Here is a 53642-nt window from a genome sequence, read left to right as displayed (position 1 = left end):
TTGATGGAGCATATCGAGCTAATTCACAACTTTCTGTAAGCACAATAAATTCACTCACTATTTCGGGATTTGCATTTCTCGAAAGTAAAATTTCTGTGATTTTATCTTTACTCATTTCAGAAGTTTCAATATTCAATTTAGCTTTCAAGAAATTGTGCATTGCTTTTTCTAAGGCAATATAAAATGGCTCTTTGTTTTGTAATTGTTTTTTGGCTTCCGATAAATATTTCTTTGCCAGAGCATTTGTTTTTCTCTTTTTGTTTCCAACCACATCAGCATCTTCTGCTTCTTTTCTTTTTCTGAATAAAATCAACGCCGGAATTCCTAAAAACGGTAAAACCATCAAGGAATAAAATAATCCCGAACCTAAAAAGTCCTCTGATTCAATAGGATTAAGTGCAGTTTTTTGCTTTATATAAGCAAATGCTTTGCTGGCTGTAACCGGAATTTTCGCGCTTCCCGGAGGTGGCGTAGTGCCCGTATTTGCAATACCCGGACCATCCAATACATTCAACACAATTTCGGGAGAGGTAATCGTTTTATAACTTCCTGTACCTAAATCAAAATAAGTGAAACGCAGTGGTTTAATTGGAAAATTCCCTTTCGATTGTGGGATGATGGTATATTTATCTGAAATTCTTCCCGACATACCCGTTAGCGGCGTGCTCACATTTTCAGTATGTTGCGGATCATACATTTCTAGTGTTGCAGGAACTACAGGTTTTGGCAAACTAAATAATTTTAAATTTCCGGTACCCGTTACAGTTACATCTAAATCTAAGGATTCTCCAAATTTTAATCCGGTGCGTGATGGGGTTACTTTAAAATTAAATTTCCCAACTGCCCCCGAAAAATCTTCTGGTTTTCCTGCTTGAGGTAGTGGTTTAACCGAAATAACTTTGCTCCCAGCAGAAACTCGCTTGCTGTCTTCTACCAGTTGAACTTGCCCCCAAAAATTAGGTCTTCCTCTTGGAACCTGGCAATCTATATCTAATGAAAGGGGTTCTATTTCTAAACTACCCGATTTTTGTGGATACAAAACTGTTTTTCGTAAAACTACATAACGGTATTTTTGTCCCTTAAACATTCCTTCTTCGGCAACTAATTGTTTGATGTCAATATTCTGACTCCAAAAATCGTTGTATTTTGGTTTGTTTAATTCGCGCCAATTGGTAATCCCAATGTTATAACTAAAATACAATTTGTAAACCACGGTTATTGGCTCGTTTACATACGGATTGGTTTTAGAAATATCGGCAACCAAATACAAGTTATCATCTGCTTTAACTGTAGCCGGTTCATTAGGATCATTCGGTTGTTGTACCGCATTAGTAACTGTAATTTTAATTGGCAAGGTTTTATACAATTGCCCATTAATTTCAATAACTGCTTGACGGATTACTAAATTCCCTTTTTGTAATGGTAATAAAATGTAGGTATATGATTTTTGAAATGTACTTCTACCATTTATCCAGGATTGGCTTATAGATTGGCTTGGTCCACCTACTACTCTAAATCCACAAGCCTCAAAATTTGGCGGTACAAAGTTATCGCCATCTTCATTCATTGAAAATTCAATTCGCACTCTTTCATTAAGCCCCAAAGTATTTTTACTCACACTCGCCTCAAATTTTACTTGAGCGAATACTGAGCTATTGGCTAGTAATAGTAAGATTAAATATCGTTTCATTTTGTAATTTTTAATTCAAATTGTTACCAATCTTTTTCTGGTTTCTTCGGATTGGCTTGTACTTTTTGGGCATTTACTTTTTCTTGTACTTTTTTCTCTTCATTATTTACGGCATCCAAAAGATTGTCTATGCGTTGCTTAGAAGCTCCACTTGGTTTAGGCTGTGGTTTTTCACCATCGCCTTTATCTTGTTTATCATTTTTGTTTTTACCGTCTTTTTTATCCTTGTCTTTATTATCGCCTTTATCCTTATTGTCTTTATTATCCTTGTTTTTGTCCTTGTTCTTATCTTTATTTTTGTCTTTATCTTTATTCTTATCCTTGTTTTTGTCTTTGTTTTTATTTTGATCTTTTGGTGGTGGATTATCCTTCAACATTTTTTTTGCTAAAGCAAAATTATATCTTGTTTCTTCATCCGTTGGATCATTACGTAACGCATTTTTATAGGCCTCTACTGCATTTGTATAGTTTTTTTCTTTCATAAATGCGTTACCCAAATTATGAAATGCCTGATGTTTTTCTGCTTTGGATTTAGCATCTTTAATTGCTTTTACAAATTGGTATTTGGCTTCTGCAGGTTGATTTTGTTTGTAAATAGCCGTTCCTAAATTATAAGATGCAATAGCTTTCTTTTTAAATTTTGATTGAGACAAACGATAATCTGCCTCTGCATCAACATAGTTTTTGTCGGCAAATTTTTCATTTCCTTGAGGCAAATAATTGTCCTTTTCTTGAGCTTTACAAACTAAAGAAATTAGAATTACGATATAGGTTAATGCTTTTTTCATTTTTACTAATTCAGAAAAGAATCCTATTTATTCTCTGTTTCTTTTTCTTCATTAAACAAATTCATTTTTCGAACCCATTTTGTTTTTCTTTCCGTTAGGAAAACATCCAAAAACAAACAGAAAAAACCAAAGCCTAAAAACCACTGAAACTGTGATTTATAATCGGCCATCATGGCGCCTTCAAATTCGGTTTTTTGCGTATTATCCAATACCTTTTTTACATAATCGGTTACTGCCTTTGTAGAATTTCCATCTACATAGCCCCCTTTTGTGCTCTTCGCTATGGTTGCTAATACTTCTGCATTTCTTTTGGTAATTACCACTTGGTTGTCTTGGTCTTTTTGATAACTTTCCACAACACCATTTCTTTTTAATGGAATTGCGCCACCTTTTTCGGTTCCAACCCCTACCGTGATAATTTTCAAACCCATTTTATCGGCATCTTCAGCAGCGCTTTGTGCATTATCAGAATGGTCTTCTCCATCCGAAATAATAACCAACAACTTATTGGTTTTATCTTTTTTATCGAAAAAATTATTGGCAGCCAAATTAATCGCTTCATCAATTGATGTTCCTTGAGACGAAATCATGCCCGGATTCATGGTTTGCATGAACATTTTGGCTACTGCATAATCTGAAGTCATTGGCAACACCGGAAACGCACTTCCTGAGTAGGCAATAATTCCAATTCGGTCACTCCCCAATTGGTTGATTAATTGCGAAACAATTTGTTTACTTTTTTCCAATCGATTAGGCGCAACATCTTCGGCCAACATACTTTTGGAAACATCAATAGCAAAAACAATATCAATACCTTGACGCTTCACTTTTTCCATTTTGATTCCCATTTTTGGATTAACCAAAGCCAAAATCAAAAAAGTCAAACCCAATAGCACCAATGCAAATTTTAATGTTGGTTTAAATAAAGACTTCTCCGGACTTAATTTTTTTATTAAATCCAAATCACCAAATGCGGCTTGTTTTTTTCTTTTCCAATATTGAACATACAAAAAAAGAAGCACCAAAACTGGAACAACAACCAACAGATACAAATATCCTTTTTCTTCTAATTCGTACATACGTTTATATAAAACTTCTAAAAATGGTGTTTCTCAATACAACTTCAAGCAACAATAAAATTCCTGCAAACCATACAAAAGGCCTGAATTTTTCATCATAATCATAAAACTTCAGTTCTTCTATTTCGGTAGTTTCTAATTTATTGATTTCGTTATAAACACTTTCCAACTTGCTGTTGCTATAAGCTCTAAAATATTTTCCGCCAGTATTTCTTGCAATGGTTTTCATCAATTCTTGATCAATTTCAACCGGCATCATTTTGTAAAGAAAATCCCTTCCGTTAGGCGCATACGCATATGGAAATTCGGCCATACCATTCGAACCTAAACCAATGGTGTATACTTTAATTCCGTATTCTTTAGCAATTTCCGAAGCAGTTTCAGGCTCAATAAACCCAGCATTATTAACTCCGTCAGTAAGTAAAATAATAATTTTACTTTTTGCCTTGCTTTCTTTTAAACGGTTAATGGCAGTAGTTAATCCCATACCAATTCCGGTTCCGTCTTGCAATACCCTGTCGTATTTAATATCTCGAATTGCCTCTTTTACTATGGCTTTATCGCTAGTTACTGGGGTTTTTGTATAGGCCTCGGCAGCATAAACTACAACACCAATTCGATCATTTGGTCTTGCATCCACGAAATTAGAAGCAACTTCCTTTAAAGCTTCCATACGATTTGGACGTAAATCTTTAGCCAACATACTACTTGAAAGGTCAATTGCCATAACAATATCAATCCCTTTGGTAGTTTTTGTTTGGTTACTAATGTCCACCGTTCTTGGCCTTGCCAAAGCGATAATCAATGAACTTAAAGCCAAAATTCTCAAAACATTTAAATAGGGTTTAAGCTTTGCTAATTTTGATTTGGAAGTTTTAAAACCACCCACCGAACTCATTTTTAAAGTAGCCGATTGTTGCTTGCGTTTAAAGAAAAGCCAAGCAACAGCAAATGGAATTACCAAAAACAACCAAAAAAATTCCGGATTTAAAAAGGTTAACTTATCCATTATTCGCTGTCGTTTTTAAGTTCAACCGAGTTGATAATTCGATCCAAAATCTTTTTACCATATTCATCGCCTTCTCTATATGAAATCACAATTTCTTGTAGACCACCCTCTTGTTTAAACAACAAGATTTCATAATATAATTTCTGACTTTTGTTTTGAATCTTGTCCAACATCACCATCGTTCCGTATGCCTTAACTCCCGAAATTCCTTTTACAGTATTGAATTCTTCTTGTTTGAAAAGTATATTTTGAGCCCCCAACGCTTCCCAAGTTTTTGTATTTCCTTCAAGGACGGTATCAAAATTTACTTCTGTTTCTTGTTTGAATTTAGCAGTAGAAACCACAATATTAAATGATTCAAACATGCTTCCGTAGCCAAACATTTCCATTTCTTTTAGAACTGCATAGGCATCTTTCGGTAAGATTTTAGAAGCATCCATTCGTTTTAAAACTTTTGGTGTTTCAATTTTTACGCCAGGGTTTCCATATTCACTAAATACCCATTCGCCTTCAGCTAATTCTTTGGTAGGATGACCAATTAAATTGTCTTTCACATAATCCCAACCTTTTACATAAATTAAGGTAAGCAGGGAGATGAATATTATGGTCACAACCACACCAATTGTGGTTATGATCCGAACTTGCTTTTGTTTTTTTAATTTTTGAATTCGAGCCAATTCTCTTTGTTGTTCATTCCACGCTTCTAGCTCATCGGTTTCTTCAACTACTGTTGGAATGGCTTTATGTATGGTAACAATGGTGCTTGAAATTCGTTTTTTATCTTCTTCGATTTCAAAATCTAATGGTTTTACTTTTGCAAATTTTACTAAATCGGCTTGCATTAAAACTTTTTCCAAGTTTTCTAAAGTTTCCTTCGATAGTTTTAGTTTTTTCTGATTTGCAACGCGACGTAATTCGGCAATAAGCTCTGAAGTGGTGCTCTCCATCGCCGGAATTTCTATTTCTTCTTCGATGTAATTTCGAACGATGTCGGTTAACTCAGAATAGTATCCTTTTACTTCTCCTTTTTGCCAAAGTTCTTTCGTTTCTAATTGTTGCAACAAAGAAGTTGCTTTTTCAATAGGCGAGGTGTAAACAGGTTCTTCTTCTTTAGGTTGGTTTTGGTATTTTTTAATTAACCAATAGACCATGGCTGCAATTCCTGCTAATAATAAAATGCCTAAAAGGTACTTCCACCAATTGCTCGAAGTTTCAACTTGTGCCACGTCTTTAACATCGTACATTTTTTGCTTTAAAGTATCCACTTTTACATTGAAAACTTCAACCTTCAAACTGTCGGAATAACTTGGTTTTCCATTAATTAATATGGGAATTCTTGGAATCGTAAATTTTCCGGTGTCAAATTGGGTTACCCCATATTTTTTAATCAACTCCCATTTATCGTTAGTTTTTACCGTGTCAATTTTGTAGGAATTCAATACTTCTAGCGCTCCAAAGTTTTTTGATTTTGGAAAAACCACTTTGTCTTTATTTGAAACCGATGCTTTAAGAGTAAGCTTGAATTCAGCTCCAATTTTATTTCGAGTTGTATCAATAGAAGTCGTGACTTTTTGAGCAAAAAGTGATGTTGTTATTAGAAAGAAAAGTAGGTATAATTTGAATTTCATTCTATTATCTTGATTTAAAATAACCTAATAATTTGGTTACATAACTTTCGTCAACACGAGTATTTACAGTTCCCGATCCACATTTGGAAAAAATTTCTTTGAAATACGCTACTTTCTCTTGGTAGTTTTTTTCATAGTTCATTCGAACGCTTTTAGAGCTCGTGTCTACCACAAGAATTTCACCTGATTCGGCATCTTCCATTTCAACTATTCCAATATTTGGCATTTGTTCTTCACGAATATCATACACTCTAATTCCGGTGATGTCGTGTTTTTTACCTGCAATTTTTAGTGTTTTCTCATAATCTTCTTCCACCATAAAATCGGAAATCAGAAATACAATGGCTTTTTTCTTTTGCGTTGCCGATAAAAATTTAAGTGCTTGCGATAAATCCGTTTTTTTGCTTTTAGGCTTGAATTCAAGTAACTCGCGGATGATTCGCAAGACGTGTGATTTTCCTTTTTTAGGCGGAATATACAATTCGATGCCATCTGAAAACAAAATCAAGCCAATCTTATCGTTATTTTGGGTTGCCGAAAATGCCATAGTTGCAGCAATTTCTGTAACAATTTCGCTTTTGAGTTGGTTTTTGGTTGCGAAACTTTCTGAGCCCGAAACATCCACCATCAGCATCATGGTAAGTTCACGCTCTTCCTCAAAAACTTTTACGTGCGCTTCATTGTATCTTGCAGTAACATTCCAATCTATGGCACGAATATCATCACCAAACTGGTATTGTCTTACTTCTGAAAAAGTCATACCGCGCCCTTTAAACGATGTGTGGTATTCGCCCGAAAAGATATGATCGCTCAATCTTCGGGTTTTAATTTCAATTTTTCGGACTTTACTTAGGAGGTCTTTCGTTTCCATTTATTTGTTTAAACTTTGAACAAAAATTAAGGAACTTCTATTTCGTTAACAATTTTATTAATGATGTCTACCGAAGTAATGTTTTCTGCTTCAGCTTCGTAGGTAATTCCAATTCTGTGACGCAACACATCATGCACTACAGCACGAACATCTTCTGGTATTACATAACCACGACGTTTAATAAACGCATAACATTTAGCAGCAGTTGCTAAGTTAATACTTCCACGAGGAGAAGCTCCAAAGCCAATTAATGGTTTCAAATGTGCTAATTTATATTGCTCTGGAAAACGAGTAGCAAAGATGATGTCTAATATGTATTTTTCTATTTTTTCATCCATGTAAACTTCCCTTACAGCTTCTTGGGCGCGTATGATTTGCTCTACAGAAACTACTTGATTTACTTTTTCGTAAGCTCCTTTTAAATTCTGACGAATAACCATACGTTCTTCTTCGATTTTTGGATATTCGATTACGGTTTTAAGCATAAAACGATCTACTTGAGCTTCCGGCAATGGGTAAGTTCCTTCCTGCTCAATTGGGTTTTGAGTTGCAAGTACTAAAAATGGTTTGTCTAATTTAAAAGTAGTATCGCCAATAGTAACTTGTTTTTCTTGCATGGCTTCTAACAAAGCCGATTGAACTTTGGCAGGAGCACGATTGATCTCATCAGCAAGTACGAAATTGGCAAAAATTGGCCCTTTTTTAATTGAGAATTCGTTGGCTTTAATGTTGTAAATCATGGTTCCGATTACATCGGCAGGCAATAAATCGGGAGTGAACTGAATTCTACTAAAGCTTCCATGAACTGCTTGTGATAAGGTGTTAATAGCTAAGGTTTTTGCTAACCCAGGAACACCCTCCAGCAAGATGTGTCCTTGGCCTAAAAGTCCAATTAATAATCGTTCCACCATGTGCTTCTGACCAACAATTACTTTGTTCATTTCCATGGTAAGTAAGTCGATAAACGCACTTTCTCTTTCTATTTTTTCATTAATTGCTCTAATGTCTAAAGCAGCAACATTTTCTTCCATAAATTCTATTTTTATAGTATTATAAAGGTTCCAAATTTTAACATTTCAAAATTGAAAATTTTATCAGGAAGGTAATGTTAATAATGCGTTAAAACTTGCTTTAAGTTCTCATTTTTAAGGATGATTTATGATTTTATTTTAGTAATTTTAAACTTTTTAATACTAATCACATGAAAACATCAATATCGCCTATTATTGCCGGAACTATGAATTGGGGTGTTTGGGATAAAAAATTAAGCACAAAAGAGATGGTGCATTTAATTAATATTTGCATTGAAAATAAAATCACCACTTTTGATCATGCGGATATTTATGGTGATTATACTACCGAATCTCAATTTGGAAAAGCATTTGGCGAAAGCCAAATTTCCAGAGATCGCTTGCAACTCATTTCCAAATGTGGAATACAGCATACAAACGGAAGAGCAAATACTATCAAGCATTATGATTACTCAAAAGAGTACATCATTTGGTCGGTTGAAAATTCACTAAAAAATCTACAAACCGACTATTTGGATGTTTTATTGTTGCACCGTCCTAGCCCTTTAATGGTGGCCGATGAGATTGCAGAAGCAGTTGAGCAATTAAAAAAAGAAGGAAAAATTAAATCTTTTGGATTGTCCAATTTTACTTCTTTTCAAACGGATCTAATTCGAAGTAAAACCGAAGTGAGTTTTAATCAAATTCAGTTTTCGGCTACACACCATCAGGCGATGCTTGACGGGAGTTTAGATTATATGCAGTTACATAATATCACACCCATGTCATGGAACCCACTTGGAACGGTTTTTAGAGAGGATATTGAACAAACCCGAAGATTAAAAAAGCTATTGGTGCAATTAGTAGATAAATACGGAGTAGGTTCTGACACCCTACTTTTAGCATGGGTATTAAAGCACCCTGCTCAAATTCATCCTGTTGCCGGAACGGTAAATATTGCTCGAATTCAGGCATTGATGAAAGCGGTGGAATTGCCACTTGAAAATATTGATTGGTTTGCCATTTGGACTGAAAGTATGGGAAATAAAGTGCCTTAATTCAATATATTTAAACAAAAAAAGCCTCGTTACTACGAGGCTTTTTTATGAATTGATTTATGAATTTATCCTATTTCAGAAATCCTCAACGTGTTTACCATTCCTTTATCAACGACTGGCATTGCGGCAAGGTTAATAAGAATATCTCCTTTTTTCACATAACCATTTTCTTTTGCAATTTGGTTAATGTCATCAACGGTATCATCGGTACTTACAAACTTATCGTAATGAAAAGCATTTACTCCCCAAAGTAAATTAAGCTGAGTTAATATTCTGCTATTTGAAGTATAAACTAAAATATGAGCAGAAGGGCGCCAAGCAGAAATTTGAAAAGCAGTGTATCCACTATTTGTTAAGGTACAAATTGCCTTAGCTTTAATATCATTAGCCATAATTGCAGCATGGTAACAAATTGATTTGGTAATGAATCGTTTTGTTCTTACATGTGGAGCATTTTGCGGCACGGTAATTAGTGGTGAATCTTCAACGGCTTCAATAATTTGCGTCATTTTTTCAATAACTTGAACCGGATAATTTCCTACCGAAGTTTCTCCTGATAACATTACGGCATCAGCACCATCCATCACCGAGTTTGCAACGTCGTTTACCTCTGCACGAGTAGGCGTTAAGCTAGTGATCATGGTTTCCATCATTTGGGTAGCCACAATAACCGGAATTCGAGCTGTTTTAGCTCTGTGGATTAATTTTTTCTGAATTAATGGCACTTCGTGAGCTGGTATTTCAACCCCTAGGTCACCACGAGCCACCATTAATCCATCGCAAAAAGCAACGATTTTATCAATGTTCTCTACTGCTTCTGGTTTTTCAATTTTAGCAATAATTGGAATTTTATGCTCTGAATGTTTTGCAATTAAATCTTGTAATTCTTCTAAGTCAACAGGCGTTCTAACAAATGAAAGCGCAATCCAATCTACCTGTTGCTCAATTGCAAAAATGGCATCTTTGATGTCTTTTTTAGTTAATGCCGGAAGTGAAACTTTTGTATTAGGAAGGTTAACTCCTTTTTTAGATTTTAAAGGACCGCCTTGAATTACTTTACATTTAACTTCAGTTGAACCGTTAGTTTCTAGTGCCTCAAACATTAATTTTCCGTCATCCAATAGAATTTTTTCTCCCGGTTTTACATCTCTAGGAAATTCTAAATAGTTCATGTAAACTCTATCCTTAGTGCCCGGAACATCTTCTGCAGTTTGGAAAGTAATGATATCCCCTGGATTAACAACTACATCTTCTTTCATTACTCCAACACGAAGTTTAGGGCCTTGTAAGTCGGCCAAGATAGCAGTAGTATAACCGTGTTCTTGGTTTAATTCACGGATGATGTCTATTCTTTCTTTAACATCAGTATAATCGGCATGAGAAAAATTGATACGGAATACATTTACTCCTGCATCAATCATATCTTTAATTACTTCTTTTGAACTACAAGCTGGACCTAGTGTGGCTACAATTTTAGTCTTTTTTCTTGTCGGCATCTTTTTAAAAAATTAAATTATTTTTTGATTTAATATTGTCTTTAGCTATACTATATACTAGTTTAATAGCTTCTATTTTACTTATTTGTGAGATTACTTGATCCAGATCAATTTCATTTTCTGCATTTCCAATCTTAACAATGTAATCTACTTTTTTATATTCGGGCAATAAATAGGTTGTTGTAGAAAATGAACTTTTTGTATTCGAAAATAAATCGATGTTTGCTTCGATTTCATTGGTTTCTACCACTTTTTTATTTTCAACTAAATCCCACAATACTAGTTTTTGTTCGTCATCAAAAGTAAATCTAGTAAATGAGGTTTTAACTTTTTTAACTTGAGTCCCAATATCAAATTTGTTTTTAGACAAACTAATTCCGAGCTCCCGATTTAAAAAATAAGCCAGTCGATAATCTTCTAATGAAGTGTGAATCGCGATTAAATAATAATCTTCCTCTTCAAAATCTTCAATATTTATTTTATGAACAGCCATTTGTTGCCAAAATAAGTTGTAAATATAGTGTTATTAGAAACTCAAAATACGGATGAGATGTTAGATTAACGTTATTTTATGAACTAAAACGATGTAGTTTTTTAAGAATTTGATTTATATAGTGTTAATTTTTTCTTGAAATGCAAAATAGGCTCTTTTGGAAGCAATTTCTTCTGCTTTCTTTTTTGAAGTGGCTCTTGATTTTGCAACTACTTTATCATCAATACTTAATTTAACACCAAAAAAGCGTTGTCCATCAATGCCATTATCTTCAAAAACATCATAAAAGAATTGTTTTTTTTCTTTTTGGCACCATTCAATAACCAAACTTTTATAGCTAATTACCTTTCCTTCCAATCTTGCAATATCTACATACGGAATAATAACCCGTTTGTAAATAAATTGCTCACAACCTTGATAGCCTTTATCTAAGAAAATAGCACCTACTAAAGCTTCAAATAAATTTCCATGAATGTTTTCGCCAAAGTGTTGTGGAGGCACTTTGCTTTCTACAAACTCAATCAGATTTAGGTCTCTTCCTAATTCATTTAAATGGTCTCGGCTTACAATTTTTGAGCGCATTTTTGTCAAATAACCTTCATCTCCTGTTGGAACTTCTTTATAAAGATGGGATGCAATTACTGCACTTAACATGGCATCACCTAGAAATTCTAGGCGCTCGTAATTTAGTGGCAAGCCTGCTTCATCTACTAAATTAGAAGAACGGTGCGTGAAAGCCTTTTGGTAATATTTTAGGTTTATGGGTTTGAAGCCGATTATATTTTCGACGGTTGCAAAAAAATTCCCGCCTGTTGTAGGACGGGAATTTGTTGAAAATATTTTAGAAAGAAATCGCATGAAATCTTAGTCTTCTAATTTTTTAAATAAAACACAAGCATTATGTCCGCCAAATCCAAATGTATTACTCATAGCCACTTTGATGTCTCTTTTTTGAGGAACATTAAGTGTTAAATTTAAAGACGGATCAATGTTTTCGTCTACCACAGTATGATTAATTGTTGGAGGAACTATTCCGTGTTTCATAGCTAAAATTACCGCTATCGATTCAACTGCTCCGGCTGCACCTAGAAGGTGACCTGTCATGGATTTAGTAGAATTGATATTGATGTTTTTAGCATGAGCACCAAATACGTGACTGATAGCTTTTAATTCGGCTACGTCTCCAAGAGGAGTTGAAGTTCCGTGAGTATTGATGTGATCCACCATTTCTGGAGCCATTCCGGCGTCTCTAAGGGTATTTTCCATTACGGCAATAACACCTATTCCTTCCGGATGTGGAGCAGTTAAATGGTAGGCATCTGAAGACATTCCGCCTCCACCAATTTCACAATATATTTTAGCCCCACGTGCTTTTGCATGTTCGTATTCTTCTAATACGATTGCTCCAGAACCTTCGCCTAATACAAATCCATCACGGGTTGCATCAAAAGGTCTAGAAGCCGTTTCCGGACTTTCATTTCGAGTTGATAATGCGTGCATTGAGTTGAATCCTCCCATACCAGCAATTGTTACTGCGGCTTCAGATCCACCGGTAATAATTACATCACACATTCCTAAACGGATGTAGTTAAAGGCATCAATCATTGCATTTGCAGATGAAGCACATGCAGAAACCGTAGTATAGTTTGGCCCCATAAACCCATTTCGCATCGAAATATGAGCAGGTGCAATATCGGCAATCATTTTTGGGATGAAGAAAGGGTTGAACTTTGGAGTTCCATCGCCTTTGGCATAATATAAAACTTCTTCTTGAAAAGTTTCTAATCCACCAATTCCTGCTCCCCAAATTACACCTACTCTGTTTTTGTTTACATTATCATGTGTAATCCCAGCATCTTTGATGGCCTCGTCACTTGATGCAATTGCATAATGTGAGAATTTATCTAATCGGCGGGATTCTTTACGATCCATATAATCTTCAATGTTGAAGTTTTTTACTTCGCAAGCAAATTTGGTTTTATGCTTTTCAGTATCGTAATAAGTTATTGGTGCAGCACCGCTTTTCCCATTAACCAATCCATCCCAATATTCTTGGATGGAATTTCCAATAGGAGTTAGCGCTCCAAGACCAGTTACAACAACACGCTTTAATTGCATATAATTTTTTTTAATAGTATTTTAAATAAATAATACCCCGTTTTCTTTATCATAATGCTTAAAGAGACAAGGGTATTCCAATATCTGGTGATTGAAATTCAATCAAAAATAGTTAAATTTTTTAATAATAATTAAAAACCCGCATACATTATAGGTATACGGGTTTTTGTTTTATTATTTTTTTGCTTCTTCAATATATGAAATAGCTTGACCTACAGTAGAAATGTTTTCTGCTTGATCGTCTGGAATTTGAATATCAAATTCTTTTTCGAACTCCATAATAAGCTCAACAGTGTCTAATGAATCAGCTCCTAAATCATTTGTGAAGCTTGCTTCTGTTACAACTTCATTCTCGTCAACGCCTAATTTGTCTACGATAATCGCTTTAACTCTTGATGCAATGTCTGACATAATCTTTAATTTTAAAATTTAAATTGTTGGCAAAAATAAAAAACTTTATTTTAAAACCACCTTTTTAGTTAATAAATAATGGTGACGAAATTAAAAAAATTATTTTAAATCGACTCATTTTATGTTATTTATTCTTCTTTTTTTGATTTCAGATAATGTATTTTTGCACAATAGAAAGTATCTAAAATGAAAAAAATAATACTCTTTGCCTCGGGCTCCGGAACCAATGCTGAAAAAATTATTAAGCATTGTCAAGAAAAAAATTTGATTGAGGTGGTTCGAGTTTACACAAATAATCCTACGGCAAAAGTTATTGAACGCGCAAACAACTTAAATGTTCCTTCAGTAGTTTTTTCGAGAACTGAATTAAATGAAGGTCAAATTTTAGATAAAATCATACAAGACGCCCCTGATTTAATTGTTTTGGCTGGGTTTTTATGGAAATTTCCTGAATCGATAATTAAGGTATTTCCTAATAAAATAATCAACATTCATCCTGCATTATTACCAAAATACGGAGGCAAAGGGATGTACGGAATGCATGTGCACCAAGCAGTTTTAGAAAATAAAGAAAAAGAAACCGGAATCACCATTCATTATGTAAATGAAAATTATGATGAAGGAGCTATTATTTTTCAAGAATCAGTTGGAATAGAAGATTGTAAATCAGCCGAAGAAATAGCCGAAAAAATACATATTTTGGAGCATCACTATTTTCCAGAAACAATAGATCGATTGTTAGAGAATTAAACTTTCAAATTCCAAGCTATCGAACTGTCCTAAAAGTCTAATAATCTAACTTGTTCAAATGAACCACCAAGTACATATTTATACCGATGGAGCTGCCAAGGGGAATCCTGGTAACGGGGGTTATGGTGTGGTTATGGAATTGGTAGGGACTTCTCATAAAAAAGAATTTTACGAAGGCTTTAGACTTACTACTAATAATAGAATGGAATTATTAGCTGTTATCGTAGGTTTGGAAAAATTAAAAACACCCAACATGAAGGTGTTGATTGTATCCGATTCTAAATATGTTGTTGATTCTGTCGAAAAAAAATGGGTCTTAGGATGGGAAAAGAAAGGTTTTGCTAATCGAAAAAATGCCGATTTATGGACCCGATTTTTAAAAGTTTACCGCAAACACCAAGTTGATTTTAAATGGATTAAAGGCCATAATAACCACCCACAAAATGAACGTTGTGACGAACTTGCGGTTTATGCTTCTGGTTTAAAAGACTTGTCGGTAGATGTTTTTTATGAAAAAGAAGAAGAAAAACTTCTGTAGCCTTATTTATTATTAAGCTTCAATAAGTCGTTATACTCTTCCAATAAACGCAGGTATTTGTTTTTCCAATACTCCTCAGAATGTTTCTCCGTTTGACCACTAAAAGAGGGCTCAATAACATCAATAAAAGAAGGTCTTATTTCTTTAATCTCCAGACTAAAATTATAGTGAATTATTTTTTCTAGCTGTAAAACTACATCCAAAGATACACTAGGATTTTCAAACATGAGATATACCCATCTTCTACTTTTACCCAATCTTTTAGCTAATTCAGTTATTGAAAATCCACTTTTGTAAACTGCTCTTTTAATTATTTCTCCTCGATGTTGCATTTTACAAATATTTAGTAATTACTGAGAAACATTTTGCATTATTAATACACAAAACCGAGTAATTAAGATTGAATTTAGTGTATAAGTGTGAAGTAAAAATAAAGATAGTGAATAATAACCTATTCAATGTTGTTAATTTTTTTTATTTAAAGCAATAACTTAAAAGCGGCATTAGAAATTAACTTTTACTCTTTAAACTTTTAAACTTCTAAACTAAAACCTATCTTTGCATCTTTAATTTTTGAAACCCCATGAACAAACTATTAATAGTAGGAACCGTTGCTTTTGATGCGATTGAAACACCATTTGGTAAAACAGATAAAATATTGGGCGGAGCCGCAACCTATATAGGATTGTCTGCGTCACATTTTAATGTAAAATCGGCAATTGTATCGGTTGTAGGAGAAGATTTCCCACAAAGCCATTTGGATTTATTGACATCTAGAAATATTGATATTTCGGGAATCGAAATTGTAAAAGGAGGGAAAACTTTCTTTTGGAGTGGTAAATACCATAACGATTTAAATTCTAGAGACACTTTAATTACAGAACTTAATGTTTTAGCTGATTTTAACCCAATTGTACCTAATGATTTTAAGAATGCCGATGTAGTGATGTTGGGTAATTTACATCCGTTAGTTCAAACCGGAGTTTTAAATCAAATGACTTCTACTCCGAAATTGGTAGTTTTAGATACAATGAATTTTTGGATGGATTGTGCGCTTCCTGAATTACTAGATGTAATTAAACGTGTAGATGTAATTACCATAAATGATGAAGAAGCGCGTCAACTTTCGGGAGAATATTCTTTAGTTAAAGCCGCTGCGAAGATTCATACCATGGGACCGAAATATGTAGTGATTAAGAAAGGTGAGCACGGGGCTTTATTATTCCATAACAAAGAAGTATTCTTTGCGCCGGCATTACCATTAGAAGAAGTATTTGATCCAACAGGAGCTGGAGATACTTTTGCAGGTGGATTTTCGGGATATATTGCGCAAAGTGAAAACATTTCATTCAGTAATATGAAAAACGCAATTATTCAAGGATCAAACCTAGCGTCTTTTTGCGTAGAAAAATTTGGAACCGAAAGAATGGAATCACTTCAAAAATCGGAAGTTCAAGAAAGATTAAAACAATTTAAATCTTTAACGCAATTTGATATAGAATTATAATAAATTTATGCCTCGAAATTTCGGGGCATTTTTTATTACTAAATTTGCATTATAATAAACAACACAACACCTGAGCCGCTTACTATCACTTGTAGGTGAATCAGAATTAAACTACAAATACAATGAGTGACGCAATTAAACACGAATGTGGTATTGCCCTTTTAAGATTAAAAAAACCGTTAGAATTCTATAAAGAAAAATACGGTTCTGCTTTCTACGGAATACAAAAAATGTATCTCCTAATGGAAAAACAACACAACCGAGGTCAAGATGGCGCTGGGTTTGCTTCCATAAAACTCGATGTTCAACCTGGTGAACGATATATCAGTAGAGTTCGATCAAATGATGCACAACCCATTCAAGATGTTTACGCTCAAATAAATGATCGTATTAATTCAGAGATGGCTTCACATCCTGAATATGCAGACAATGTAGCTCTTCAAAAAGCCAATTTACCTTATATAGGAGAGTTGTTTCTTGGCCATGTTCGTTATGGTACGTTTGGAAAAAATAACATAGAAAGCGTTCACCCTTTTTTAAGACAAAACAATTGGATGCACCGTAATCTTATTGTAGCCGGAAATTTCAACATGACGAATGTTAAAGAGCTTTTTAATAGCTTAGTTGAATTAGGACAACATCCAAAAGAAATGGCTGATACAGTTACGGTGATGGAGAAAATCGGACACTTTTTAGATGAAGAAGTCACCGATTTATATTTAGAATGTAAAAACAACGGCTTAACAAAAAGAGAAGCTTCTCCTGTAATTGCAGAGAAATTAGATATTGCCAAAATATTAAAACGTGCATCTCGTGGATGGGATGGGGGCTATGCAATGGCTGGTTTATTAGGTCATGGCGATGCTTTTGTTTTAAGAGATCCAGCCGGAATTCGTCCTGCTTATTTTCATGAAGACGATGAAGTAGTGGTTGTAGCTTCAGAAAGAGCGGTAATTCAAACGGTTTTTAATGTTTCCTTTGAAGATGTAGTTGAGTTGGAGCCAGGAAGTGCATTAATCATTAAAAAAGACAACACTGTTTCTGTTAAAGAAATAAATACACCTACAATAAAAAAAGCGTGTTCTTTTGAACGCATTTATTTTTCAAGAGGAAGTGACGCAGAAATTTATCAAGAAAGAAAAAATTTAGGTAAATTGATTCTTCCAGATGTATTGGAAGCTATTGATGATGATACCGACAACACGGTTTTTTCTTATATTCCAAACACTGCCGAAACTTCTTTTTATGGAATGGTAGAGGCGGCTAATGATTTTTTAAATCAAAGAAAAAATCAGTTTATTTTAAATAATAGAAAAACACTCACAAAAGAGGGGTTAGAAGAAATCTTGTCGGTTAAAATTAGAACCGAAAAAGTAGCTATAAAAGATGCTAAATTAAGAACTTTCATTACCGAAGACAGCAGTCGTGATGATCTAGTTGCACACGTATATGATGTTACTTATGGGGTGATTAAGCCAACAGATAATTTGGTAATTATTGACGATAGTATTGTGAGAGGAACTACTTTAAAAATGAGTATCCTTAAAATGATGGATCGATTACAACCTAAAAGAATTGTAGTGGTTTCTTCTGCTCCGCAAATAAGATATCCAGATTGTTATGGTATTGATATGGCTAAATTGGAAGGATTAATTGCCTTTCAAGCGGCTTTGGCTTTGCTTAAAGAACGAAATTTATATCATATTGTGGATGAGGTGTATGCTAAATGCAAAGAGCAAGAAAACTTACCTGATTCAGAAGTTGTAAATTATGTTACCAAAATATACGAGCCGTTCACCGACAGGGAATTGTCCGATAAAATTGCACAACTACTAACTATAGAAACGATCAAAGCTGAGGTTAAAATCATTTTCCAAAGTATTGATAAATTGCATGAAGCATGTCCTAAAAACCTTGGCGATTGGTACTTTACAGGAGATTATCCAACTCCGGGAGGAAATCGTGTAGTTGGTCGAGCTTTTATGAATTTTTACGAAGGAAAAAACGACAGAGCATATTAAAATCTACAATAAAGTGCATTTCAACGACTTTTACTGTCGTTGAACAATTTTATTTTGACAACAAATCCAGGTGGGCTTATATTTGTACCACCATGAGATTAGTAGGTTAAGTTTATGGTAGATTTGGGGCAAAAAGGGGGAAAGCAATTTCCCCCTTTTTATTTAATACAAGCGCTGTTTTGTTTTTAAAATTGGATCTTCTAATGTCGATTTTATTTTTACCACTTCATCGGAGTTGTCATTTGGAATGGTCATTGAAAGCACATAATGTTTGATTTTCCAGGTATTGTTAATCTTAACAACTACCCCCGATCCTCTACAAATTTTCATATGTGTATCTAATAATTCGTCAAACCAAGCCATTTTTTTGTCTGCCGAAATATAAATATGTCTTTCAATTGGGGTGAAATTCCATGCCTTTCCTTTATCAAAGTAGGGTTTAGCAAATGCTTCAAATTGTTTTTTGTTCCAATTTTCGGTGGCATCGGTGCCAATAAAAATACCATCCTCAGACAAAGCCGAGAAATAATCTTTAAAATTTGCTGCCGCTGCCGCTTTATGCCAATTGTTTAATAAGGTGTCGATTTCAGCATTCACTTGACTATAAACTGGGATAATAGCAAGGAATAAAATTGAGATAAGGAATTTCTTCATTGTGGAATTATTTTTGAGTTAATAGGTTTTAAAACAAAAATAAACCAAATAATTAGATAAATCTAAAACTTCTCACCATGTTGGGATTGATCTAACCCTATTTCTTCAGATTCTTCGGTAACACGAAGCGGAATCATAAAATTGGTAACTTTAAAAAGTAAATAAGCTCCTCCAAAAGTAAAAACAGACACTAGTAAAAGCGCCAACATGTGGTGCCTAAATACTGCTATTCCACCATGAAGCAAACTAGCATTTTCGCCTTCGGCAAAGATCGCAGTTAGAATCATACCCATTATTCCACCAATTCCGTGACAAGCAAATACATCCAGAGTGTCATCAATTTGCTTTAATTTTTTCCAATTAACCATAAAATTAGAAACGATAGCGCCAATAAATCCAAAAAAGATACTTTGCGGTATTGAAATGTATCCGGCCGCTGGGGTTATCACAACCAATCCTACAACTGCACCGATACAAGCACCAAGAGCAGAAACTTTTCTTCCGTTTAATCGGTCTAAAAACACCCAAGTCATCATGGCTGCTGCCGATGCGATTGTGGTAGTTGCAAAAGCCATTGCCGCGGTAGCATTTGCAGCTAATGCAGACCCCGCATTGAAGCCAAACCAACCAAACCAAAGTAAGCCAGTTCCTAATAGCACAAAAGGAATATTTGTTGGGATGTGTTCGCTTTTCTTACGCTTACCAAGTACTAATACTCCAGCAAGAGCTGCAAAACCAGCACTCATGTGAACTACAGTTCCTCCAGCAAAATCTTTTACACCGAAATAGCCACCCAACAGGCCGTGAGGATGCCATATCATGTGGCATAACGGTGCATAAATTATTAAGGTAAACAAACAAATAAATAATAAAAAGGAAATAAATCGGATGCGTTCTGCAAGTGCCCCAGTAATAATTGCAGGGGTTATCACTGCAAACTTCATTTGAAATAAAGCAAACAAGATAAATGGAATCGTGGGTGCTAAATTTTTATTTGGCATAACTTCCACTTGATCAAAAAAAGTAAAATCGAAAGGGTTGCCAATAACTCCATAATAAACATGGTCAATTGTAAATCCAATTGGCGCACCAAAAGACAAACTAAATCCTATGGTTACCCATAACAAGCTTACCACTCCTAGGCAAATAAAACTCTTAAGCATAGTAGAAATTACATTTTTCTTTCCTACCATACCGCCATAAAAAAAGGAAAGTCCTGGGGTCATTAATAAAACCAAACAAGAAGCGGTTAGCAGCCAAGCCACATCAGCAAAATTGATGTTTTTTGTTGTAAGAAATTCGGCGCCTGAATTTTGATGAGGCCAAAATAATCCTAAAATGGCAACTACGGTAATAATTACAAAAGCAGATATCCAGCGTTTTTCTAGTTTCATTTTTATATAAAATAAATTACCCCTAATAATAATAGGGCAAAATTATAAAATAATATAAAATTTTGAAAATGTAGTTTAAAAAAATAGGGGGTACAACCCTACTTTTATTTTATTATTGTTAATTAGTCAATTAATTTAAATATTAATTAAAATAAATAAAAAATAATAAGTAATCAGAAATTTATGGAATGAGAATTAGTTAGCAAGCTTATTTTTATATACTACCGAAGAGATATCACCAATAAGTTTAGACAATGAAGCGTTATCTTTTCCTTTGGTCATTACTGTAAGTAGATACGGTTTTTCATTAAGGTAAACAATTGCCGATTCATGAAGTTGTTTTTCTGTTGGAGTTCCCGATTCTCCAAATTTGTGAGCCATTTTAACAGATTCAGGGACTCCTTTTCTAATGCCGTCATTAAATTCACATTTGCATAGTAAATCAGCAGCAAATTCAGAATCATCTATTGTTAAGTAGGAAGCATTGTATATTGCTCTCATAAACAAAGAATATTGCTTAGTTGTAAAAAAATATTGTTTTCCGTTTACTCTTGGTATTTCTAATTCTAAATCTTTAAAAAGTTTTATTAATACATCAGGATTTAGATTATTATTCAATAAGGCAGTCGCATTATTATCTGAATATTCTATCATATATTTAAGTAATTCTCTTACTTTATATGATTTACCTAGCTGTATCGTTTTAGACTTAAAGGCAACGGCTTTACCAATATTAAATGGATTATTATAAAGCAATTCTTTGTCTAATACTCCAGGATGTTCCTCATTCATTTTTAAATAAGCAATCAATATTGGCACTTTAAACAAAGACCCTGGTTCGTATTTTTCTTCTTCATTAAGAACAGTCCATTCATTTGCAGAAAAATCTTTTAGATAGACTGATGCAGAAATAACGCCTTGGTAGTTTTTGTAGTTTTCAATTATTGTATTCATTTCAACCTTTAGAGAGGCCAATCCATCTCCTTCACAAACATCGTCAACAAATAGTAAAGGTTTAATATGAGGATATCCCTCTAAGCGTTCCACTTTGTAAGCGCAGGAACTATTGGCTTGAGATAATTCAATAATTTTTTCTTGCTCTTTTTTTTCAATGTAGTTCGTAATAAAAAAGGTAACCAGCGCTGTAAATAAAACAAAACCAATAATATAAGGTATAGATATTTTTTTTGAAAATAGAGAATTCATAGATTTTGGCAACAAATAATAGTAATACAGCAAATATCACCATAATATTATTTCAAAAAAAGAGAATATGGCAAAAATTTTCAATAAATATCTAAAATGATGATTCTCTTTCAATTACCGTTGTAGTAAGTTCAATAGTTTTAGGCGAGAACGGTTTTAGTTCTTTATTTGCATGCATTTCTTCTAATAATAATTTAAAAGATTGAACACCCATTTCAAAGCTAGGTTGGTCTACGGTGCTCAGTTTAGGAGTAATTACCTGAGACATAAACCAATTGCTAAATCCTATTATTTTAATTTTTTCGGGTACTTTGATATTGATTTCATTCAGATAGGCTAAAACACCAACTGCAACCAAATCGGTTATTACAAAAATCCCATCCACATCGGGATGCTCTTTAATTATTTGCGCTGCAAATTCTTTTCCTTCATCAAAAGTTACGTTATTACAGGTATAAACTAATTTTGGATCAAAAGGAATATTGTTTTTTTCTAAAGCTTTTTTATAACCTAAAAATCGATCAATTGCATTTTGTGGATTTACTGGACCACGAATATGTGCAATTTTTTTACACCCTTTATTAATTAAGTGTTCTGTTGCTTCAAATGCCGCTTTTTGATCGTTAATGATCACTTTTGAACTCGGAATTAACTTTGCAATTTTATCAAATTGCACTAACGGAATTTCTCTTCTAATAATTTCTTTCAAATGCAAATCATCATTTGATTCATTGGAAAGCGAAAGAATGATACCATCTACTCTTTTATTAATTAGCAACTCCACTTGTTTTTTTTCTAAATCAATAGATTCATTCGATTGAAGTATAATAACCAAATACCCATTTTTTTCTGCCTCGGCAATGATTCCGTTTACTACACTTGAGAAAAAATGATGGACTACCTCAGGAATAATTAGTCCTATGGTTTTTGATTCTTTCATTCGAAGATTAACTGCAAATGAATTGGGAGTGTATTGTAAATTGTTAGCAAGGTCCAAAACAGATTGTTTGGTTTTCTCACTTACATCGGGGTAATTTTTTAATGCTTTAGAGACAGTAGTTATTGAAATCCCTAAAGTTTCTGCTATTTGTTTTAAAGTTGTCTCTTTCATTTAACAAATATTATAAAATTAATTCAAATTTCAAATATCGAAAACGTTTTCGGCAATTTCGAAAACGTTTTCGATGCATATTTCCTAATTTTATGTTAACAGAAAATATAATTTCGAATTATTAATCAACTTTTTTTATTAATCAAACAAAAATCAAAAATGAAAAAAATTACTAATTTTTTGAAAAAAATGATGTTTTTAGTAGCTCTTTTGCTATATAATTTCACATTTTCACAAATTGATAACGAAAAGAAACAAGACTCTATTAAAGGTGATAAACTAGAAGATGTCGTAGTTACTGGTGTTATTAATCCAAAAACCAAATTACAATCTAGTGTTTCAATCACTTCATTAGATGTAAAACAAATTGAGCAATCAGCTCCTAGATCAACTGCAGAGATTTTTAGAACTATTCCAGGTATTCGTTCTGAATCTTCTGGTGGGGAAGGAAACTCAAACATTGCGGTACGTGGTGTGCCAATTTCTTCTGGTGGATCTAAGTATTTACAAATTCAAGAAGATGGTCTTCCTGTATTATTATTTGGTGATATTGCTTTTGCAACAGCCGATATTTTTACAAGATTTGACGGAAATGTATCTAAAATAGAGGCAATCCGTGGAGGTTCTGCATCTGTATTAGCAACTAACTCACCTGGTGGTATCATCAACTTCATCAGCAAAACTGGTAAAACAGAAGGTGGACGTGTAGCAACAGGATTTGGATTGGATTACAACAACTTTAGAACTGATTTTGACTACGGTACTAAAATTGGTGACGGTTTATATTTTCATACAGGTGGTTTCTACAGAACTGGTGAAGGTGTAAGAAAAACAGGATTTACTTCTAATAATGGAGGTCAATTTAAATTTAACATTACTAAAGAATTTTCAAATGGTTCTGTAACTGTTTACACTAAATTCTTAAATGATAGAGCTGCAGCTTACATGCCAATGCCACTTCAAGTTTCTGGAACTAATGCTAGTCCATCTTGGGGAAGTATTGATGGCTTTGATGCTACTCACGGAGCATTACAGTCGGTTTACTTAAACCACAATGTAGGTTTAGGTCCTGACGGAGAATTAAGAAGAGCAGCTGTTGCTGATGGGATGCATCCAGTTTCTAAATCTATTGGTGTAAGTGCAAACTTTACTCTAGACAACGGATGGAAAATTTCTGAAAATGGAAGATATTCAGCTAACAACGGTGGATTCATTTCTCCATTCCCAGCTGAAGTAGGTTCTGCAGCTTCAATTGCAGCTTCTTTTGGAGCAGGTTCTACTTTAACTTATGCTAACAGCGGAACTCCATTTAATACTGCTAACGGATTGGTTTCAAGAATTCACATGTTTGATACCCAATTAAACAACTTTGATAACTTTATGAATGATTTAAAATTATCTAAAAAGTTTGATAAAGTTGATGTAACTGTTGGATACTTCAAATCACTTCAAAATATTTCTATGTCTTGGTTGTGGAATTCTTACTTACAAGAAGTATCGGATAACAATCCAAGATTGATCAACGTAACTAACGGAAGTGGTACTTTACTTTCTGAAAATGGTTTATATGCATACGGAACTCCAGCTTGGGGTAACTTAGCAAGAAACTATGATACGCAATACAATGTTTCTGCTCCTTATGCAAACGTAAACTTTACTGCTACTGATAAACTTACAATTGAAGCTGGTTTACGTTATGATATGGGTAAAGTAACTGGATCTTTCGCAGGAGGAACTTCTTCAGCATTTGATGTTAACCATAATGGTACTATTTCTCCAGCAGAACAAAATGTATTCGCTGTAAATACTGCTAATTCTACTGCAGTAAACTACGATTATAAATATACTTCTTACTCTGTAGGAGCTAACTATTTATTATCTTCAAACCAATCTATTTTTGCTAGAGTTAGTAAAGGTGCTTCTGCAAAAGCAGATAGAATCTTATTCTCTGGATTAAACTACATGGATGGAAGCAAAATCAACGCATTGGATTTCTTAACTCAATCTGAAGTTGGTTACAAACAAAAATTCTCTAAAGGATATTTATATGCTACTGCTTTCCAAGCACAAACAGATGAGCAAGGTGGATTTGAGGCTACAACTCAAACGATTATTCAAAATAACTATAAATCTTATGGTTTAGAGTTAGAATCTTCTTACAATGTAAACGATAAATTTAATGTTAGAGGTGCATTAACCTATACTAAAGCAGAAATTACTTCTGGAAGCAATGTTGGTAATGAGCCAAGAAGACAACCAAAATTCATGTATAACTTTATTCCATCTTATAAATTTGGAAAAAGCAACGCTATTGGTTTCAGTTTTATTGGTCAATCAAAAGCTTATGCACAAGACGAAAACAAGTTAGTTATGAATGGATTTATGATTGTTAACTCTTTCATTGATTTCACATTAACTAAAGGATTGTCTTTAAATTTATCTGGAAACAACCTACTAAACACTTTAGCAATTACAGAAGCTGAAGAAGGAAGTATTACAGAAAATAAAGTTAATTACGTTAGAGCTAGACCAATGCCAGGAAGATCTATTTCTATGGCGATTACGTATAGATTCTAAAAAAAATCATGTTAATTTTTGTTAGTGAACAATTCCTGTGCTTAAATTAGCTCAGGAATTGTTTTTTTAAATTTTAAATTATTACCCAATGTATTTTAAAAAACCCGCATTAACTTTTTGGCAAATAATCAACATGAATGTTGGGTTTCTTGGTATACAATATAGTTTTGGTTTACAGCAAAGTGCCATAAATCCTATTTATGATTTTTTAGGTGCACACCCAGATCAAATTCCACTACTAAATTTAGCCGGACCTTTAACTGGTTTATTAATTCAGCCTTTAATAGGTGCTTTAAGCGATAAAACGTGGTCGCCAAAATTTGGAGGTAGAAGAAAACCGTATTTCTTTATTGGAGCCATAATTTGTAGTCTTGCTTTATTTTTATTTCCATTTAGTAGTTCTTTATGGATGGCCGCTGGATTACTTTGGATTTTAGATGTGGGAAATAATACAGCAATGGAGCCCTATCGCGCTTTTATTGCAGATAAATTAGATGAATCCCAGCAAGCAACTGGATTTCAAGCACAAAGTTTTTTTACAGGATTCGGACAAACTTTAGCTAACGTGTCCTTATTTGTATTTCCGTTATTATTTATTGGCACAATGGGCAAATTACCAACTTGGGTTTATGCTTCATTTTTTCTAGGATCTATTTGTTCTATTGCATCGGTTTGGTGGAGTTCACACACTACCAAAGAGATTGTTCCTACTCAAGAAGAGCTAGAAAAAATCAAGTCAGAATCTATTAGTTTGGTATCACCATTTGTTGATATTTTTAAAGCAATAAAAGAAATGCCAAAGGTAATGTGGCAGTTGGCATTGGTATATTTATTTCAATGGTATGCCTTGTTTTGTTATTGGCAAAACTCTTCTAAAAGTATCGCACTTTCAGTTTGGAATACCACTCCCGAAAAAGACATGAAATTGTATGGAGAAGCGGTAAGTTGGACCGGGTTAGTTAACGGCTGGTACAATATAGTTACCTTTTTATGCGCCTTTAGTTTGGTTTATTTTGCAAAAAAATATTCCGCCAAAAAAGTACATTTTGGATGCTTAGTATTGGCAGCAATTGGATTTTTAGTTTTCCCACACATTCAAAATAAATATTTGTTATTCCCTGCCATTACTGGATTCGGGATAGGATGGGCCAGTATGATGGGAATCCCTTATTTAATGATAGTAAATGCAATTCCTAAAGAACGTTACGGAGTTTATATGGGAATAATCAACATGATGATTGTAATTCCGATGTTCATCCAAACGATTACCTTCGGATTCATTTTAAAACACTTTTTAAATAACGATCCGCGAATGGCAATTACCTTTGCAGGAGTATTATTACTCTTGAGTGCTATTTGTACTTTATTTATTAAAACAAAAAAATCAGCAGAAAGTGAATAATTTAGCCTATGATAATGCCGTTGCATTATTGCACAAAGTTTCTACTGCTAATGGCTTTTTAGCCAGTGCTGAAAACACGTCCAATTATAAAAGAGTTTGGGCGCGTGACGGAGTGATTTGTGGTTTGGCCGCTTTAGCATCTGGAGACGAAAAATTAATTGCTACTTTTAAAAATACCCTACAAACTCTTGCAGATCACCAACATAAAATTGGAACGATTCCTTCTAACGTTTGTTTTCTAGAAGAAAAATCAGAAATTAGTTATGGTGGATTAGCTGGAAGAGTAGATGCAGTAACTTGGTTTATCATTGGCGTTTGTCAATACAGTTATTACACGAATGATAGTGTTTTTCTTGAAAAAAATAAAAGTGCAATTGAAAAATGTTTGGGTCTTTTAGACGCTTGGGAATTCAATAATAAACACCTTTTATATATTCCCCTTTCAGGAAATTGGGCTGATGAATACATAACCGATGGCTATGTTTTATACGACCAATTATTGCGAATTTGGGCACTTAAAAGTTACAATCATTTTGTGAAAGATGCAGCTATTTCTGAAAAGATAGCCAACATTCAAAAACAAGTTGAGGTTAATTTTCAGCCCAATACAACGGGAGAAAAATACCATGATGGAGCTTATAATGCGGTTGAATTTAAAGGGTACATGCCTTGTTCATTTTCACCTTCGGGATATAAAACTAATTTTGATGCTTTCGCAAATTCATTGGCGGTGCTATTAAATATTGGAACCGAAGCGATGCAAAATAGTATTGTCTCGTATGCTTCAAATTTAGCTTCAGAAACTAAACTAGGATTGGTGCCTGCCTTTTGGCCACCTATTTTTGAAACTGATGAATATTGGAGCCTCTTGCATAAAAATTGCAAATATGAATTTAGAAATTTTCCATACGAATTCCATAATGCAGGAAGCTGGCCTATGGTAAATGGATTTCTTGGCTTGGCGTTACTTTCAAAATCTGAAAAAGAAAAAGCAGCTCTAATTTTGGATAAAATTCAGGAAGCCAATGCTAAAGGAAATTATTCCTATTATGAAAATTTCAACACCAATACCGAAGCTCCTAACGGAGTTTCCTATTGCGCTTGGAGTGCAGCCGCCGAAGTGCTCCTGCAACAAAGTATACATACCAATTTTAAACTAGTACTATAATTTTGAATAAATCAATTGACATAATTTGTATTGGAGAGGTACTTATTGATTTTATTGGTCACGAAGTAAATGCCTCTATTAATAAAACTAAAGATTACCACCGTTTTCTTGGAGGATCGCCTACAAATGTAGCAGTGAATGCTTCTCGATTGGGCTTAAATTCGGTGTTGGTAGCATCATGTGGGCAAGACGGATTGGGAGATTATATTATTCGAAAATTAAATTCGAATAAAGTAGCTACCTCACAAATTAGAAAATCGGATACTTTACCAACTTCTGTTATTTTTGTTTCTAAATCAACAGAAACACCCGATTTTATTCCGTATAGACAAGCTGATTGTGAAATTTATGAAGAACAATTACCTGATGCAACCCTTGCCGACGCTAAAATATTTCACACCACTTGCTTTGCATTGAGTAAAAATCCTGCCCGAACTACAATTTTAAGCAGAGCTAAAAAAGCTAAAGAATTGGGCTTGCGATTGAGTATTGATATTAATTTTTCGGAGCGTATTTGGCCAAATAGAGAAGAGGCAAAACAAGTTCTTAAAGAATATTTATCCTACAATCCGTTAGTAAAACTGAGTGAAGATGATTGCTTTCGTTTATTTGCAGAAGTAAAATCGGAAGAGTTTATTTTTGAATATTTCCATGCATTGGGTGCAAATACTATTTGCCTTACCAAAGGGAAAAATGGAGTGGTTGTATCAGATACAAAAGAAGGATTACTGTATCAAGAAGCAATTCCGCTAGACGAAATAAAAGATACCACAGGCGCAGGAGATGCATTTTGGACCGGTTTCTTGTATGCGCAATTGCATGAATACGATTTAACAACAAGTATTACGATTGCTCAAAAATTAGCCGCTATCAAGCTTCAAAATATTGGTAAATTACCAGATAATTTAGAAATATTGGAGTTAATTCAATAACAGCAAGATATAAAAAAAGGGCAAATTTTATTTGCCCTTTTTTTATACAATCAAAAGTTACTGCTTACCAAAAAATAGTATATAAAGCTGCAATTATTGACACTACAACTAGCATTCCAACTGTAAAACTTGGCGACATTTTAAACATAGAACGATCTATATCTAATCCATTTGCTGGAACACCTTTTCTAGTTTCGAAAATACTAATGAAGTACATTCCAATAACACAGATTAAGAATACAAATCCCATTCGGTCAATAAAAGGCATCTCATAAATTCCATCTCCATTTTTTACAGAAAATCCAACAGAACTTAAAAAGGATAGATCAACAAATGCTGGGATAAATTTGAATAATATTGATAGTAAGAATCCTCCAATTGTTGCAAATAATGCCGCATTGGAAGTTGTTTTTTTCCAAAAGAATCCCATTATAAACATAGCAAAAACCCCAGGACTAACAAACCCAGAATATTCTTGAATGTATTGAAAACCTCCTTTTTTATCAATTCCTAAAAACGGAGCTACAATAATTGCAATCACCATAGCGGCTACGATGGTTAGTTTTCCAATTTTAACCAATTGTTTCTCATCGGCATTAACATTCAATTGGGTTTTATAGATGTCTAGCGAAAATATGGTTGCTATACTATTGGCTTTTCCGGCGAGTGAAGCTACAATTGCAGCGGTTAAAGCGGCAAATGAAAGCCCTTTCAATCCAACCGGAAGCAAGTTTAATAAGATTGGGTAGGCTTTATCAGGATTCACACCTCCATTTTGAAGCATTTCGGTATGAAAATGTCCGTTTTGATATAAAACATAAGCGGCAATTCCGGGTAATACTACAATAATTGGCATTAATAATTTTAAGAAAGCGGCAAACAAAATTCCGCTACGAGCCGTTTTAATATCGGCACCCAGCGCACGTTGGGTAATGTATTGGTTGCATCCCCAATAATTCAAATTGATGATTAACATTCCGCCAATTAATACCGAAAGGCCAGGAAGATTAATATAATTTGGATTTGATTTTTCAAAAATCATATGAAAGTGATCGCCCGCTTTTTGTTGCATAAGGGTAAATCCATTTAAAACGCCTTCCGAACCAAATTCAGTTGCAACTAAATTTAAAGCTAAATAAGTGGTGATCAAGCCACCTAAAATCAGGAAAAACACCTGAATCACATCGGTATAACCAATTACTTTCATACCTCCTAAGGTGATCATAACCGCAAAAAAGGCTAAGAAAACCATACAGAATGTAAAATTCAAACCAGCAATACTACTGATGGCTAAAGCCCCTAAATATAAAATAGATGTTAGATTTACCAATACATACAGCAACAACCAAAAAACAGCCATAATCATGGCAACATTGCTATTATACCTTTTAGTTAGGTATTGCGGCATGGTAAAAATCTTATTTTTTAAATACACTGGCATGAAGAAAATGGCAACAATAATCAGTGTGGCTGCGGCCATCCATTCATAAGTTGCAATTGCCAATCCCATTGTGAAACCGCTACCGCTCATTCCAATAAATTGCTCGGCACTAATGTTACTTGCTATTAAGGAAGCCCCAATCGCCCACCAAGTTAGTGATCCTTCTGCTAGAAAATAATCGGTGCTGCTGGTGCTTTCTTTCTTTTTCTTGTTGTAAATCCAAAATCCATATCCTACAATAATTGCAAAATACAGGAAGAAAACAAGGTAGTCTTTGGTTGCTAGGGTCTGCATGGTTTAGTTGGTTTTTAATTTATAATGTATAGTTGGTAGGTCTCTTAATATTTTGGCACTTTTTTCGGGAGAAATATCGCGTTGCGCTTCACCAAGCATTTCATACCCCACCATGAATTTTTTTACGGTTGCACTTCGCAACAAAGGAGGGTAAAAATGCATATGTAAATGCCATTCTGGATGCGAAATTCTATCGGTTGGTGCCTGATGAATTCCAGAAGAATAAGGAAACGAGGTTTCAAAAAGATTGTCGTATTTTGTTGTAATTCCTTTTATTATTTCTGCAAATGAGCTCGTTTCTTCTTTATTCATTGCAATGATATTACCAAAATGTCTTTTGCTGATTACCATGGTTTCGTAGGGCCATGTCGCCCAAAACGGAACTATAACTACAAAATGTTCGTTTTCTAAAACGATGCGCTCTTGTGATTTTAATTCTGCTTCGAGGTAATCTTTTAGCAAACTGGTTTTGTTTTTTTCAAAGTAAGATCGAAGGTTTTTTTGAGTTTTTTCTATCTGTGTAGGAATAGAAGATTGCGCCCAAATTTGTCCGTGTGGATGCGGATTACTACAGCCCATAACACTACCTTTATTTTCAAAAATCTGAACGTAATTAATAAAATCCTGACTTCCTAAAACTATATATTGTTCTTTCCAGGTGTTAACTACCTTTTCAATTTCAGAAACTTCCATTTCGGGCAAAGTGAGGTTGTGTTTTGGAGAAAAACAAATTACTTTATTGATGCCTCTTTCTGGTTTTAATTGAAATAACGAATTGGAATTGTTCTCAAATGAAACTTCCTCTTTTAATAAGGCCGAAAAATCATTTTCAAATACATAACAATCCGTATAATTTTCATTTTTCACTCCATTGGAACGTACATTTCCCGCACATAAATAGCAGTTTTCATCATGCTCTGGTCGGTTATCCTCGGCTACTTTTTCATTTTGCCCTTGCCAAGGTCGTTTGGCACGATGGGGCGAAACCAAAATCCATTCGTCTAACAACGGATTGTAGCGGCGGTGCGGATGTTCATTTGGATGAAACTCTTGCATAATTTATTTTTTATATTTCGTTGTTCCTTTTGAAACCTTTACTTTATAAGCTTTTAATTCAATACCAAAAGCAGTTTTATACTGCTTGGCAATTTTCTCGATAAGATCATTTTCAGATCCTTTTTCTACCAAGTTAATGGAGCAGCCTCCAAATCCGCCACCCATCATTCGGGAACCTAAAACGGATTTTTCATTTTGAACAGCATTAACCATAAAGTCGATTTCGTCACAACTCACTTCATATTCTTGAGACAACCCGTGGTGCGTTTCCGACATTAATTGTCCCAATTGAACAAAATTAGAATTTTCTAATGCCGTAACTGCAGCTTGAACGCGTTGAATTTCTTTCACCACAAAATTGCAGCGTTTATAAAGTAAATCTCCTAAAGTTTCTTTTAAATCCGACAGCATCTTTTCGTTGCAATCTCTAAAAGTAGCCACTTCTGGGAATTTTTCTTTAATAATTTCTAATCCTTGCTCCACTTCATTTCTTCGGTCGTTATATCCAGAAGTTAAAAGCGTATGTTTCACATTGCTGTCTAATAATAATAAGGAATAATTGTTAAAATCTGCTTTGTGATATTCATATTCTAAACTAGTGCAATCTAATTTAATTACTTTATTTTTTTTACCAAAAACCGAAGCAAATTGGTCCATTATTCCGCAATTTACTCCTACAAAAGTATGCTCTGATTTTTGTCCGATTAGCGCAATTTCTTTTTTTGATAAATGTAAATCAAAAATTTTATTCAAGGCATAACCAATTCCACATTCTAAAGCGGCAGAAGAAGAAAGCCCGGCTCCCATAGGGATATTGCTGCTAAAAACCACATTGAATCCTTTTAAATCTGCCCCTTTTTCCTTCAATTGATGCACCACGCCCAAAATATAATTTACCCACATTATATTTACGGGTTTTATTTCGTCTTTTAAGTCAAAACGGTAGGTTTCATTCAAATCTTTTGCAATTAATACACATTCCGAATTGTGATTCTGAGATACTGCAAAACAGATGTATTTATTGATGGCTGCAGGTAATACAAAACCATCGTTGTAATCTACATGCTCCCCAATAATATTGATTCTCCCCGGAGAAAGAAAAATATGTTCGGGACTATTTTGAAAGTTGTTTTCAAAATGAGCTGTTGTAGATTGGATTATTTTTTTCTTCATGCTATAATTTATTTTGCGAGTATCCACATGTAGCCTGATCGTAAACCCTCTGATTTGGCTTCCAAAATAATTTTGCCCGGAGTTTTTCCTGCTTGAATAATAACTTGGCATTTTCCATTAAAGGCACTTCGTTGCCACTTTCCATCCTCGCATTTATCTGGTTCATGCGAACTTGGATCTCCATTTCCAACGCCAATTATTTTAGCATCTCCAGAAATCGTAAATTGTATCTTATTGCTAGCATCCGGCACTTCTTTATTTTCAATGTCTAGGAAAGAAACATTAACCACAGTTCCATCTTTTCCATCTGCTTTAACATCTTCTTTATCGGGCGAAAGCACAATCTGTTCTGCTTGCTTTGTAGTTTCTACTTTTGCCATTAGTTCTTTGCCATTTTTGTGGGCAATAGCTTGTAAGGTTCCGGTTTCGTATTTCACTTCCCATTGTAAATGCCCGTTTCGCGGCATCTCTTTCTTTCCTAAACTAGTTCCGTTTAAAAACAACTCCACATCATCTGCGTTTGAGTTTACCCAAACATCTATAGGTTGTCCAATTTTATTCGGCCAATTCCAATGTGGAGAAATATGAAGCACTTCTTCATTGGTCCACCAACTTTGATAGTAGTAATAAATATTTTTTGGGAAACCGCACACATCCATGATGCCAAAATGCGAATTGATATTTGGCCATTTGAATGGTGTAGGTTCGCCTCGGTAATCAAATCCGGTCCAAACAAATCCACCCAACCAATAGTTGTTTTCGGCAGCTGGTTTCCACCAGGTTTCGGCTTTACTTGCCCACCAAGGCGCGGTAATATCTTGATCGGGGACATAGGCTCTAATACTGTCCTTTTCATAAATTCCTCTTGTGGTTACTGTGCTTCCCATTTCGGTTCCAAGAAGAGGTTGGTTGGGATGAGCTTTATGGTAATCGGCAACGGCATATTCTCTGTAATTGAATCCACGAATCGGAATTACTTCGTTTACCCCTTTATAATCATTTCCCATATCGGCGGCATAAGTGCTGGTTCGAGATGGATCTAATTCTTTTTGAATGTGTAAAAGTGATTGTGCGATTTTTTTTCCAAAATCATTGCCTTGAATGTTTTGTTCTTCATTTCCAATAGACCATAAAAATACCGAAGCATGGTTGCGATCGCGTTTGATTAAGCGCTGAAATTGATCGGTGTATTCAGGGCTGCTGTTCAATAATCGTTGCTCATCTAAGACCAACATTCCTAAACTATCGCATGCTTCTAAAAGTTCTGGTGTTGGTGGATTGTGACTTGTTCGATATGCATTAGACCCCATTTTTTTTAGTAGTTTAATGCGGTAGTATTGCATGAAATCTGGAAGCGCACTACCAATTCCGGCATGATCTTGATGGTTATTTGTTCCTTTAATTTTGATGTGTTTTCCGTTAAGGAAAAACCCTTCATTGGAATCAAATTTTACTGTTTTTATTCCGAATTTGGTTTTCTTTTGATGCAGAATTTGGTTACCCGATTTAATTACCGATACTACTCGATAGAGGTAAGGATCATCCAAGTTCCAAAGGCGAGCGTTTTTGAGAATTAAATTTTGCTGAATTAAAGTAGATTTTTCACCCCCTAAAGTAATTTTTTGCTCGGGAGTTTTACCTAAAACTTTTCCATTTCTATCGGTTATGTAGGAATAAACAGCGGCAGATGAAGCAGATAAATTTGCGTTTTGCACCGAAGTTTCAATTGTAACCGTAGCGTCTTTTCCCTTAACGCTAGAGTGAACATAATGTCCGTCTTCAGGGATGAACAATTTATTGGTGCAATTGAGCCAAACATGTCTGTAAATTCCGGCGCCTTCATAAAACCAACCTTCATTTTGGGTGGCATCCACACGAATTACAATTACATTTTCGGTTTCAAAATTCATGAAATTTGTGATATCGTAGGATTTTCCAATATAGCCACTAAAGTTGGTTCCTACATAAAACCCGTTTATCCAAACAGTTGCGTTTCTATAAATTCCGTCCAATTGAATTTCGAATCGTTTATCGCTTTTGGACTTGTCTACTTTAAAATGCTTGCGGTACCAACCGATACTTGTTTCGGGGAATGTATTTCCAACTGGTTTGTATCCATGGGAATCCATTTCATGAGTTTCCGATTTTACAAAAGGTAATTCTACTACCCAATCGTGTGGTATGTTTAATTTTCGCCAAGTAGAATCAATAAATTTCGGATTCACAATTGTCGTTTCATACACATTGGATTTATGTAAAATTAGAGTGTTTCCATAGCCAAAATCCTTTTCGGGATTGGAAGAATTTCCAAAATGGAATCTCCAATCGTCATCTAAACTGATTTTTTCTTGTCCGATTAATGAACTTGTATTCACTAATAAAAAGGCTATTAGTGACACTAATTTTATGGGTAATGAAGGCAATCTTTGTATCATTTTTTTAATTTTCTTTAAAAGCATCTAAAGCAGGGGATGGTTTTCCATTGGATAACCAACAATTTAATTGGTAACCGCTCCAACTTTTCTCCCCTTCAGGTTCCCAATAAATTACACCTAATCCTTTGTTGTTTGGAACATTCTTAACGGCATTAATTACTGCAGTAAGCATGTCATGTGTATTTTGAACTAAGGTGTAATCGCCTCCAACTTCAACAACCATAACTTCTTTGTTGTAGCGCGAAGCCATATCAATTAAGTTGGCCCCTAAATTTTGGATTGTAGCGGTATAATCGCTATTGATCCAAAACGGATAATAGGATAACCCAATCACATCGTATTTTACATGATTGGCAGTGGCATTATCAAAAAACCATCTGAACTTAGTGTTGTTGTTTCCTTCATCAATATGCACCACCACTTTTATTGAAGAATTTACCGCTTTGGTAGCATCATATCCTTTGTTTAGTAATTGTGCAAGCTGACTAAAATTAGACGAATTTCCATCTGGCCAAAGCATTCCACCTGGAATTTCATTCCCAATCTGCACCCATTCTGGAGTTACGCCTGCGGCATTTAATGCCGTCAAAACATCAAAAGTATGGTTGTAAACATCGTTCAGTAATTCGGAGAAAGAATGATTTACCCATGCTGCGGGTTTATTTTGCTTTGAAGGATCTGCCCAAGAATCGCTGTAATGAAAATCAATCATCACACGCATTCCCATGTTTTTTGCTCGAACAGCCATGGCTACGGTTTCTTCTTTGCTACAATGACCGTTGGTTTTATCGTTTGAAGGATTTACCCAAACGCGAAGGCGAATGGTGTTCATCCCCCTATCTTTTAATAATTGCAAACAGTTTTTTTCGGTTCCATCGGCGTCATAATAATGATACCCTGTGGCTTCCATTTGGGGCAACCAACCTACATCGGCACCTTTTGCAAATGTTGATGGAGTTGGTTCTGTATTTTCTGAAGCCGATTGGGCATTACTACAAGAGTAAATGGAAAAGTTCAATACCACTACCAAGATAAATTTAATAGTATTTTTCATCTGTTTTTCATTAAATATTTTCAAACTTAAAAGTTGTTTTATGACTGTAAGTAGCTCCTTTTTTTACTATTGCGTTTGGAAAATGAGCGTGATTTGGAGCATCGGGAAAATTTTGTGTTTCAAAACAAATTCCGCTTAAGGAATGGTAATCCCTATTTTCTTTTCCTTTTATTTGATTAAAACAATTGCCACCCACATAAATATGAACTCCGGGTTGGTTGGTAAAAACCGACATTTTCAAATTATTTTTTTTACTGAAAAGTAATGCGGCTGCTTCATTATTTTTTTCTAATACAAAGGTAGAATCTATAGATGTTGGGCATTTTTTTTGTTTTGAAAAGTCAAATTCATGGCCGTGTAACGAAATGAAATTTCCGGTTGGAATATTTTCATTGGTTGTCTCAAGAACTTCTTTTGAATTCACCAAAAGCTCTAGATTTTCTATGGTTTCTGAATGCCCGTCCAAATTAAAATAACTATGCTGGGTTAAATTTAGTGGTGTATCTTGATCGGATTGCGCTGTAATTTCAACATGCAATTCCATTGCTTCGGTGAGGGAATAGGTTACTTGCGTATGTACTTCTCCAGGATAATTTTCTTCGCCGTTTTGACTTCGATAGGCTAAGGTAATTGAATCAGAAGAAACAGAAATTACATCCCAAAAAGCTTTACTAAACCCTTCAAAACCGCCGTGCAATTGGTGCTGGTTGTGGTTTTGAGTCAATGAAATTGTTTGATTATTTAATTCAAATTGGGCTTGATTTATTCTTCCGGCATAGCGTCCTACAAGCGCTCCAATGTAGGGTGCACTTGGTAATTCATACGAATTAATATAATCGGAAATTTTATCAAAACCCAATACCACATCCACTTTGCTGCTATTTTTTAATGGCACTTTTAATGAAACCAAGGTGGCTCCATAATTTATTATTTCCAATTCCATGCCGTTATTTGAAGTTAATTTATAACACAAAACTTCTTTACCGTTCGGATGATTTCCGAATGATTTCTCAATTAATGAGGTATTATTTTGTGAAATAGAATTTAAAACGGACATATATTTAGTTTAATGCAATCAAATGTAATTAAATTATACTTTAAGCCATACTAGCACCTACCAGTTTTTTTATAACTTGCCACCAGTTTATTATCGCAGTTATGAAGCTTATCTCATTTGATCCAAATTCTTCTTTGCCTAAATACAGGCAGATTGTACTTGCAATTGAAATTGCCATCGCCGAAAACCGGTTGCAACGAAATGAAAAATTACCTTCGATAAACAAGGTGAGTTTGGAGTTTTCGATATCTAGAGACACAGTGTTATTGGCATATGAGGAATTAAAAAAACGCGGAATTATTTATGCAATTTTAGGAAAAGGCTATTATGTAAAAAGTGTAGAATTTAGTTTTGAGCAACGCATTTTTTTACTTTTTGATGAGTTGAATGCTTTTAAAGAAGAGATTTATAATTCATTTTTGAAAGCCATAGATAATAAGGCGCAGGTTGATATTTTTTTCCATCATTTTAATATGGAAATGTTTACCAAACTGGTAAATGAAAGCAATGGAAATTATTCGAAATACATCATCATGCCAACCAATTTAGTTGGAGCTGCAGCAGTCATTAAAACCCTTCCCAAGCAGGATGTTTATATTTTAGATCAAACGAATGTGGCGTTAAAAGACTACCCTTCGGTTCATCAGAATTTTGTAAAAGATTTGTATACGGCATTATCTAAAGGAAAAAAACTAATAGATAAATACCAGAAATTATTATTAATTTATCCAGGAGATAAAGAGCCTGTTGGCATGGTGGAGGGATTCAAATTATTTTGTGATGAAAACGCAATACCTAATGAGATAATTCCCAATTTTGAAAATCAAGAAATTGGGGAAGGCAATGTTTATATCATTCCTAATGACACCCATTTGGTGCAGGTTATTGAACAATCAAAAAAGCAAAAATTAATTTTAGGAACCGACTTCGGAATCATTTCTTATAATGATATTCCGCTAAAAAAAGTAGTTGAAAATGGCATTACAACCATCTCAACCAATTTTAGTGAAATGGGAAAAAATCTTGCTACAATGGTTTTGAATTCTCAAAAAAAGCAAATTGAAAATCCATCCGAATTGATTATTAGAAATTCGTTATAAAAAAAAGACTGCCTTTTGGCAGTCTTTAATAGGTTTTGTTTGAAGTATTCTATTGTTTTAGAAGTCCTAATTGCTTCATGAAATCCATGTTATCCATAAAATCTCTTTCTTCTACAATTTTTCCGTTTACCATTTTAGCAATGGTGCACCCTTCAACATCAATAGTTTTTCCTGTTGCAGGAATTCCCATAAAATCCCCAGTGTGCGTTCCTTTAAACTCCCAATATTTGGTTAGTTTATCTCCAGAAGCAAAAATATCTTTTACAATAAATTGGCGGTTTGAAAATCCGGTAACGAAATAAGCATAATACGCTTTAGATTTTGCTATTCCTTTAATTTCAGGGATTGTGTGCAATACAATATTTGGGGCATAAGCAGTGTCTAATACATCAACTTTTCCTTCATTTATTACTAAATCCCAAGTTTTAGAATAGGACTTAATATTGTCTTGAGCAATTTTTTCTTTTTCGGCACTTTCATTTTTGCATCCAACAAAAAGTGCACAAGTAATTGTGATAAGGCCAAGTGTTTTTTTCATAATAGGTATTTTTAGTTTAAGTTATTTTACGTCTTGATAAAATTGAGAAACGCCGTCAATTTTCATATTTAAATTAAAATAGAAAAATTCCACTAATTGTTTTTTCCAAACGGTACCGTCAGTGCTAATTCTTGTTTCCATTGAAAATACTATTACTCCAGAAGAAGGATCGGTGTCTTTAATACGCAATGGAACAATTGCAGAAATCTCCCAGTTTAATGATTTATATCCTGCAAAGTAGGCATCCCAATCTTTTGAAGTCATAACTATTTTATTTCCTTCAAAATCTGTAATATTTACTTTATCTGCAAAGAAAGATGCTGCAGCTTTTACATCCATTTTGTTATAAACAGCAGCTAATTTTTCAATTGCTTCGGTTTCTCCTCTATTAGAAAAAACGAATGTTTTTCCGTCGTTTTTACTGCCTTTTTCTAAATATTTTCCGCCGTGGTCTTGGGCATTCATTTGTGCAAACGATAACGCTAGCACCATAATAAAAAGTACTTTTTTCATGATTTGGGTTTTTTTAAGTTTATAATACTTTTACAAACATATTAAAATGAATTGTCAATAGCTAAAATTTTGAATAAGAAATCGTTACTGTTTTACAATTTCAATATGTGCTCGGTGAAGTTTTATCTTTCCTTCTTTTTCAAGGGCTTTCAATAACCTCGAAATCACCACACGCGAAGTGTTTAAATCGTATGCAATATCTTGGTGGGTGGTATTAATTTCTCGAGATCCATTAATTTTTGACTTTTCTAATAGATAGTTTAATAAACGCTCATCCATATTCATAAACGCCAAACTATCTATTGCATTGAGCATTTCTTTCAATCGATTGTTGTAGCTATTAAAGACATAATTGCGCCACGATTTGTATTTGCCCAACCACAATTCCATGTACATTACCGGAATCATTACTACCTTACCGTTGGTTTCGGCTACGGCTTTTATTTCACTTTTTGTATCACCAATACAGCACGTCATCGACATGGAGCAAGTATCTCCTTTTTCAATAAAGTAAAGCAGTAATTCGCCTTCGTCAAAATCTTCGCGTAATATTTTTATCGCTCCCGAGAGGAGCAACGGCATTTTTAAGATTTTATCTCCAAAGTCAATAATTACATCTCCTTCAGAAAATTCTTTTACTGTAGCTACTTGTTCAATTTCATTTAAAAGCGCTTCTTCCAATAGGGATCCATAAATTTGATGTAATGGTTCTCTCATGTTTATTTATTAATATTCATAAATTTTATAGCCCCATGGGGACATTTGAAATTCGTTGGAATTCAATATTATTTCTTTTTCTTCAAATACTGAATAGGTTTTACCTACTAATTTTTTATCTATGATTTTGATGGTTTGTTCTTTCCCAGAAAGGTTTAGGATTACTAATATTTTATTTTTTCCGTTTTTTCTAACATAGGCATAAATTGCATTTGCATCACCCAAATTTACTTTTTCAAAGCAAGAATTAACAGCAAGCGCTTTGTTTCTTTTTCTTAATTCGAGTAAAGTTTTGTAAAATTTTTCTCTTTCGAAATTTTTAAAAGTCATCGGGTCTTTTTCAAAAAACTCAATTGCACGCAACATCGGTTCTTCTTGTCCGCTGTAAATAAGAGGCACACTATTTTTTAAAGTTTGTGTCAATACGGCAAATGGCGCATGAACTTCTTTTGGGAATGTTCCAAAATCGGCGTGGTTCCAACTGTTTTCATCGTGGTTACTGGTAAAATACATTTGAATGGTATTTTTAGGATACTTTGTTATATTTTCTGTTAGAATACTATCCAAACTAAATGCAGGTCTTTTTCCTTGAGCCACTTTTTCCATCATTTTAAACATGTGCCAAGGATAAACCGCGTCAAATCCGGATTTGGCAAGGTAGGTGCTATCCCCTTCAGCAAGCATAAATAAAGGCTTCATTTTATTTAACTCAGGAATTGATTTTTTCCAAAAAGATGCGGGTACATTCCAAGCTACATCGCAACGAAAACCATCAATATTGGTGTTTTTTACCCAATATTTCATTGCAGCAATCATACTGTCTTGCATCACAGGATTTTTATAATCCAACTGTCTTACATCTGCCCAATCAAAAGCAACTGCCGGTTTTCCTTGTTTGTCTTTTACAAAAAAATCAGGGTGGTCTTTTAACCAATTATGGTCGGCACCGGTGTGATTTGGAACCCAATCAATTAACACTTTCATCCCTTTTTCATGAATGGATTGCACTAAATTTTTAAAGTCGTCTAGGTTTCCATATTCCGGATTGATAGCAGTATAATTAGAAACGGCATAATAACTTCCTAAAGTACCTTTTCGATCTAATTTGCTGATGGGGTTGATGGGCATGAACCAAATGGTTTGTACCCCCATGGCTTTAAGTCGGTCCAGGTGTTTTGCAAAAGCATCGAAAGTACCTTCAGGAGTATATTGGCGAACATTTACTTCATAGATGTTTCCCTGCATGATCCATTGAAGATGACCATCAACTAATTTTGAATCTGTTGTAGAAGATAAATTTGCTTTACAGCTGATAATCAATAATGCTACTATCAGCAGTAAACTGAGCGAGATTTTTTTCATTTTCTGAATTAAAAATAAGAGAAAGGTTTTCTTTTCAAATATAATAAAAAAGGCCGCCATTACTGACAGCCTTTTTCTTTTTTACATTGTAAAATTAGTTTACAATAATTTTTTTGGTTTCTTTTTGGTTTGTATCGGTAGTCACTTCAACAAAATAAGTTCCACTACCCACTTCTTTTAAATTCATAACTTCAGAATAATTGGTAGAAGAATAATTTTCTTTTTTGATTACTCTACCTAGCATATCAACCAACTGAATTTGTTTGATATAATTATTCGAATTCAATTGAATTGTAATCGCTTCATGTGCTGGGTTAGGATATACAGCCAAATTAGTGCTTGCAAACTCATTCGATGCAAGTGAAGCTACGAATTCGGTATTGAAGGTATTGGTAATAATTGCAGGGTTGTAATCAAAGTAGATGGCTCCCGTATTTGGAATAATATCTCCAATTGCATAACCTGGTTTTGGTTTAACTTGGAATGTTACATACCCTTTTCCTGTTGATGTATTTGCTATTGAAACTGGTAGCATGATGTCATCAAATTTCCAATTTAAGTTATTTCCAACTCGGTCTAAAATATACGGATGACTAGAACTTACTGTTCTTACAGTTGTTTCATCCAATTTAGAGTCCAATACATCATTGATTCGAACATTGATAGCACTCGCAGAACCTGTGTTTTCAAATCGAATGGTATAGGTTAAATAGTCATTCGAAGTGAACGAACTGTAAAGAATTCGTTCCCCATGCGCTTCCATTTTATCATTAGGATCGTAGGCATTTACAATTATTTGAGTTAAGCTACTGGTATTATTTGAAGGAACTACATCTCCAGCAATAGGGTTGATCGTTGCAGTATTGGTTAATAATTGACCTGCAGCAACGGTTGGAATTGTAGGAACTTGCATGTAAACTGAAATTGTTCGAACTTCAAAAGGAGCCAAATTAGTAAAGTTATAGCTAAATCCGTTGGCTAACATCGTTACTCCCGCTTGAGATACCGATGAGATCGTTACATTAGCATCTTTAACAAAGTTGATGCTTCCTGAAGCAATGTTTTGATTTCCTAGATTGGTGTAGATAATTTTATTTTCATAAATAAATCCTGGTCTTGGAGCATTTACAGGTACAACAACAGTTACTAAATCAGAATAACTTTGTGCTACTGTTATAGGGAAATTATAATTTGCCATTCCGCTTCCTACAACAACATGAACATTGCTGTAAGAGGGTGTAGTGATATTATACAAACCAACATAAGCTGGATCAATGGTATAGCTTAGACTATAGGAATTGGTAGCATTGGTATCATAAATATTATAAACACCTGTTGGACTTGTAATATGGTGTGTGATTCCGTTTGTGTTTACTTCATAATGAAATTGCCCTAATGGGAAGTTTTGTTCCCCTATATCTTTAGTGCCATTATTATTTGAATCTAAAAAGGCATTAAGGCGTAAGCCACTGCAATTAATAGCTCCAGTAGAAGTGCTTCCAAGATCGGTAATTTTAATATATCCTGGTTGGTTACTGTAATTAGTAACCATAATTAAATAATACTGCCCAGGTTGTGCATTAGTAATTACTGGATATTCTACATTATTTGATGAATAACTACAACTTACCATATAGTTCGCTGTAATTTGTCCGTTACATGGAGTTGTTGGGTTTGTATATGGCCCTAAAACTACATAATCTACATCTAAATTACTAGTGCTAAAATTAATATCTGTGCTTTGTTGAATCATCAAATTGATGTTTCCTGTTTGGCTAATTGGCATTATAAACCAAGTTGGATTTGGTGTAGTACTTAAACAACTTAAAGCTCCTGTAGATGGTAAATTAGTCGTGTTTGGGAACGGAATTCCCAATGAAGAACATAATGAATTCGCTTGGCTACAAACCGATGCGTTGTTGCAATTTGGGAATGTTCTTAAATTAACCGTGTAAATCATATCACAACCGTTTGCTATAATTTCTCGGATGTAAATGGTGATAGTAGTTGACTGAACATTTACACTATAAGCACTTGGATTAGCAATTGCATTTGTTCCTGCTTCTGCATCTTGCTGGTTTGAAAAATACTGAAGGGTGTTCGATGTATTTAATTGTGACTGAACCGAAGTTAAATTAAAAATAATCGAACCGTTGCTGTCGTCATCACATTGCTCCATTTGTTGTAATGGGGTTGGACTATAATGAAAAGCATACACATTGATATAAAATACCGTTGTAAAATATTGTCCTGGAACATTGTTGTATGAAACTCTACCATAAATTGCAGTATTTCCTATCCCTGCACAATAAGGGGAAGATAACGGATTCACATTAGCTTCTGCTTCATTTGGAGAGGCATGATATGTAATGGTGTAATCATTAGGATTCATAGTTCCAATAATGTCATCATTATTATCGGTTAAATTAAAACAAGCTTGGTTGGTATCAGTACAACTTGAAAAACCTTGTGGTTGACCAAATTGTGGAGTACAAGCTAAGGTTGCAAATGAAACCGGTGTAGACCAAGGAGTTGTTTGAGAAACGGTACTAGTTGAACATATTCTTCTAACATATATTTGATAGTCACTTGCGCAGCTTAATCCTGTAATTACAAAATTATTACTGAAAAACACAGTTCCTTGATTAGGAATAGGTGCTCCGTAAGGAACAATTGCAGCCTCAGCAGTGTATGCAGTTCCTGGTACAGCATCGGTGCATGTAACTGTTGCGCTGGTTTCTGTAATGTTTCCAACAGAAACAATAGGAGTTGTGCAATTTGAATTAGAACATGCGGTAATTATTATAGCGTTTATTGTGCCTATTGACGAGCACCCCGAACTCATATTTGTCACCTTATAGTAAAAAATTAAATTAGGTGTTGTTGTAGGGCTAAATACACAACTCGGGTTGGGTATGGCATTACTACTATTTTGAGCATCTGTTGTTGTGTAATAAAATGAAACACTTAAACTAGGATCATTATTAGTAATAGAAGGTTCAAATTGCATTAAATTCCAACATTGATCGGTTATACAAAAGGTACCAGTGTAGGTGTTTGCAACAGGAACAGGAGAAACATAAAGCATAAATGAAGTAATAGAATAACTACTTGGATTATTAATTGGATAGGCTCTTGCAAAAATCAATTGGCTCGAAGTGGTGCACAAATAAGGATTTGGTAACGGATTTACATTTGCTACAGCATCTGCCTGACTCAAGTGATACGAAACCGTATAGATGTTTTGAGACAGGTTGCCTAGAATTTCTGAGTTTTTAGTAAACAAATAAAAACTCTCCATTCCGTCATTGTTTGAGTCACACAATGTGTAATTAGACGGGGTATTAATTTGCGGCTGTGCATAGGCCATTTGCAGACTAATAAAAAATATAAAAAGTAAAAATTTCTTCATTTAGTGTCTATTTTTTGAAATTAATTTAAATAAAATGTAGTGCAAGTTACAATTTTTCAATAGGTTATAAAAATTTATACCTTGAAATAATTAATAAATCATTTTTTATATTCTAAAATATCGGCTGGTTGACAATCTAAAACTTCACAAATAGCAGACAATGTGCTGAATCGAATAGCCTTAGCTTTTCCTGTTTTTAGAATAGATAAATTAGCTAAAGTTAGGCCTACTTTCTCAGATAATTCATTTAGAGACACCTTCCTTTTTGCCATCATAACATCAAGGTTTACAATAATTGCCATAATTTAAATGGTTAAGTCGTTTTCATTTTGTATTTCGATCCCTTTTTTGAAAATTTTGGCAACTAACAGCAAGGTAACTCCCATAAATATCCAAACATCTGCACCTCCCAGGTTTAACTTTTCTAAAGTTGGAATTAACACTCCTTGCGCGAGTAGCCAATTGGAAAATTTTGAACCGGCATAGGTAAATAGACCTATTGCGAAAACTATGTAACAAAAATGAAACAGAAAATCTTGTATTGCAGGATTAAATGGATGATCTAAGTTGAATTTCTTTTTGTGAAAGATTAAAATTGTTTTGTAAAATAAAATTGTTTTTAAAAGAGAAACGGTTATCAATAGTGAGGTTAAACAAATAAATAATCCTAAATCAAATTGAAATAAATTAGATAAATCCATAAAACCCCAAAAATGAGATGCCCATTCTGGTTTTACAAAAAGGGTGACGATCGTATTACTTAGATAACCTCCTGTTTCTATTGCTAGACCAATAAATAGGAACCAACATACAATTTCAAGAAGTAGAAACGATAAATGTAGTTTATTTTTCATGAGAACAAGTTTAATGATTTGTTACAAAAGTAATTTATATTTATTGATAAACAATAAATTTTTATTAGTAAACAAAAAAAACTCTAGAAAGTTCTAGAGTTTTAATAATAATATTTTTTTTGTTTCATTTAAATAGATCCTTAAACAGAAAAAATAAATAAACCAATATTCCAACGATTAGTTCTTTTTTATATTTCAAAAGAAACTGTTTCATTATCTTTCTTTTTTATAACGTCAAAAATTGCTCCTACAGCAACACCAATAGCCAAGCCCAAGGCGATACTTAAACTACGGTTTCCTGTTTTACTTCCATAAACAAGGCCAATAACGACTCCAAGAGCTGCGCCAATTCCAATTCCGTTTCCTGCTTTTTTTTGACTCGACTTCATAAAACTATTATTTATCGGCAAGTCCAATTGCAAAGCCAAATAGTGCAGCTGTTAGCGCGAGGTGAATGATTAAGACGGCTTTTTGCCATTTTGGGCGGTCATTCCATTTTTGATCTGTATTAAATGGATCAAATGCCAATCCAATTCCTAAAGAGGAAGCTGCCTGCATGTAATCATTAGCAAACAAAGATTGGTAGGCACCTAATAAAAGAAAGCCAATGTAAATGAATTTGTTAAAAGGTGTTTTCATTGTTACGTGTATTAGGTAATCAAAATTAATAATTAATTATTGAATTACTACATTTGAAAAAAATTGCCTTTATGAATCGTATTCAATTCTTTTTTCTACTAGTAGTTTCATTATGTACCTCGTGTATTCCTTTTCAAACACTCAATTCAACTACCTATATTAAACCCAATGATTCCTTTATATTGGGGAATAATGTTCATGGAAGATTTTCTGTAAGTGTCACCAATACTTCCGTTACCCCTATTACGTTATGGCAATGCCCTATTGAAGGCGGAAAACATTCGCCCATAACCTTAGAGCCAGCCGCAACTGTAAAAGTGAAAGTAAATAAAAATACCGCTTTGAAAATTGAAAACGACACACAAGAACAAATTGCAGTACAGCTAAAAGTTCATGGAGATACCGGATTGTCTATGGGGTATGAAAAATAATTTATAAAAAACCCGATACGAAAGTATCGGGTTTTGTTTAGCTCCCCATTTCATCGAAAGATGCAGCTATAATAAGTTAATTGAGTATGTGACAATCGGGAAATTAAAGTGTTGAACTTCGTACAATTTTGCAGGAAGTTTATTTTTTCTTTTTAAACACTCCAGCCAAAAGTAAAGTCATAAATGTTGTTCCCACTCCCAAAAGAATCCACCAAGTCATTATTTAAAAATTAAAATGATTGAAAAGTAGTTATAAAATTATACAAATAATATTTAATTTAAGAATTAGCCTACCTATAAAACATAAAAAGGGTTACACTATTCAAGTATAACCCTTTTACTTTGATATTGCTCCCCCTCTTGGGCTCGAACCAAGGACCCTCTGATTAACAGTGTGTTTTTAAAGAACTTATTTCGTTGATTATCAGTATTTTAAAATTTTATTCAATATGCAAAATCAAGCATTTTTTTGCAAAAGTACACTTAGAAAATACACTTAGATATGATGTCTTTTAAAGTTTCTAATTTTCGCACTTTTTGCGAATATTTTTTCTTATTAAATTTTTAGCATTAAAAAGATAAACCGTAAAAAAAAGCCCAAAAAACCGTAAAATAGAATAAAATTTTAGGTTTAATATCGTAGATTATAATACTAATAAAATAGTTATATTAAAGCATTTATGGGGTGATGCGTTTGATTTTCATTAGTTTAAAAAGGTTGGCTAATTCTATGAGAAACAAAATAATAATAAAAAGACAAAATGAAATCACTAAACATTAATACAATTACATAAGATTATTAACTTTGGAAATCATTATTTCATTTTTTTTGCAATATTAAATATTAAACTTACGAACCCATTTTTCTCAGAACTTAATAATGGCCTCCATAATCCATTATAGTAATTTCTAGTTAACAACTTTGATTCTCATTTTACACTAAAAAACAAGCTAATTTATCAATCGTACAAATAAGTTGGCATTAATATTTCATGAACCATATTTTTTTAATAAGACACGGATTAATCGATACCCAAACAATGTTACTTAATTCAAATGGGTTAAACTTTTCAAAAGATATTATTGAAATTTTCAACAACATTAAAATTAATTATATTTTGAGTTCTATCGAGAGAAGATGCGTTGATACTGTTTTACCAATTTCAAAAGATAGAAAAATTAAAATTCAAACATATAACAAGAAAGAATTTATTAAGTTGATACCGCTAAAATTTGCATTAGCTAATGAAGAATCAGTAACAATTATATGTTACAGAATTGAAGAAATAAATCATATCTTAACTGAGCTAAAGCTAGAAAATTTCACAGAAGAAAATAGAAATTGTAGCTACAGGGAGATAATATATTTGAAAATAAAAAATGATGTTGTAGAAGAAAAGAAAATTATAACAACTAATTATAAAAAGTAACGTTTATATCTAAAAGATTTACCGATTTTCTTCAAAAGAATAGCGAAAATTTTCTTATATTTACTACAATTTGACACATGTTTCCTGTACTATTTATAAGTGCGGGACTTTGTAGATAATTATACTTACTACTTATGATTCTAACTTAATTTAAAATATGAAAGCATTTGTAATTATGCCATTTGCAAAAAGTTTTGATGATATATTCAAAATTGGAATAAAAGATACAGCTAAAGAAAATGATATCGAAGCATATAGACTTGATGAGGAATTGTTTGACGAAGGAATGCTTGCCAAAATATATAGTGAAATTGAAAATTGTGACTTTGTAATTGCAGACCTATCAGATAAAAATCCAAATGTTTTCTATGAACTTGGTTATGCTCATGCCATTGGGAAATTATGCATATTAATAACTAAAAGCGTTGAAAATATTCCTTTTGATTTAAAGCATAAAAGGCATGTTGTTTATGGTACATCGATAACACATCTGAAAGAACAGTTGTCTAAAAATTTTGAATGGGCTAAAAAAGAAATTGTATCGAACAAAAATAATCCTTTTGAAATAGAATTAAAAAGTGATGGTTCACTTGAAACAACAGATGAATATTCTCAAGCTATAATCAATTTCACAATTGATATAGAAAACAAATCAAACAAAACTTCTCCAGAAATTCAAGCTATATACTTGTATTCATCTAAAATGTGGAATATTAGACAACATGGAAAAATATTATCTTATAAAAAGTCAGATTTAAAACCATATAATTACAAGTATCAACTATCAATTGATTCATCAAAAATACCAAAAAAAGGTTGGATGCTTATAGAGTTAAATACTTCAAGGATAATTGCGGAATCATGGTTAGGTGAGGAAATAAAAGATAACTATACTATTCAAGGAAATATTTTTATTGAGATTGTTACTGATAAAGGAAATTTTTCAAAGAAAATACCAATCTCTGTATATTTAGACACATTACCTTTTTAATATCACCCTCCTAAAACAGCTGTTCAAGAAATTGGAAATAATCTGCAAATTTTACTTTTCACTTTGGTTATTTTTAATATAAGTGGAAAATTTAACGTGTCGAAATTTGCCAAATTGCTAATAACTAATACAGAAAAAATATTTTCAAGTGCACTAAAAAACTATTATATAAATTCTTAAAAATAATATTTTTGAATTTTATCAGATTGTTAATTCTTAATTAATTTACCTAAAAGCAAATTAAATTCATTTTTTAAATTTATGTAATCAATTTCTTTAATATAAAATGAAGGTATGTTGTCATTTTCATCTAAAAATTCTAATGAAGAACCATCAGAAAATTTTACAGATGAAATAATTCCATTTTCATCCTCAATTTCATCAATAATTTTATCTTCTATCCCTTCCTTATTCAAATCTAACCCTTTAAAATCTGGGATATCACTATTAAACCATTTATTGCAAAAAGTCTTGAATAAATCCATGTTGTCTAATAGTTTCTTTTTTAGAACAATTGGAATGTAACTTTCAGAATTAATTTCATAAAGATAATAATGAATAGTTAACATTTGCACTCCAAGAGGTTGGTTAATAAATTCATTAATCCAACAATCAAATGTCATTTTTTCATCATCATATAAAGGGAGAAAGGAGTAATGCTTTTCGCATGACCCAATATCAACATATCGTTGATATTCATTATTTCTTGAAGATTTATAATTTATTTTTCTCATTAGATTTTTAGATTGTAAGTATACAACCACCCTGTCAAAGTTACTAAATAATTTAGTAGACCTCTTAAAAAATTTGTTGATATAAGAAAATAAAATATATATTTGTCATGTATTTCGAACCCATTAAGGGTACCAACCGAGTGAAGACACCACGGTGGTAAAACAATACGGACTGTCTAGTCAAAATAAACGTAAGTTTACCCAGACACCTATTTATTTTCTCGAAATACAAATAAGAAATTTTAATTTAAACTTATTTGTATGAAAAAAACAATTCAAATTACCCTACAAGACAAAGAATATCTAAATTTTAAGTATTCTATTCTGTTAAATTCTAGAATCTTTGCTAGCATTATTCAATTTCCAAAACTTAAAATGATAAAGTAATGGAAAGTAAATATTTTGTATCCGAAAAATCTGGAAATACTTTTGAATTCCAGCCAACATGTTATTCTCTATCTGAAAATAATATTATAGCCCAATATTATTTCCTTCAAAAGAGGGAATGGGTGCTATTTGAAATTGAGCACAATGATATACAAACACAAATCGATTTAACTAATGTGCCAGATTATGTTTTTGTGTTTTTAGAATCAAATGACATTAATTGGAATGTTGTTGGTGCTACACATTGTTTGAATAAAAACGAAGGTGCATTTGGGATATTAACGCCACATAAAAAAATATTGTGTATACCACATGAAGCTTTAATTGATATTAATAAATTGGCATTTGTTACATGTGTTCAAACTCAATCATTACCTACATGGTCTTCAGAATTAGCCAAAATAGAAGAACACATTTTTGTTTTTTTTAGATTAGGGGTTAATAACTTGGTTATTAAACAGGAATCAATTAGAAAACATAATATACAAACTCAATTAAAAGAATATTATGAATTTGCAGACTTTGACAATGATATTTTTTTACTAACCAATAAAAAGCATACAAAATCTGACCTTTTAGAGGTTATTAATAATATACTAATACCAAATGGATTAAAATTAAATGGAGATTATTGTTTTATAGATGGTTATGTTTTTCCATCCTCGAGTAATTATGACCAACATCCAGATTGTATTTCGATTCCATGGTTATCTGGATATTTTCACCCAACGACAGATAAATTTGGTGAAGGCGACTACATTCACTTTGCAAAAAACAATTTAATTAAAAGAATTGTTTTTATGTTCTATCAATATTTAAAAAACAACCATTGTCACACTTTAAAGAATGGAGTCAAACCCTTTTTAATTAAAGATGGCTATCTCTATTTTGGATATGAGCAGTTTGATAATCCAGATTTAAAAATATCATTATTAAATATTATTAATAATAATTATTCTGAATTTACAACAAATAAAGGATTTGATTATATGTATATTGATGAATTAGAAAAGTGTAAAGCTTATTGTTCTAATCTAAACGATGTCGAATTAATAAATTTTTATAATAATGAAATACATAGAATGAAACTAAATGAAAATGGAAGGTATTTATTTGTTAATGCAATTAAGGATGAAATTAAATCTAGAAATTTTGATTCTTCAATTCTCGATGAATTGACTAGGGTTGGTATTTTCAATTCAAAATTTTATTTAAAAGTAAAATTAAATAATAAAAATGAACTTGAGGTTATAGATGATAAACCATTTCAACACCAAAATTTTAAAAATGGATATGGAAATTTTCCTTATATAATTTTAAAAACTGGCTATGCAATATTCATGCAAATCCCAATTCATTTTAATGTCAATGGAGATTTTGTTAATTTTCCTGGAACTAGTTTAGAAGATATATGTAGTGAACTTATTTCAGAATATGAACTTGACAAAAAATCTGAACTCCATAATAGGTTGATAGAACATTGTAAATGGGTAAAAGCCAAAATGGAAGCCGATAAAAATCGAGAAGCCAAAATATATCTTGTTGAAGGACCACAAACAGCATATTATTTTGATGGCGATACTATTACATTTTCTGAAAAAATCCCATACGGTGGTACTTTAGTAACGCAACAAAATGATATTATAGCAATGAATGCTAATCATTATATTGAGGAAAATCCTATTACTTATTCAATGCACGACCAAATGGGTCTTACTGTTGAAAAACAAGTTGAATTATTAGCTACCAATCCATATCGTTATTATATAGCCCCAAACGTTTGGATAGGAAGAAATTTAAGTCGTATTAAAGAACTAAATGGACTTTTAAAGCATGCTGAAGAAAACGAAGATTTTGAATTATGCCAAAGGATTAAGGAAGTAATAAATCATTTAAATTCTTTATACTCTTAGTTATTATGAAAAAGTTGATTTTACATATACCTCATTCTTCCACGAACTTTCCATTTGTGGATGGATTCATTTCAAATGAAATCAAAATCAAACAAGAAGTAGTTAAACTTACTGATTGGTATACGGATGAATTATTTTATTCTGAGCATGATACCATGATTGTTACACCGTTTTCTAGACTTTTTTGCGATGTAGAAAGATTCAAAAGAGATGAAGATGAAATTATGTCAAAAGTTGGAATGGGGGCAACCTATGAACTTTTTGACGATGGAAGTTTATTAAGAAAATTGACACCCAAACTACGTGAGTCTATAATTGAAGGTTATTATGACAAGCACCATAGTCTATTGAATCTTGAAGTAAAAAGACAATTAGAAAAAAATGACAAAGTATTAATTTTAGATTGTCATTCATTTTCATCTATTCCATTTATTAGAGATTTGAATCAAAACTCAAATCGTCCAGATTTTAATATTGGAACTGACCCTTACCATACACCAAAAGAACTAATTATTATTTCAAAACAATATTTTGTAAATTTGGGATATTCATGTGAAATTGATTGGCCTTATAGTGGGTCAATTGTACCGTTAAGATATTATAAAAAAAATAAAAATGTTAATTCGATTATGTTAGAGGTAAATAGAAGTTTATACTTGAATGAACCAACAAAAAATAAATCAACTAACTTTGAAAAAACAAATGGAATTGTTAAAGGATATATAGAATTATTAAATTCATTAAAATAATTAAAAAGTGAAATATATGAAAATAAGTAATAAAATTATAGCAAGAGAGGTATTATGGGCATTTTCAATTTTATTTATTTCAATATTATTTTATTTTGGATTAATATTTAGAAATCATTTTATTAAAGTTGAAATTAAAAAATTAGAAAGCGAGCAATCTTTAATAACAAAAAAAATTGACTCTTTGATAGAATGTCAATTAAGTTTGCAAAACAAAAAAACACTATTTAATAATTTAAATTCTTTGCATCGTAAAAGAGTTTCCGATGATGTTATGCAAAAATATCTTGATGATTTTTGTGACAAGTTTGGAAATAAATTGGCTATTCAAGAAACCTTTAAATACAAACATAAAATGAATAATTTGACTAAAAAATTGGATAATAATAAAGAAAAATTATTAAATAATAATAATATTAAATATAACCTATATAATTTCTTAGGCGTTTTA

The 53642-nt window shown here is 33.1% G+C and carries 49 protein-coding genes and 1 riboswitch; of the genes, 16 read left to right on the top strand and 33 right to left on the bottom strand.

From position 1 onward, the window contains the following. The 7 genes from ACKOWY_RS05720 to ACKOWY_RS05690 form a co-directional block, all read right to left on the bottom strand. A partial coding sequence (locus tag ACKOWY_RS05720; RefSeq protein ID WP_408940483.1) for a BatD family protein occupies positions 1 to 1690 on the bottom strand: 1690 nt, incomplete at its 3' end. Positions 1691 to 1713: 23 nt separating this feature from the next. Continuing rightward, on the bottom strand, positions 1714 to 2478 hold the full coding sequence (locus ACKOWY_RS05715) for a tetratricopeptide repeat protein (RefSeq protein ID WP_408940482.1): 765 nt from the start codon (positions 2476 to 2478) through the stop codon (positions 1714 to 1716). Between the two features lie 23 nt (positions 2479 to 2501). Further along, a complete protein-coding gene (locus tag ACKOWY_RS05710) occupies positions 2502 to 3557 on the bottom strand; it encodes a VWA domain-containing protein (protein ID WP_408940481.1) in 1056 nt (351 codons plus the stop codon). Positions 3558 to 3561: 4 nt separating this feature from the next. After that, positions 3562 to 4566 (bottom strand): vWA domain-containing protein, encoded by a 1005-nt coding sequence (locus tag ACKOWY_RS05705; protein WP_408940480.1) that lies wholly within the window; start codon positions 4564 to 4566, stop codon positions 3562 to 3564. Beyond that, complete coding sequence (locus ACKOWY_RS05700; RefSeq protein WP_408940479.1) at positions 4566 to 6194, bottom strand: hypothetical protein; 1629 nt, start codon at positions 6192 to 6194, stop codon at positions 4566 to 4568. The genes ACKOWY_RS05705 and ACKOWY_RS05700 overlap by 1 nt, the downstream gene beginning before the upstream one ends. Positions 6195 to 6198: 4 nt before the next feature. After that, on the bottom strand, positions 6199 to 7065 hold the full coding sequence (locus ACKOWY_RS05695) for a DUF58 domain-containing protein (RefSeq protein ID WP_408940478.1): 867 nt from the start codon (positions 7063 to 7065) through the stop codon (positions 6199 to 6201). A 26-nt stretch (positions 7066 to 7091) separates the two neighbouring features. Continuing rightward, positions 7092 to 8096: an AAA family ATPase gene (locus ACKOWY_RS05690; protein WP_408940477.1), complete on the bottom strand. Its 1005-nt coding sequence runs from the start codon at positions 8094 to 8096 to the stop codon at positions 7092 to 7094. 170 nt (positions 8097 to 8266) lie between these two features. Between ACKOWY_RS05690 and ACKOWY_RS05685 the strand changes: the two genes are divergently transcribed. Beyond that, positions 8267 to 9133 carry an aldo/keto reductase family oxidoreductase gene (locus tag ACKOWY_RS05685; protein ID WP_408940476.1) on the top strand — a complete coding sequence of 289 codons (867 nt, stop codon included), beginning with the start codon at positions 8267 to 8269 and terminating at the stop codon, positions 9131 to 9133. Positions 9134 to 9198: 65 nt separating this feature from the next. On the opposite strand, the gene pyk is transcribed toward ACKOWY_RS05685, so the two are convergent. The 5 genes from pyk to ACKOWY_RS05660 form a co-directional block, all read right to left on the bottom strand. Beyond that, entirely contained in the window at positions 9199 to 10629 is a 1431-nt protein-coding gene (pyk, locus tag ACKOWY_RS05680; protein ID WP_408940475.1) for a pyruvate kinase, read from the bottom strand. Between the two features lie 4 nt (positions 10630 to 10633). Continuing rightward, positions 10634 to 11122, bottom strand: a complete 489-nt coding sequence (locus tag ACKOWY_RS05675; protein ID WP_408940474.1) for an IPExxxVDY family protein — start codon at positions 11120 to 11122, stop codon at positions 10634 to 10636. 114 nt (positions 11123 to 11236) lie between these two features. Then, entirely contained in the window at positions 11237 to 11980 is a 744-nt protein-coding gene (locus ACKOWY_RS05670; protein ID WP_408940473.1) for a ribonuclease III family protein, read from the bottom strand. A gap of 6 nt (positions 11981 to 11986) precedes the next feature. Further along, positions 11987 to 13240 (bottom strand): beta-ketoacyl-ACP synthase II, encoded by a 1254-nt coding sequence (fabF, locus tag ACKOWY_RS05665; protein ID WP_408940472.1) that lies wholly within the window; start codon positions 13238 to 13240, stop codon positions 11987 to 11989. A 174-nt stretch (positions 13241 to 13414) separates the two neighbouring features. After that, the gene (locus ACKOWY_RS05660; RefSeq protein WP_019037482.1) at positions 13415 to 13651 is read right to left on the bottom strand and encodes an acyl carrier protein; all 237 of its coding nucleotides are present in this window, start codon (positions 13649 to 13651) and stop codon (positions 13415 to 13417) included. Between the two features lie 186 nt (positions 13652 to 13837). Here ACKOWY_RS05660 and ACKOWY_RS05655 point away from each other — a divergent pair, with 186 nt between their 5' ends. Continuing rightward, on the top strand, positions 13838 to 14401 hold the full coding sequence (locus ACKOWY_RS05655) for a phosphoribosylglycinamide formyltransferase (RefSeq protein ID WP_408940471.1): 564 nt from the start codon (positions 13838 to 13840) through the stop codon (positions 14399 to 14401). A gap of 58 nt (positions 14402 to 14459) precedes the next feature. Next, complete coding sequence (gene rnhA / locus ACKOWY_RS05650) at positions 14460 to 14939, top strand: ribonuclease HI (protein ID WP_408940470.1); 480 nt, start codon at positions 14460 to 14462, stop codon at positions 14937 to 14939. Between the two features lie 2 nt (positions 14940 to 14941). On the opposite strand, the gene ACKOWY_RS05645 is transcribed toward rnhA, so the two are convergent. Further along, complete coding sequence (locus ACKOWY_RS05645; RefSeq protein ID WP_408940469.1) at positions 14942 to 15271, bottom strand: hypothetical protein; 330 nt, start codon at positions 15269 to 15271, stop codon at positions 14942 to 14944. Positions 15272 to 15522: 251 nt separating this feature from the next. On the opposite strand from ACKOWY_RS05645, the gene ACKOWY_RS05640 reads away from it, so the two are divergent. Together ACKOWY_RS05640 and ACKOWY_RS05635 are read left to right on the top strand one after the other, a co-directional pair. Beyond that, positions 15523 to 16446, top strand: coding sequence for a PfkB family carbohydrate kinase (locus tag ACKOWY_RS05640; RefSeq protein WP_408940468.1), 924 nt, complete (start codon positions 15523 to 15525; stop codon positions 16444 to 16446). 122 nt (positions 16447 to 16568) lie between these two features. Beyond that, positions 16569 to 18467, top strand: a complete 1899-nt coding sequence (locus ACKOWY_RS05635) for an amidophosphoribosyltransferase (RefSeq protein ID WP_408940467.1) — start codon at positions 16569 to 16571, stop codon at positions 18465 to 18467. A 162-nt stretch (positions 18468 to 18629) separates the two neighbouring features. Here ACKOWY_RS05635 and ACKOWY_RS05630 read toward each other — a convergent pair whose 3' ends face one another. From ACKOWY_RS05630 to ACKOWY_RS05615, 4 genes are all read right to left on the bottom strand, one after another. Next, positions 18630 to 19121, bottom strand: a complete 492-nt coding sequence (locus ACKOWY_RS05630; RefSeq protein ID WP_408940466.1) for a nuclear transport factor 2 family protein — start codon at positions 19119 to 19121, stop codon at positions 18630 to 18632. Positions 19122 to 19183: 62 nt separating this feature from the next. Then, positions 19184 to 20515: an ammonium transporter gene (locus tag ACKOWY_RS05625; RefSeq protein ID WP_408940465.1), complete on the bottom strand. Its 1332-nt coding sequence runs from the start codon at positions 20513 to 20515 to the stop codon at positions 19184 to 19186. A gap of 195 nt (positions 20516 to 20710) precedes the next feature. Then, the gene (locus ACKOWY_RS05620) at positions 20711 to 21721 is read right to left on the bottom strand and encodes a serine hydrolase (RefSeq protein ID WP_408940464.1); all 1011 of its coding nucleotides are present in this window, start codon (positions 21719 to 21721) and stop codon (positions 20711 to 20713) included. 91 nt (positions 21722 to 21812) lie between these two features. Continuing rightward, positions 21813 to 22832 (bottom strand): LacI family DNA-binding transcriptional regulator, encoded by a 1020-nt coding sequence (locus ACKOWY_RS05615; RefSeq protein WP_408940463.1) that lies wholly within the window; start codon positions 22830 to 22832, stop codon positions 21813 to 21815. Positions 22833 to 22991: 159 nt separating this feature from the next. On the opposite strand from ACKOWY_RS05615, the gene ACKOWY_RS05610 reads away from it, so the two are divergent. From ACKOWY_RS05610 to ACKOWY_RS05595, 4 genes are all read left to right on the top strand, one after another. Then, positions 22992 to 25409, top strand: a complete 2418-nt coding sequence (locus ACKOWY_RS05610) for a TonB-dependent receptor domain-containing protein (protein WP_408940462.1) — start codon at positions 22992 to 22994, stop codon at positions 25407 to 25409. An 88-nt stretch (positions 25410 to 25497) separates the two neighbouring features. Beyond that, on the top strand, positions 25498 to 26811 hold the full coding sequence (locus ACKOWY_RS05605) for an MFS transporter (protein ID WP_408940461.1): 1314 nt from the start codon (positions 25498 to 25500) through the stop codon (positions 26809 to 26811). Beyond that, on the top strand, positions 26804 to 27979 hold the full coding sequence (locus ACKOWY_RS05600; protein ID WP_408940460.1) for a glycoside hydrolase 100 family protein: 1176 nt from the start codon (positions 26804 to 26806) through the stop codon (positions 27977 to 27979). Before ACKOWY_RS05605 ends, ACKOWY_RS05600 begins: the two co-directional genes overlap by 8 nt. Positions 27980 to 27981: 2 nt before the next feature. Further along, on the top strand, positions 27982 to 28911 hold the full coding sequence (locus ACKOWY_RS05595) for a carbohydrate kinase family protein (RefSeq protein WP_408940459.1): 930 nt from the start codon (positions 27982 to 27984) through the stop codon (positions 28909 to 28911). 64 nt (positions 28912 to 28975) lie between these two features. On the opposite strand, the gene ACKOWY_RS05590 is transcribed toward ACKOWY_RS05595, so the two are convergent. The 6 genes from ACKOWY_RS05590 to ACKOWY_RS05565 are packed head-to-tail and all read right to left on the bottom strand — an operon-like array spanning position 28976 to position 37421. Further along, positions 28976 to 30646, bottom strand: coding sequence for a sodium/sugar symporter (locus tag ACKOWY_RS05590; protein ID WP_408940458.1), 1671 nt, complete (start codon positions 30644 to 30646; stop codon positions 28976 to 28978). A 3-nt stretch (positions 30647 to 30649) separates the two neighbouring features. Further along, positions 30650 to 31702: a UDP-glucose--hexose-1-phosphate uridylyltransferase gene (locus ACKOWY_RS05585; protein ID WP_408940457.1), complete on the bottom strand. Its 1053-nt coding sequence runs from the start codon at positions 31700 to 31702 to the stop codon at positions 30650 to 30652. A 3-nt stretch (positions 31703 to 31705) separates the two neighbouring features. Next, the gene (gene galK / locus ACKOWY_RS05580) at positions 31706 to 32875 is read right to left on the bottom strand and encodes a galactokinase (protein WP_408940456.1); all 1170 of its coding nucleotides are present in this window, start codon (positions 32873 to 32875) and stop codon (positions 31706 to 31708) included. 8 nt (positions 32876 to 32883) lie between these two features. Continuing rightward, positions 32884 to 35310, bottom strand: a complete 2427-nt coding sequence (galA, locus tag ACKOWY_RS05575; RefSeq protein WP_408940455.1) for a beta-galactosidase GalA — start codon at positions 35308 to 35310, stop codon at positions 32884 to 32886. Between the two features lie 4 nt (positions 35311 to 35314). Beyond that, positions 35315 to 36364 (bottom strand): arabinogalactan endo-beta-1,4-galactanase, encoded by a 1050-nt coding sequence (locus tag ACKOWY_RS05570; RefSeq protein ID WP_408940454.1) that lies wholly within the window; start codon positions 36362 to 36364, stop codon positions 35315 to 35317. 10 nt (positions 36365 to 36374) lie between these two features. Then, on the bottom strand, positions 36375 to 37421 hold the full coding sequence (locus ACKOWY_RS05565; protein ID WP_408940453.1) for an aldose epimerase family protein: 1047 nt from the start codon (positions 37419 to 37421) through the stop codon (positions 36375 to 36377). 101 nt (positions 37422 to 37522) lie between these two features. Between ACKOWY_RS05565 and ACKOWY_RS05560 the strand changes: the two genes are divergently transcribed. Continuing rightward, positions 37523 to 38521, top strand: a complete 999-nt coding sequence (locus ACKOWY_RS05560; RefSeq protein ID WP_408940452.1) for a GntR family transcriptional regulator — start codon at positions 37523 to 37525, stop codon at positions 38519 to 38521. Between the two features lie 49 nt (positions 38522 to 38570). On the opposite strand, the gene ACKOWY_RS05555 is transcribed toward ACKOWY_RS05560, so the two are convergent. From ACKOWY_RS05555 to ACKOWY_RS05515, 9 genes are all read right to left on the bottom strand, one after another. After that, positions 38571 to 39059, bottom strand: a complete 489-nt coding sequence (locus tag ACKOWY_RS05555) for an ester cyclase (RefSeq protein ID WP_408940451.1) — start codon at positions 39057 to 39059, stop codon at positions 38571 to 38573. A 21-nt stretch (positions 39060 to 39080) separates the two neighbouring features. Next, positions 39081 to 39572: a hypothetical protein gene (locus ACKOWY_RS05550; protein ID WP_408940450.1), complete on the bottom strand. Its 492-nt coding sequence runs from the start codon at positions 39570 to 39572 to the stop codon at positions 39081 to 39083. 84 nt (positions 39573 to 39656) lie between these two features. Further along, entirely contained in the window at positions 39657 to 40289 is a 633-nt protein-coding gene (locus ACKOWY_RS05545; protein WP_408940449.1) for a Crp/Fnr family transcriptional regulator, read from the bottom strand. 9 nt (positions 40290 to 40298) lie between these two features. Then, positions 40299 to 41651 (bottom strand): alpha-amylase family glycosyl hydrolase, encoded by a 1353-nt coding sequence (locus ACKOWY_RS05540; RefSeq protein ID WP_408940448.1) that lies wholly within the window; start codon positions 41649 to 41651, stop codon positions 40299 to 40301. Positions 41652 to 41745: 94 nt separating this feature from the next. Beyond that, a complete protein-coding gene (locus ACKOWY_RS05535) occupies positions 41746 to 45063 on the bottom strand; it encodes a T9SS type A sorting domain-containing protein (protein ID WP_408940447.1) in 3318 nt (1105 codons plus the stop codon). Between the two features lie 98 nt (positions 45064 to 45161). Beyond that, positions 45162 to 45365 carry a helix-turn-helix domain-containing protein gene (locus ACKOWY_RS05530; protein ID WP_408940446.1) on the bottom strand — a complete coding sequence of 68 codons (204 nt, stop codon included), beginning with the start codon at positions 45363 to 45365 and terminating at the stop codon, positions 45162 to 45164. Between the two features lie 3 nt (positions 45366 to 45368). Then, a complete protein-coding gene (locus ACKOWY_RS05525; protein WP_408940445.1) occupies positions 45369 to 45917 on the bottom strand; it encodes a DUF2975 domain-containing protein in 549 nt (182 codons plus the stop codon). Positions 45918 to 46105: 188 nt separating this feature from the next. Next, complete coding sequence (locus tag ACKOWY_RS05520) at positions 46106 to 46306, bottom strand: hypothetical protein (protein WP_408940444.1); 201 nt, start codon at positions 46304 to 46306, stop codon at positions 46106 to 46108. Between the two features lie 7 nt (positions 46307 to 46313). Further along, positions 46314 to 46556 (bottom strand): hypothetical protein, encoded by a 243-nt coding sequence (locus ACKOWY_RS05515; RefSeq protein ID WP_408940443.1) that lies wholly within the window; start codon positions 46554 to 46556, stop codon positions 46314 to 46316. Positions 46557 to 46627: 71 nt separating this feature from the next. On the opposite strand from ACKOWY_RS05515, the gene ACKOWY_RS05510 reads away from it, so the two are divergent. The 3 genes from ACKOWY_RS05510 to ACKOWY_RS05500 all read left to right on the top strand — a co-directional run bounded on the left by ACKOWY_RS05510 (position 46628) and on the right by ACKOWY_RS05500 (position 49408). Further along, entirely contained in the window at positions 46628 to 46987 is a 360-nt protein-coding gene (locus ACKOWY_RS05510) for a hypothetical protein (RefSeq protein WP_408940442.1), read from the top strand. 1040 nt (positions 46988 to 48027) lie between these two features. Further along, complete coding sequence (locus ACKOWY_RS05505) at positions 48028 to 48417, top strand: hypothetical protein (protein ID WP_408940441.1); 390 nt, start codon at positions 48028 to 48030, stop codon at positions 48415 to 48417. A 157-nt stretch (positions 48418 to 48574) separates the two neighbouring features. Next, positions 48575 to 49408, top strand: a complete 834-nt coding sequence (locus tag ACKOWY_RS05500) for a hypothetical protein (RefSeq protein WP_408940440.1) — start codon at positions 48575 to 48577, stop codon at positions 49406 to 49408. 209 nt (positions 49409 to 49617) lie between these two features. On the opposite strand, the gene ACKOWY_RS05495 is transcribed toward ACKOWY_RS05500, so the two are convergent. After that, positions 49618 to 50142 carry a hypothetical protein gene (locus tag ACKOWY_RS05495; RefSeq protein ID WP_408940439.1) on the bottom strand — a complete coding sequence of 175 codons (525 nt, stop codon included), beginning with the start codon at positions 50140 to 50142 and terminating at the stop codon, positions 49618 to 49620. Positions 50143 to 50246: 104 nt separating this feature from the next. After that, a riboswitch (SAM-I-IV-variant riboswitch) is annotated at positions 50247 to 50340 on the top strand. 188 nt (positions 50341 to 50528) lie between these two features. Between ACKOWY_RS05495 and ACKOWY_RS05490 the strand changes: the two genes are divergently transcribed. The 3 genes from ACKOWY_RS05490 to ACKOWY_RS05480 form a co-directional block, all read left to right on the top strand. Continuing rightward, entirely contained in the window at positions 50529 to 52442 is a 1914-nt protein-coding gene (locus ACKOWY_RS05490; protein ID WP_408940438.1) for a hypothetical protein, read from the top strand. 5 nt (positions 52443 to 52447) lie between these two features. Continuing rightward, positions 52448 to 53191: an N-formylglutamate amidohydrolase gene (locus ACKOWY_RS05485; RefSeq protein WP_408940437.1), complete on the top strand. Its 744-nt coding sequence runs from the start codon at positions 52448 to 52450 to the stop codon at positions 53189 to 53191. 16 nt (positions 53192 to 53207) lie between these two features. Next, a partial coding sequence (locus ACKOWY_RS05480) for a hypothetical protein (RefSeq protein WP_408940436.1) occupies positions 53208 to 53642 on the top strand: 435 nt, incomplete at its 3' end.

Source organism: Flavobacterium sp. (genome assembly GCF_046073885.1).
Lineage (GTDB): Bacteria > Bacteroidota > Bacteroidia > Flavobacteriales > Flavobacteriaceae > Flavobacterium.
This window is presented reverse-complemented; position numbering and strand designations above follow the sequence as displayed.

Bases quoted from the DNA above. Each gene is read 5' to 3' on its own strand.
- ACKOWY_RS05715 (WP_408940482.1), bottom strand. From the start codon at position 2,478: ATGAAAAAAGCATTAACCTATATCGTAATTCTAATTTCTTTAGTTTGT.
- ACKOWY_RS05710 (WP_408940481.1), bottom strand. From the start codon at position 3,557: ATGTACGAATTAGAAGAAAAAGGATATTTGTATCTGTTGGTTGTTGTT.
- ACKOWY_RS05705 (WP_408940480.1), bottom strand. From the start codon at position 4,566: ATGGATAAGTTAACCTTTTTAAATCCGGAATTTTTTTGGTTGTTTTTG.
- ACKOWY_RS05700 (WP_408940479.1), bottom strand. From the start codon at position 6,194: ATGAAATTCAAATTATACCTACTTTTCTTTCTAATAACAACATCACTT.
- ACKOWY_RS05695 (WP_408940478.1), bottom strand. From the start codon at position 7,065: ATGGAAACGAAAGACCTCCTAAGTAAAGTCCGAAAAATTGAAATTAAA.
- ACKOWY_RS05690 (WP_408940477.1), bottom strand. From the start codon at position 8,096: ATGGAAGAAAATGTTGCTGCTTTAGACATTAGAGCAATTAATGAAAAA.
- ACKOWY_RS05685 (WP_408940476.1), top strand. From the start codon at position 8,267: ATGAAAACATCAATATCGCCTATTATTGCCGGAACTATGAATTGGGGT.
- pyk (WP_408940475.1), bottom strand. From the start codon at position 10,629: ATGCCGACAAGAAAAAAGACTAAAATTGTAGCCACACTAGGTCCAGCT.
- ACKOWY_RS05675 (WP_408940474.1), bottom strand. From the start codon at position 11,122: ATGGCTGTTCATAAAATAAATATTGAAGATTTTGAAGAGGAAGATTAT.
- ACKOWY_RS05670 (WP_408940473.1), bottom strand. From the start codon at position 11,980: ATGCGATTTCTTTCTAAAATATTTTCAACAAATTCCCGTCCTACAACA.
- fabF (WP_408940472.1), bottom strand. From the start codon at position 13,240: ATGCAATTAAAGCGTGTTGTTGTAACTGGTCTTGGAGCGCTAACTCCT.
- ACKOWY_RS05660 (WP_019037482.1), bottom strand. From the start codon at position 13,651: ATGTCAGACATTGCATCAAGAGTTAAAGCGATTATCGTAGACAAATTA.
- ACKOWY_RS05655 (WP_408940471.1), top strand. From the start codon at position 13,838: ATGAAAAAAATAATACTCTTTGCCTCGGGCTCCGGAACCAATGCTGAA.
- rnhA (WP_408940470.1), top strand. From the start codon at position 14,460: ATGAACCACCAAGTACATATTTATACCGATGGAGCTGCCAAGGGGAAT.
- ACKOWY_RS05645 (WP_408940469.1), bottom strand. From the start codon at position 15,271: ATGCAACATCGAGGAGAAATAATTAAAAGAGCAGTTTACAAAAGTGGA.
- ACKOWY_RS05640 (WP_408940468.1), top strand. From the start codon at position 15,523: ATGAACAAACTATTAATAGTAGGAACCGTTGCTTTTGATGCGATTGAA.
- ACKOWY_RS05635 (WP_408940467.1), top strand. From the start codon at position 16,569: ATGAGTGACGCAATTAAACACGAATGTGGTATTGCCCTTTTAAGATTA.
- ACKOWY_RS05630 (WP_408940466.1), bottom strand. From the start codon at position 19,121: ATGAAGAAATTCCTTATCTCAATTTTATTCCTTGCTATTATCCCAGTT.
- ACKOWY_RS05625 (WP_408940465.1), bottom strand. From the start codon at position 20,515: ATGAAACTAGAAAAACGCTGGATATCTGCTTTTGTAATTATTACCGTA.
- ACKOWY_RS05620 (WP_408940464.1), bottom strand. From the start codon at position 21,721: ATGAATTCTCTATTTTCAAAAAAAATATCTATACCTTATATTATTGGT.
- ACKOWY_RS05615 (WP_408940463.1), bottom strand. From the start codon at position 22,832: ATGAAAGAGACAACTTTAAAACAAATAGCAGAAACTTTAGGGATTTCA.
- ACKOWY_RS05610 (WP_408940462.1), top strand. From the start codon at position 22,992: ATGAAAAAAATTACTAATTTTTTGAAAAAAATGATGTTTTTAGTAGCT.
- ACKOWY_RS05605 (WP_408940461.1), top strand. From the start codon at position 25,498: ATGTATTTTAAAAAACCCGCATTAACTTTTTGGCAAATAATCAACATG.
- ACKOWY_RS05590 (WP_408940458.1), bottom strand. From the start codon at position 30,646: ATGCAGACCCTAGCAACCAAAGACTACCTTGTTTTCTTCCTGTATTTT.
- ACKOWY_RS05585 (WP_408940457.1), bottom strand. From the start codon at position 31,702: ATGCAAGAGTTTCATCCAAATGAACATCCGCACCGCCGCTACAATCCG.
- galK (WP_408940456.1), bottom strand. From the start codon at position 32,875: ATGAAGAAAAAAATAATCCAATCTACAACAGCTCATTTTGAAAACAAC.
- galA (WP_408940455.1), bottom strand. From the start codon at position 35,310: ATGATACAAAGATTGCCTTCATTACCCATAAAATTAGTGTCACTAATA.
- ACKOWY_RS05570 (WP_408940454.1), bottom strand. From the start codon at position 36,364: ATGAAAAATACTATTAAATTTATCTTGGTAGTGGTATTGAACTTTTCC.
- ACKOWY_RS05565 (WP_408940453.1), bottom strand. From the start codon at position 37,421: ATGTCCGTTTTAAATTCTATTTCACAAAATAATACCTCATTAATTGAG.
- ACKOWY_RS05560 (WP_408940452.1), top strand. From the start codon at position 37,523: ATGAAGCTTATCTCATTTGATCCAAATTCTTCTTTGCCTAAATACAGG.
- ACKOWY_RS05555 (WP_408940451.1), bottom strand. From the start codon at position 39,059: ATGAAAAAAACACTTGGCCTTATCACAATTACTTGTGCACTTTTTGTT.
- ACKOWY_RS05550 (WP_408940450.1), bottom strand. From the start codon at position 39,572: ATGAAAAAAGTACTTTTTATTATGGTGCTAGCGTTATCGTTTGCACAA.
- ACKOWY_RS05545 (WP_408940449.1), bottom strand. From the start codon at position 40,289: ATGAGAGAACCATTACATCAAATTTATGGATCCCTATTGGAAGAAGCG.
- ACKOWY_RS05540 (WP_408940448.1), bottom strand. From the start codon at position 41,651: ATGAAAAAAATCTCGCTCAGTTTACTGCTGATAGTAGCATTATTGATT.
- ACKOWY_RS05535 (WP_408940447.1), bottom strand. From the start codon at position 45,063: ATGAAGAAATTTTTACTTTTTATATTTTTTATTAGTCTGCAAATGGCC.
- ACKOWY_RS05530 (WP_408940446.1), bottom strand. From the start codon at position 45,365: ATGGCAATTATTGTAAACCTTGATGTTATGATGGCAAAAAGGAAGGTG.
- ACKOWY_RS05525 (WP_408940445.1), bottom strand. From the start codon at position 45,917: ATGAAAAATAAACTACATTTATCGTTTCTACTTCTTGAAATTGTATGT.
- ACKOWY_RS05520 (WP_408940444.1), bottom strand. From the start codon at position 46,306: ATGAAGTCGAGTCAAAAAAAAGCAGGAAACGGAATTGGAATTGGCGCA.
- ACKOWY_RS05515 (WP_408940443.1), bottom strand. From the start codon at position 46,556: ATGAAAACACCTTTTAACAAATTCATTTACATTGGCTTTCTTTTATTA.
- ACKOWY_RS05510 (WP_408940442.1), top strand. From the start codon at position 46,628: ATGAATCGTATTCAATTCTTTTTTCTACTAGTAGTTTCATTATGTACC.
- ACKOWY_RS05505 (WP_408940441.1), top strand. From the start codon at position 48,028: ATGTTACTTAATTCAAATGGGTTAAACTTTTCAAAAGATATTATTGAA.
- ACKOWY_RS05500 (WP_408940440.1), top strand. From the start codon at position 48,575: ATGAAAGCATTTGTAATTATGCCATTTGCAAAAAGTTTTGATGATATA.
- ACKOWY_RS05495 (WP_408940439.1), bottom strand. From the start codon at position 50,142: ATGAGAAAAATAAATTATAAATCTTCAAGAAATAATGAATATCAACGA.
- ACKOWY_RS05490 (WP_408940438.1), top strand. From the start codon at position 50,529: ATGGAAAGTAAATATTTTGTATCCGAAAAATCTGGAAATACTTTTGAA.
- ACKOWY_RS05485 (WP_408940437.1), top strand. From the start codon at position 52,448: ATGAAAAAGTTGATTTTACATATACCTCATTCTTCCACGAACTTTCCA.